The following is a 57,671-nucleotide window of genomic DNA, read 5'->3' on the forward strand; positions in this document are numbered from 1 at the left end:
CGGTTTTTCTTTGCTCAGCAGGCCGAGTAAGTTTTCAATTTGTTTCTCGGAATTGTAGTTAACCACGATCATTGAGAAAAGCATGTCAAATACTCCTTTTTACAAATATGTCCCTTTATGTCCAAATTATTATTCAGTATTCGTGACGACAGTTACTACACGTACTATTTTAATTTTAAATTAATATATACTTATAGCAGCTTAATGCTGGCTTTCTTGGGTTGGCTAAAAAATAGCCATCGAGAATAGTGGTAACAAAAATATGTTACAAAATAGAGATTTTAAGTAGAAATGTTTGTAATTTAATGCTTTAAGCGGATAAAGAAGAATTCACAAGAATAAGATTACAGTGTTGGTATCTCATAATTAATGACATGTCCCACTCGCAATTTAGTTAAAATTAAAACAAAAAAGGCGCGAGTCAAAGTCCTGAGTACACTATCTAATGAAACTTTTTCTCGAAGTGCACTTATTTACCGAAGCTACGTTAGCGCGATCAAAGTGGATAATGGCTACGGGTTTTGTGACATTGAAATGATAACCTAGAAGTTGAAAATGGCTATTTACTTCTCCATCTCTCTGAGTCACGAGAACGAAGACAAAATGAAAACTTCAACGGTCTGTTGAGTCAGTATATACGAAATGGCACTGACTTAAGGACAGTAACCGATAAGCAGAATTGAAGTTAAAAAAGTAATGAATGCCAAGTCAAGTCAAGAAAGTGACTAGGCTATAGCCACACTATTGCAGTATTCAATGAGGTATGAAAGGTAGTTAAGCGAAAGATTTACTTCGGACTTAAATTTGTGCGCACAACTAAGCAAATCGATTATTATTGCAACTACAACCTTTCAAGATTAAGTTATGACTAACAGTATCAAAAAGGAATTGATATGACTGCTTTTATGCTTTACGCCACAGCAAACGAAGGTGATTATTCTTTAGACTTTCTACATTTCAAACAGTTGAAAAAGTTTTCATCGGGAGTCGATGTAATAAAACTAGTATTGGTTGTAAGCCTGGTAATTGAGAAAACGTCAAAGGACGAGCTGTTTGAACTTGCTGTCAGAAAGTTTTTTTCATATACAAGCTCTATCAAACTAGATAGTGTTATTTTCAAGAGTAATGTTGGTCGAGACTTTAGTTCCGTTGCATTGGGACTCGCTCATATAAAGAATACCTACGGCTTTCACGATAGCTTTATTTTGGTTAGAAATAGAAGTGCCTATGGTCCATTTTCTAATTACTGGTTTTCGAAGTTCAAAGACCAATTGATGAAAGCAGATATTGGAATGGTAGGCGCGACTCTAAATTTTCTTGAGCATCCCGATATCGGCAAGAGAGTTCGACCTCATGTCCAAACCTATGTTTACATGATAAAGCCATGTTTACTGGATAAATTACTTGACGATTTTCCTGCTACAAACTGCGAAGAACGTTTACAGTTAATCGATGAAGGTGAAATCAGACTCAGCGAGAGGATATGTTCTGAAGGATTTAAACTTTTGAGCCTACAGTTTCCTGAGCAAAAGGTCGGAGGAAATACTCCAATTTCAGATGGTAGATTAGTACGTGACCCAAGAGACTATTCTTCTAAACTGGTATTCAAACACAGAAATGTTGTTAAATACTACCCATCTTTTCTGGAGCTTTTTTTATCGAAGGTGAGGAAGAAGGTTTCTAAAATTTTTCGATAAGGCATTTTTTCAAATTGAAGTGGTGAGCTAATTTTGTTCAGAAGTTTAATATTATTTTTTTTAGCTTTTATATCGATAGCTTTAATTTCGCTAAACATATGGGGGTTAACCCAAACTATGGATTTGGGTAATATTGAGGTAGAGAGTTTACGTTTCAAAGATGCCGACGTTACTCTTTCGAAAGACAGTATGCGTTCCCAACTTTTACGTTTGAAAGGTGAGAGTGAACCAGATTATGCAAAAAGAGTTACAAAGGTTATTGCTTCGGGAATTGCTCACGTTCACTGGGAGCGTTATTCTCCCGCACGCTATCATCAAACAGTTCCGATTTGGGAAAACTATATACTTTATGCCATGGGAAGATGGTCAGGCATTCCTGAATTCGAAAGGTACCACTTTAGCTCTCCTATAAAATCTATTGAACGTGGTATTGGTATTTGTGGTGACGCATCAATTTTGCTTTCCCAAATATTAAATGAAAATGGAATAAAAAACCGTATCGTAACTGTACCTGGGCATGTCATGGTTGAAGTACAGTTCAAAGAAAGTGCCCAACTCTTAGACCCTGATTTTGGCGTCGTCTTCGATAAAGGGGCAGAGTTCTATCACAAAAATATCGAACAATTGCAAAAAATGTATAATACAGCGGGCTTTGATGGTAATGGTGAAGACGTTGTTGTTAATGGATTAAGCCAAAAATATAAATACTGGAATGGCGTCTCCCATTTTATTACCAAAAAACACTATTTTGAAAAATTGAGCTATATTGCCATTTGGCTCTTACCCTTGTTTATTCTATTTCTTTGTTTCTTTATTTGGCAAAGTCAAAAGAAGAAAAGTAATCAAATATGGTTGTTTTGGCGGAAAAAGTAAGTCTTTTGGGAAGAATACAAACTACTAAGCTGTTAAGGTAATAATATAAGTTATTTACCGATGACGATTAATGGATAACATAGTGTGACTAAAAATAGCGCTTTAAGCCACGCCCCGATGGTGTCAATAATTATCCCTATATTCAACCGAGAAGGACTTGTTGGAAGGGTGATAAATACAGTTCTCAAACAAACCTTTCAGAATTGGGAATTGCTTTTCATTGATGATGGAAGTACAGATAAGACAAAAAACAAAATTTCATTACTGTGTGGCAATGATGTTCGAATTCGATGTATTGACAATGTACACACTAAAGGGCCGAGCGGCGCCAGAAACACTGGGCTAGACAATGCTCAGGGTAAATATATAGCCTATCAAGACAGTGATGATGAATGGATTGAATCTCATCTTGAAACGATGGTTTCATACTTGGAAAAATATCCTGATAAGATCGATGTGATGACAGCTGACCCTCTACGCAAGTATGAGGAAACAAGAGAAGTATTTAATTACGATAAATTAGATTTATCTGATTTTAAAACTACTGATTTAGGTGGCGCATATTTGTTTGATAAATCTGAAATTTTTGATCGTCAGTTGAGAGGAAGGGTCGTAACAACTCAATGCATTGTAGGAAAGGCTGACATACTAAAATCAGTTCGGTGGAACGAAAGACTTAATGCTGCTGTTGATATTATGTATAACTTGGAGCTTTGTTCCAAAAATATTAATGTTTGTCATGTAAGTCAATACCATGCAGTTTACTGGGCGCATAGTGATAATTTGACAAATGTTTCTGGTGGTCATAGTCCTGAAAGAATGGAGCGTATTCATAGTGCCTTTGCACTTTACTGGGAGTTGGTGCTTACGACGTTAAAACTCGATCAAGCTCAAACAGAATTCGTTGAAATGAATCTGGCAAAGTGTTACGCGTGGCATTTGGCTTATCATACGTTTGAGCCTCAGAAGAAATATACAGTTGCGATTCAATATTATCAGAAAGCCCTAGCTTTGCTTCCTAATGACAATCATATTAAAAAGGCAATGAAGAAAGCCAAGTTCAAGCAGTTTTTTAATAAGCTTAGGGCAGGCCATGGAGACTAAAAGAATTGCTATTTGTTTCTTTGGTATTACGAGGTCATTAAGCTTTACTATTGAAAGCGTCGTTGAAAATGTTATTGATCCGGCTAAAGAAACAGGTGAAGTAAAGGTTTTTGCTCATTTCTTCAAACAACGCAAAATAGAAAACTCAAGGACAGGAGAATCTGCACTTTTAAACCCAAACGAGCATCATCTTCTAAACGCAGATGAAGTAGAATTGGAACAACCTGATAAGTTCTTAGCCTCATCGAACTTTGGGGCTGTGAGCAAGTTTGGTGATGGCTTCGGCGATCAATTCCAGTCTCTACGGAATTTGTTCCATCAACTGTACTCGTTGCAAAAAGTCACGTTAAATGCATTGGAGTGGAACCCTGATATAGTTGTTTTTGTTCGTCCAGACCTTCAATATCACGATAGCATGTTTAATATATACAAAAGAGCTAGCCGGTTATCTGATGGAGTGTTTGTACCAAATTGGCAACATTGGGACGGATTGAATGATAGATTTTCAGTTGCTGTGGGAACAAAAGCTATTCGTGCTTATGGACTACGCTTTGAGCAGGTTTTATCTTATTGTGAGCACATGAACGCTCCATTGCATAGTGAGAAACTACTTAAGTATGTACTCAGGAATGAACGAATTAGAACAATGGGAATTAGAGCATCAAGAGTTCGGGCTAATCTTACCCTTGCAGAAGAACCATTTCATCACTATAGAATACTTTCCTTACACAACTATCTAGCGCATTTGTGCCGCTGTAGCTTCGACAATAAATTACTTGTTAGTGCAATGTGGAGCCTTCAAGTTCTTATCTATGGCAACCCTTATAAAAACTTAAAGTAGTTGATGACTTACGACATGGTTTACCTTATTAATCATAATAAATTCGTTTGGAGAGTGAGATGCATGCTAACTAGACACATTGGTGCTAAATTTCTCGCCAGCTCGAGGCATCATAGTGGCAAAGAGAACTAAAAAATGACAGCTGTAAGCATTATTCTACCAACCTATAATCGTTCACATTTTTTAGACAACGCTTTTCAGTCTCTTTTAGCGCAGACATTTAAAGAGTGGGAGCTTATAATTGTTGATGATGGAAGCACTGACAATACAGAAGAAAAAGTTAAAGAGCTTCAATCAAAAAATACTTTCCCTATTAAATATTGTAAAAGAGAGAACGGCGGAGCTGCTTTAGCACGTAACACGGGCATTCCACTAGCTAAGGGAGAGTTTATTGCATTCTTTGATAGCGATGACTACTGGGATGCAGACCACTTAAGTCGCGCTATTTCAGCACTCAAGAAAAACCCCAGCTTAGACTGGTTATATTTTGCGTGCCGTCGTAAAGATTTTTTGACTGGAGCGCTGCTGCTTCCTTCAACGTTTTATACCAATAATCAGAAAAACCCGCTTTTTTCATGCGCTTCCCATAAATCTGATGATATCTACTTTCTTGAAAATGAAAAAGCCGCGCTCTGTCAAATAAAAGTCGGAATTGATAGCGGACTACAGAATTCAGTTTTTAGACGCCATATATTTAATAAGTTTTTACTTCCGAATTTTAGAGTTGGTGAAGACAGGCTTTTTATTCTTCAAATACTTAAAGCCAATTTTAAAGGAGCTTTCGTTGATAGGGTCACTGTGACCTATAATGTACATGATAATAATACGTCAGATACAAATTTGAATGAAAGCAATAAAGAAAAGCGCATACTAGCCATGGAGAGGTTAATTGCTAGCTATATTGAAACATTTAAGTTGTCTTCTCTTTCTTTACGCGAGAAAAATGCGCTGAGGAAGCGTCTTTCTGAAGATTATGTTTGGAAACTCGGATATAGTTTGCAGCGTGAAAATGGGAACTACAGAGATGCTGCTGCATCTATGATCAGAGGTATCAGATATTGGCCGTTCAAACTAAGCTATTGGAAAACTCTGTTGGTAACGTTGCTCAAGGGAGTTAAAGGCGGGTGAAATTCGGTTTGATAGAAAAATTTAAGGCGAACGTGCTAAAGAAAAAGAAGGTACTCGTTCTTGGTGATTCTCATACTGCTATCTTTTCACATAATTTGCTGAAACAATTTTTTGAACCAAAATACCTATTACTGGTTCAAACTGTTGGCGGGGCAACAATATCAGGTTTATCAAACCCTAATTCTCAAACTCAAGCATTGCCAATTTTCACGAAATCATTCGAAACCGTTGATCCAGATGTAACTATAATCCAACTTGGAGAAGTAGATACGGGGTTTTTATTATGGTACCAGGCGGATAAATACGAAATATCGATAAATGATATGCTTCAAAGATGTATTGAAAATTATAAGTCATTTATTCGTAACTGTAGCGGAAAATTAGGAGCGGTCGTTGTAAGCGCCCCCCTTCCTACCATAAGAGATAACCAAGATTGGGGGGACGTAGCAACTGCAAGAAAGGATGTAAAGTCTTCGCAACACGAACGTACTGAGCTTACATTACGATTTAACCAAGCCGTAAAAAAGTTCTGCATTGAGCATTCAATTCATTTCATTGATTTAGACCCAGAATCCGTAGGTGAAAATGGGCTTGTTAGTGATAAATTGCTCAATGCAGACCCCAATGATCATCACTATAACACCTGCTACTATAGTTCACTGTTAAAGCCTCATTTAGCACAGATATTCTATGAAGAATAAATTTATTCAGTTATTACCCGTTAAAGCCTATCTTCACATTCGTTGGTGGGACTTTAAAATAAATCGTAAAAAGTATTTTAATAATATTCAGGCATTGAGGCTTCGAGATACTCACGAGTGGTCTTCGTACAAGCCGTTTGACCAATCTAAAAGTATATTCGTTCATGTGCCAAAGTGTGCCGGTATTGCTGTAAATAAAGCCTTGTACGGAAACTTAGCCGGAGGTCACACTTCTTTAGATGAATATATTAATATTTTCGAACCTTCTAATTTTACGTCTTATTTTAAATTTACTTTTGTGCGCAACCCTTGGGACAGAGTAGTTTCGGCTTACACCTTTTTACAAAAAGGTGGTTTTAACGAATGGGATAGAACTTTTTTCGATGATGAACTCTCACGTTATGACAATTTTCATGATTTCGTACGTAATTGGTTGACGCCCGAAAATATCACTAAACATCACCATTTCAAACCTCAATATAGCTACATTATTGATAAATACAACCGCGTCTCAGTCGACTATATAGGGTATTTTGAAAATATTGAGGATGATTTTGAAACAATCAAAACGAAAATTGGAGTTGATGCAAGGCTTGAGAAAAAAAACGCTGTCAACCGAAAGAGTTATACTGATTATTATGATGATGAAACTATAGCTATTGTAGAAAGTGTATATGAGAAAGATATAAAGCTATTTAATTATTGCTTCACTGGACCTAAAAGCTTTGTGCGAACATTAAAACTATAGTCTCGTATTTTTAAAAAGTAGGAATGTCGCTAGGCAATCTTACTTTTTAAAAGAGAGATTCCTTTGGTTATAAGTCCTTCAATATAACCCCACTCCTCAGTTTTTCTCGCTGCCGAATAATGAATGATACTGAGCGTTAATACAAAGAGACTCATAAAAATAAATCCATTCAATATCAAGTTCAAAACTTTATAGTGAGTGTCTAAACTTACCATGTTAACGACTGAACTAGCTACCACTACGGCAATTAGTGCTGGAAGGCTTATGGTTAATAGTCGTAGGCAGTTTCTTAGACCGGTATACGAAGACGTAATATAAATAAGAAAAATTAAACATATCGCATTTTCTAAACCTACGCGCATTGCTCCGAATAAAAATAGATCTTCGAGGCCGATTAAAAAGAGGCTGCCATAAATGGTGAAAAAAGATACTACTTCGTAGTACAACATATGTTTTGTTTTGCCAAAAACTACTAAAACTCGCCGCGCTTGATTTAAAATAGCAAATGCCGGTATTAAAAGACTAAAGCAAGCGAATAACTCAGAATATTCTACCCAATTAGGCCCCAAGAATACGTAAATAATAAGCTGATGTTGGCTAGCCATAAAGCCACTTATTGGCAGGGCTAATAACATAGTACCTATGAAGCTAATGTTAAATTGCCTGGCGAATAGGGTTGCGTCGTTTTTCGTCTTATTGAGCTCTACAAGTAATGGCTGTGTTGCAGGTAATAATATTTCTGAACTTGGAATAAAGGCGAGATATTTCAAAATGTGGTAAGAGCCCAAAGAGGCTTTTCCAAAAGTACTACTAACCATGATTGTATCTAATTGAGTTCTAAAGTAGCCAAGAATAGATTGCGGAATAAGCCATCCAGAAAAGTGCCACTGCTCTTTAGCATTTATAAGAGTCAGCTTTGGTTTGTGTGGGTGAATAAAATAGGACCCCGCCACCATTGTTATCCCGTTAGCACATTGACCTAGAATCAATGCCCAGTAAGATTCAAATATCAGAGCAATACTCACTGCAATTGACACCGACAAGAATTTGGCGATGATACTTACTTTCACTAGCGGAGCGTAGTTTTGCTCTCTTCTAAGAAAGGCTACGCCTGGATTTCCTAAACAGCGAAAAATCATAAGGGCTGCAAATACATAAAAAATTGCAGTTAGCCGCGAATCTTCGTAGTAATCGGAAACAAACGGCGCTACTGCTATCATTACGAGGGCAATAAATGTCCTCAAGATTAAATCTATCGTCCAAGATGTATTAACAGTGTCGCTATCTATAGTATCTGAGCGAAGGAGGTATTGCGTAGTACCTGTATTCGCTAAAACATCCAAAAAGCCCATAAATAGAGTAGCAATAGCGACTAATCCAAAATCCTCAGGAACAAGGACTCTCGCTAGTATTAGGGTACTAACAACGCCTATAAGTTTTTTTGCGAGAGACTCAGCTACTAACAATATGCTACTTATTAGCCCTTTTTTAACGTTACTCATTATAACTAGCTTTTTTTATGAGTTTTCTTAACCTTTGCTTTACCATAACTTTTTTATAGATTGGAATGTTGTCAGAGTGTTTACTGAAGTTATTAAATATTGTGAGGTTGATTTCGTCTAGATCATTAGGCCATTTCGATACAGGGATAGCGTCCAGATAAAACTCTTGCATTTTACCTAGTTCATACCGTGCGATCCTGTTTTTATACAAAATTAGGTCATTAATTTTTAAAGGAGAAAGACTTACAAAATTATATCCCGTACCCGGTAAATGTGTAACACGATTGGGTAAATTTCTTGGCTTAAAATCTAAATTTGTATTCACAGCTTTTGTAATAAAGCTATCAATCCAATTTAATCCTCGAGGGAGTCTAAATTCGGATTGCTTTATGTGCTTAATGAAAGTGCCCTTTAGCCCGTAAAGGTTTCCAAAAAGGCAGCTCCTTTCCGTAACTAAACTTTCATAAAAAACTTGATTTCTGCCAGATAGTGGTAAACCAGCAATAGCAACCGTTTCAGGCGAAGTTGAATAGAGTTTTGAAGCCATTTTTTGAAAACAGCAAGCTGAAAATAAAACGTCGGCATCTACGAAAAAATGTATGTCTGCTTCGTCAGCAAGTTCGTGCATGTAATGATTCCATGCATTGCACTTATCACCAATGGCTAATTCTGTTATAGATAATTTGTCGAATGATAGTAAAGATTTTATTTCGTGAGCTTTTGTTACGGTATCGTCAGTACATCCATTTGCAACCAGGTGAAAAGTGCCTAGGCCTGTATCTGTGTTTTGCCATACGGACTCTATGCTCGCTTGGATATTTTCAGACTCATTGTAAGCGAACATCGTGATGTTATATTTCATTGGAATTCAACTTTTCTTATGCGTTTCATTTGTACTTTTTATAAGGAAGTAATTAACACTTAATAGTAAAACTATAAAGTAAAATGGCTCGAAAATGATAAGGTCGAGAAAAATTGCTCCAACAAAAAAACCAAGTAAACCACACATACACGCATTGTTTATGTAAGCGTAGATACTGTCCGGTTTCGCGTGCAGCTTTACGTATTTAAAATTTGAATAAGATTTTACGAAAAAATACAAGTAAATAAGTCCTGCAAGGATACCGGTATTGGCAGAAAAATTCAGTAAAGTATTGTGCGCAACGTGCGGTGACTCTCCGGGAAAATGGACACGAGATGCAATCTGAAATCGTTGGGGACCCACTCCGAAAAGAGGGTATTCTCCAGTGAGTTTTACACCGACGCTCCAAGACGCTAATCTCGGGTTGATGGGCTCATCACTGTGTTCTGCTCTACTCACAGTTTCCGATGTCCTGTTTAACAGCGCGCCTCCTTGCCAGATCACTGCGCCAACGAATGCCATCAATAATATAGTGTTAAGCTTCTTTGACCGAATTAGTGTTGTAGCAAAGAGGGTAGATATTCCTGCGCTTAACAAAGCACCTCGAGAGGCGCAAAGTATAAGAGCGTGCCACAAAAACGGAATAAGAATGATGAGCCCTATCTTTATCCTCTTATCCTTAAAGAAAAAAATGCCGAAAAGAATAAAATGCATGAGTATGACTAACAGGATAGAAAATGCATTTTCGTCTCTATATGGGCCGCTAGGAAGCCCTGAAAACCTACCTGCTTTGAACATACCCCAGTCTTGTGTGAAATATGCCTTATTTGTCCAATAAGTGTAATATACAGCTATTGCCAACATGGTATAACAGAAAATAACCAGTGCTTTTTTATTTTGAATTAAACCCAACACAATAGTGTACATAATAAATATCGTACGCATTGTGCTGAGAACAATTTCAGCTCCAGTACCGGCGAAATAGCTATCAAAGGGGGTTAACCAGTTCGAAATGTGCATAATAGCAACCAGCAGTGCTAAAGCACGATATTGACCAGACCTATATACAGCCCAGTTTATTTCACCTTTTGCAGCTTGTATCGCCCAAGCTATTATGGATAGACCTGCAGTGATTTTGAACAAAGGAATCCCTTCAAAGCTCCAAAACCAAATATATTGAGGCTGCATGACAGAAACCGTTGTATAACTCAGTGCGGCTAAATAGGGCGCGCTTACTAGCATTATTGTTGTAAACAACAATGCTAGTATGGTTAGGATTTTAACCATGGCGGCTAAGCTCCTCATAAATAGCCGTATATTGTTTATTCATAATGTTTGCATGGAAGTTAGTGTTAAAATGAGGTAAGCATTTTTCCTCCATTTTTTGGAGTAGGCTTGGATCGTTGATTATAACGCTAATCGCTTGAGAGAATGCTTCTATATCATTATTAGGGGCTACTAGACCAACCTCTCCATTTAATATAATTTCCGAGTTTCCGCCAGCATCTGTTACTACACAGGGTGTTTGCAAGGCCATCGCTTCTAATAGGGTCATTGATGTTCCCTCGCTTAAGGACGAGAGTAAAAAAAGATCCATAGCATCTATAAACGAGGACGCATTTTCCTTATATCCAGTTAAAATAACGTCACTTTCCAACTGTAGCTCATTAATAAGTCGTTCAATATTTTGTCTCTCGTCGCCGTCCCCCACCATGAGCAACTTGATATTGTTATTGCATTGTTTTACACGATGAAACGCATGCAGCATCATTTTATGATTCTTTATAGGGTCAAAGCGAGCAATAGTACCGAGTAGAAAAGTTTCATCTTTAACGCCAAGTTCTAGTCGTATGCTTTTTCGATTTTGCAAATCTTTAAATCTTGGAATTATACCGTTGTAAACAACGCTAGTTAGATTTTTAGGAAGGTACTCAAATTCTGCGAGCGCTTGCTTGGTCGCTTCAGATATAGAGGTGATTTTAGAAGTACACTGAACAAGGAATGGGTTTACTATTTTTCTCTTGTAACTTCGACTATCAGGGTAGAAGCGTCCGTGTTCGGTGAATATAACGTGAGCGTTCGTGAAGATGCTTGCCAGAGCGCCATATACCCAAGGAGTGTATTGATGGCAGTGAACAACATCAATTTTTTCCTCTACAATGTAACGCCTTAATTTCTTCACGATATCTGTATCGAATCCAGGCTTTCTTTTTTCAGCTACAATCGCTATACCTTGAGAAACAAGCGATTTACCCCAAGGGCCTATTGGAGATTCTATGCAAAAGATAGACATCGGGTGCTTAGATAAGTCACTACCTTCGATAATGTTTTTAATTACCATTTCGGTGCCACCTATCCGCATGTCAAAGGTGACGTGTAAAACTCTAGCCATTGGAGTAACTTTCCCTGTTTATTACTTTTTCATTGTGTTCGCGTGACTTCGAAAACGAGAAGTTTTTCCTAGCATTTATGAAAGGCATTTCTATAATTCTGTACATCACTTCTGATAAAACAAGAGTTATGAATAAAGTGGTAGTGTAATAAAACACAATATTTTCTTTATTTATGATATGGCCTGCAATTGCAAGGGCGTCTACATGAAGCAGATACATTGCATAAGAACGTGTGGATATATGCATAATAATCGAATGATACCGGTGCTCTCTAATACGTTTTTGGCCGTCAGCCCAGATAATCCATATTCCGAAAATAATCGCTAATTGTAACTTACCTGGTTCTATTATATGCCACTCTGGGTAATATCTTGCTACGTAATAAAAAATGTAGAGCGCTATGGAAAAGTAAAACAATCCTTGTATATGTTTTGCGAAATTTTGCCAAGTTTTATACTGGTTAAACTTTAAATAAGCCAGCAAAACTCCCATTGCACAACAATCAAGTCTTACGTGTGTTTCTTTTAAAGAATTAAATAACTCTAAACTGCGAAAAAAAGATGGGCTTAAAAGAAAAATGAAAAGAGCTGTAACCTGGACTTTATGACCAAGGCGAAAGCCCACAACTAATAGTGGTGCAATAAATAAATAAAACTGTTCCTCTACTGAAAGTGACCAGCTCACGTAAAATAAATTTAAATCAGAATTATAGTTTTGAGTAAAAAATAGATGGCTCCAAGGGAACTCAAAGTTGTTCTTGGTTAGGTATTGTTGAGCGATAGTCACAGCTAGTACTGCATAATAAGCTGGCAGTGTTCTCATCCAACGGCGAATCCAAAAGCGTGAGATGTCGATATTGCCGAACTTAGATTGTTCTTTAAAAAGCTGGTTTCCAATCAACCAACCCGAAAGAACAAAAAACAGGTCAACGCCAGTGCCACCAAATTGTAGAGGCGCGAGTACCTGAGGAGAGCCTAGGCTATTTATCGTATGACCCGTAAACACAAGCATTATTGCCAGCGCTCTAAAGCAGTCTAAAGCAAAATTACGCTGCATAACGTTCAAACCACATTTGATACATCAACATACTCCACAGCACTATGCCGTGATCGGCTTTGCGCGTTTGATGTTCTTCCCAAAATTTCTTTATAACACCGCTATCGAATACGTCGTTAAGACCACGCTGTGAATCGATGATTTGAGATTCAGACAGTGATTTCAATTCACCTCTAAACCACTCATCCAGCGGCGTACTGAAGCCCATTTTCTTTCTATACAACAGTGAATCGGGGATAAAGGGCTTAAAGACTTCTTTAAGTAGGTATTTTTTCTCACCGTCGCGATATTTCTGTGAAGAGGGTAGGGTGGCGGCGAACTCTGCAACTTGGTAATCCAGAATAGGCGCTCGTACCTCTAACGAATTTGCCATACTCATGCGATCAACTTTCACAAGGATATCGCCCGTCATGTAGGTCTTGATGTCGGTGTAAAGAATCTTGCTTAAATGGTCCGGACCGTCGGCTTTGTTATACATGTCTAAGGTATATTGACTAGGGTGGTAATCGGCGAGCTGCTGTGCAACTTCAGGCTTAACTAAGCTTTGCCACATTTCGTCAGTCATCATACTGTTTGTGATATAAAAGCCCATCGCCGGTTCGTGAGACAAGCTCGTAAGCAACGATTTGGCTTTTTTTCCGAGCGTGCCAGGCACTTTTCCAGCCAATTTCGCTAAATGTGGAAAAACAGACTTTCGGACCGCTTCGGGGAATTTGCTTCTTAGCTTGTTTTCGACATCGTCAATCGAGTACTTTTCGTAGCCAGCGAACATCTCATCGCCGCCGTCTCCCGCGAGCGCAACGGTTACAGCCTTTCTTGCCAGTTCCGAAACGAAGAAGGTCGGCACTAACGAGGGGTCAGCAAAAGGTTCATCAAAAAAGCTCACGATATGTTCTAGTCTGTCGCTAACGTTTTGGTGAACGGTAAATTCATGGTGCTCTGTTTCGTATTTTTCAGCTATTTCACGAGCGAAATCAGCTTCGTTAAATGCTTTATCATCAAATCCTATGGTACAGGTTTTTACGGGAGTTTCGCTGGCTTGTGCCATCATAGCGACAACACCCGAGCTATCCACACCGCCGCTTAAGAAAGCGCCAAGCGGAACATCACTGATCATTCTTTGTTTAGTGACTTTTTCAAGTAAGGTTTTTAACTGCGCTTTATTGGCATCTTCACTGGCACTTGTGGTGTTTTTAAAGCTCAAATCCCAATATTCATGAATGCTGAAACCGTCTTTATTAAGCATTAAATAATGAGCAGGTGGTAACTTGTGAATGTGCTTAAAAATACTCTTTGGGTCGGGAACGTATTGATATGCAAAGAAGTCATATACGGCGTCTAAGCGAATTTCTCTTGGAATGTTCTCCAGCGCCAATATAGCTTTAATCTCAGAGCCAAACGCAAATCGACCATTATCATTAAAATAGTAAAGGGGTTTTTTACCCAATCGGTCGCGTGCAATAAACAGTTCTTGCTTGTTTTTGTCCCACAGAGCAAAGGCAAACATTCCGTTTAGTTTATCTAAACACTCGGTTCCTTCGCGTGCATATAGCTCTAAAATAACTTCGGTATCTGTATGGCTTTTAAATGTAACACCGTCGTTTTCAAGCTCGGCTCGCAATTCAAGGAAGTTGTAGATCTCGCCATTAAAAACAATAACCAAGTCACCCTCTTTCGAGTACATGGGCTGATTGCCTGCTTCTGAGAGATCAAGAATACTCAGCCGCCTATGACAAAGGCCGATATGTTCATCGATATACATGCCGCTGGCATCTGGGCCTCTGTGATGAATAGCCTTGTGCATAGCTTCTAATGAAGTTTCACCGCCTTCGTTGAAATTAAAAAGGCTAAATCCTGCAATGCCACACATGAATGGTTATCCCTACAAACTGATATAAGGTCGAAGAATTGACCCAGTTACAATGGTAAATTTTAAGGGAAGTTCACGCCAAATGTTTTCGGCTATTTCTCTTACCCTGCTTGAGCCTGACTCAGCGTCGCTTTTAGTGTCTATCAACTCATTATTTTTATCAAAACTCTGCCAGTTAAGCAGCTGAGGTTCTGCGCCCCATTGTTTTTTAAATTTATATGTACCTTCTTCAAAGGTTGAGCGGCCAAAGTCAAAAACTTTCACGCCATTGTCGGCGCAATGGGAAAGCAAAGACCAATACAACAACATATTAGGAGCAAGGCGATTGAAGTCACGAAGTGTTGAGGCCCATGGAATAGAAGCGTTGTCACCCGATTTTATGATAATGCCACCACCAATAGGCTGGCCATCGTGATAAACCACGCTAATTAAACTACTTTGGCCGTAACTTTTTATAACTGCCTTAAACCATTTTTCAGCGTGAACAGGAGAGCCGAGATCTCTCATGTTTTGAGCATATACGTTGTAGAAATCACTTACCAGAACGTTCGATGTGCCTAATTCAAAGGTAAGCCCATTTTTTTCAGCCTTTCTTATTTGGCTACGTAATTTAGATTTGAAACTTGATAACAGTATTTCACTTGACTCAGGCAGAGGCAAAAGCATACGCACTTTTTTGTTCTCAAACTGGGTTTTGTCTAAAGGTGATTGTTCTATACCTCTAACTTCTAATCTTTTTCCTGTTACGTTTCGCATCTGCGCAGCAAGAAGCGCATGCATGTCATTTAACACCTTGTCGTTGTCGGCTAAGCCATAGCCTACATCGCAATAAGGTAAAGAACATATTTGCTTGCCCAGCAAAGGTATATTCATTAAAACAGCAGGGAAAACACCAACAACTTGCCCCGTATTAGCACATGTGGCAATAACGCCAAGCATTGAATGACCGTAAGCGGCTTTTACTGCTTCAAGCCACGCAAACTTGTGATAAGCGGAAGCATTTTTGTGTTGTGATACATAGGCATCCCACAAAGGTTTGTCGCTGGCTGACGCTATTCGTAACTTTGTATTTTGATGTGCCGTCATTAATTTTGCTCACCTTTAATAACACCGCTTGAAGCGCTGCGGTTACTTAAATGCACCTTGGCTTCTGAGATAGTGCAAAATCTAACATTGGCATGTTTCGCTAAGTGTTGAGTTACAACCTCAATGCGCTGGCATATTGTTTCAAATGCATTTGGCCCATCTAAAAGGCCCGTTGCTCCGTCGATTAAACTAGAGCTGTGTAAGTACATGTGAATAACGGGTTGTTTTTTCTGAATGCTTTGGTCGACTAACGCAAGCATGTCTTCGATTTCGGTAAGCTCTGGACTCAAATAAATCTTTCTTAAAAGTTTACTGTGCCAAAGCAGACCGACAGATTTAACCCAATTAAAAGGCGGTTTAGATAGTCGATTATGAATGCGTTCACCAAGAGAGAAGTTTTGAATATTAAACCCTGCGGTAACAGGGATCTCAAGCAGTTGACGCTGCTCTCCAGGAGCCAGTGCGTTGTCAAACGAAGGCCAATAAGGCGATTCTGGTGCACCAAGGCAGCTAAAATAGTCGTTCCTGTAAAAGGGATAAACGCTTGAATCTACTACATAGCCTCTTGATGCAAGTAATCTAAGCATTTTGGCACTTACGCCCCATCGCCCGCTTCTAAAGGACTGTGGGCGAACGCCTATTTTGTCGTGTAAAAGGGCGTTTAGTGCATCGAGTTTTTGCTCTACTTGCTCTAAAGGAAGGTTTATTACATGAGATTCCGCTTCGGTTGTTTTACCGAAATAGGGAGGGTTACACCAAGGGTGTAGATGTGCTCCAATCTCCGCGCTGTTAGATTTAGCAAAGGTTCGCAGAGTTTGACTACCAACATTATTGCTTGCAACGGCGTAATCAACAAAATATGTAGGACGGATACCAAGGCTTTCACAGAAAGTTTGAAATGCAGGAAGCTTTTCAACATTTTCAACTGAACAGTTATGCTGCGGAAACTCTTCGTCCCACTGCCATTCTTCTTCAGTATCAATAGTTAAAACAAATAACACGTCCTGTTTATGCATTTACACTCTCTTTCAGGATTCCTTTGAATAATTCAAGGTATTCATCAGCCATTCTCTTAGCAGAGAAATTGGCTTCTACAAACGACTTTGAGTTTTGAGCTAGTGAGGTGGCGAGCGCTTTGTCGTCTAGCAGTCTCTCCCAATCTTTCTCAAGCTGCTTGCTGTTGTGAAGAGGAGCCAATAAACCAGACTCGTTGTGTGTTATTAGCTGGTCGATACCCGCAATGTCATAAGCAGACACCGGAATTTCCATGGCGCATGCTTCCATTAAGCAGCGAGGGATGCCTTCAAGCGTCGACGTCATTACGAACAAGTCAAAGTCGCGCAGCAGCTGTAGCCTGTCATTTCTAAAGCCTAAAAAATGAATGTCGCTGGCACTAGCCAGTGTTTTCGAATACGCCTCTAAGCTGGGGCGGTCTTCGCCGTCACCCAGCAGTACTAATTCAATATCTTGACGCTTTTTATATAAAGACTCGAAGCAGTCTAAAATGGCTTTTATATTTTTCCGGCTGATCATTTGGCCCACAAAGCCAATGGTCTTCTTTTCTTTTGGCTTGTCTGTTTTTGTTTGTCTAACGGCTTCTACTTCAGACAAGTCTACGCCATTTTGGATATACTCAAGCTTTTCAGGCGATATATTAAACTTCTCCACATCACTCATTAGTTGCTTAGAAAGTGGAACAACTTTGTCGGCAAAGCGCATCGACTGACACCCTAACCAAATAAAGAGACGGAGTTTCAAGTCGGCAGCATTTTCAAAGCCGTGGGGTGTTACAACACACGGAATACCTGCTTTTCTAGCCGCCATTACGCCCAAAATATCTGACTTATAGCCGTGAGTATGGATAATATCGATATCTTGTTCTTGAATTAAATCCGCCAATTTCGAAACGGCACGCAGGTCAAAACGACCCTGCATAGGAATGTGGTGAGTTTTTCCTATCGCTTTGAACTGTTTTACTAGCTCTAGCTCTTCTGTACCCGGCTCTAAGGTAACAACAAGTTCACTCGAAACACTATCTGGCAAATGCTTTGATAACGCTAACACCCATCTTTCTGCACCGTAAAAACCGGTTGAACAAATAAACTGTAAAACTTTCATTGTTATTTATGCGAGCTGGTACTAACAGCGCCGCGTACTCCTATTAATGTTCCAAGTGCTCTAGCCGGAAAATAAAGCAGATAAAAAAGTGAGCAATGCCACCAAGTTACTTGCTGCTTAACAAGCCTTTTTAGTCGCCACGTGTACGCTGTAAAAGGCAGAAAAGCGCCTACTAACATAACTATAGCGACAATAGGTTGCGAGAATATTATCGCGAGAAAAGCCAGTAAAAGACCACCTGTAAATGCAAAAGGAACAACAAAACTTGGCCATTCTCTCAGCGGAATGCGCCTTCCTTTTAAAGATGCAATATTGGACTGGCCGCGCCATATTTCTTTTTTATACATCGGTGCGTAAGCTTTGTCTTCGCCAATGTGAATATACTGGGTTTGTGAGGTGTAAAACAACTCACCTAATTTATTAACCTTATCGGTAAAGAAATAATCTTCACAAGTAAGAAGGTGTTCAGGAAACTTACCTGCTGCCTCAAAAGTTTCCTTTAAAAGAAATAAGTTGCGGCCAGGCAGAAAACTGACAGGCACATCAAGTTCAGCATTGCTTAACGCCGTTCTTATTCTCTCTAAAGGCGGAGCGTTAGGGCTGTTCACCTGCATGGCGCTAACTAGAGCCGTATTGTCTCGCGTTTTGAGAGTATCAATCATCACGTCTAGCCAATTCGAAGCAAGTGCAACATCTGCGTCTAAAAATGCCAAGTATTCACCTGTCGCCAAGCCGGCGCCCAGATTCCTAGAATGTGAAATCGTGTTATTTTCGTCGTTATATACAACTCGCAAATTTACTGTTTCGATAAATGCGCTGAGCGTATTTGAAATTTCTTTATTCTGACTTACCAAAACAACTTCGTATTGTTCTTTAGGTGTTGTTAGGCCCGCAATACTTGTTAGTGTTTCAATGAGCATGTCTTCACGCCCCTTATGAGGAATGATAAAAGACGTATTAATACTCATGGTTTACCTAACCATTTTTGAAGTTGTGGAAAACGTTTCACTAGCTGTTTTCTCTCTCTTGACGGAGATAAATCGATAAGGTTGGACAAAAGAAAACTCAATGAATTGGATTTCTCTGTTGAGGCCTGACCTTTTTGTGTAGAAGTCGATGAAAGAGGGCGGGCAGCCTGCTTAAAACCTGAGTAATGGCCGTTTTGCATCATCAAACAAAGTAGGCGCGTGGTACTCGTCTCAGCACTCGTACTAAGGCGATGATAAATTGTATCTGCTAGTTGTTCGGCTTTTTGTTCAGCAAGCGTACGTTGGGCTTCAGTTAGATAGTTAGACGCAAAATGCAGTACGCATAGTTTTCTTAGGTCTTGCCCACTCCACGTTTGATTCGGAAACTCAAGAATGTCAGGCTTGTCTAAATAAGCGTATTCGTTCACTGCCATCCAATTGGCATAGTGAGTAAGGGAGTTTACGGCGTATTGATAGCTCGAGTCACATTCACAGCGCTGTTCTTTAAGTGATATAAATCGGCAAACAGCTTGTAGGAAGACAGTATAAAACCACGTTGCTTCGACATTATCCAATTGCAACTGGTCGAAGTCATCGGTGGGGGAGACCGTATTCGCTATAATATAGGCCGCGGCTTCAATATCGCTATCACAACCTTGTAGTTCGTATCTATCTAGCCTTGCTTGCAGGTAGTTACCCGTGCCTCTGTCTAAAGGGTACTTCCCTGTTTTTACATTTTTAACACCAGGAATATCGCTATTTTTAAAAGCAAGTAGGGCGCCTAAAAACGTACCGTCGCCTTCATAATAATTGGTTACCCATTGCGTTATGGATAATGCGGCGTCTCGAGACGGTGTGTATCCAGTAAGCAGATAATGCAAAGTGAGACCATTGGTATAACAATGCTGCCCACCCGGTCCGCCGCCTCCAGCATGATCATCGTAAACACCAGTCGGCTGATGTTTAGAGTACGTTCTATGAGAAGCTGTATATGCCTGAACATAATGGTCGGTATGCCAAAATAATCCGCCGCTATACTCTGGCTTATCGTCACGGGTGTGATAAACATCAATATCTGCAACATGCTTGGCAAGGTCATCTGCTAGTTCAAACCAACGAGGTTCGCCGCTTAACAACCACTGTATTAGCATTCCAAATATGGGGTCGTATTGATTGTTGTAATGTGACACGAAAAAGGGCTCGTCAGGTGCGAGTGCCTTTTCGTGATCCGCGTACAGCTCACCGAAGTGTCGCCAGCCAAACTCGTCGATATCGAGCCGCTTTTGATAAAAAGAAGACGGACCTTCAATGCCACTTTTTATAAGAGAGTCAAACTTGCATGATTTAGAAGGAAGGAAAGGTAAAACAGATGCGTTTTTTAGCCAAGCGCTATCAATAACCACTTGTAGAGATTGCATCTCGAAAGGTGCGATCGAAACGCATCGTGTTTTTTGTTCCCCAGGCTGTAGTTCAGTACTCTCACTATATCTAGAACCTAACAAGCTAACGCTCAACCTGTCTGATGTTAATTGTGCTGAACTAGGAAAGTTTTGCCAAAATTTATCAACATGAATATTAAAAGTGCTACCGCTGTTTGAAATCTTAATTTGCGGTTTTGCTTGGTCACCCGAAAGCAATAAGTGGTCTGGTTGGTAAAGTTTAAAACCGCGAAACGGAAGCGAGTTAACGTTGTCTTGATTTACATGGACTGGACTTTGCCAGTTTTCAAAACCACTGGAGGCCTGATGAAGTGTCAGCTCTTCATGTTCAGATGAACTAAAGACATCAGAATTTAGCGTCAGCGTAGGCTCTAGCGATTTACCTTTGAACGAGATACAGCACTCTTTTAAATAAATACTGTTTGGGTCTCCCAAGTCCCACTTCCCATTTGGGTGTGCCGCAGCGCTTGGGTTTCGCATTGTTAAATGAGCACAAACCGTTCCGGTACTAAGGAAGATTGACGCTTCTGTTTCAACAATCAGCTTTTTATCGCTGCCGAGCCTAATCTCGTATTTTTGTTCAACGGTTAATGCGCTGTATTCGTTGTTATTGCAATGAAGAGCATAAGAGAGTGCAATAGGGGTTATCGATTGAGGAGTAATATCAACCATATCGAAAGAGCTGGATAAGTGCTTGTTGGTTGCAAACTCAAAAGGCTTGGCTTTGTTAATTGTGAATGTTTCGCCACAGCCTAGTGACAGTGAAAGCGCCTCATCGTTATCGTTTACAGGTGAGACAAGCTTGTTCGATGGTGAGTCGCTCTCCACCGCTTCTAACGTCAGAACTATTTCATCGCTTACCGAATGGTGCTGTAAATCAATCAAACCTTCACATAACAACCACTTTATTGAACCATCTGGCCATAGCTGCGAGGTTTTGATAAAAGTATCAGTTAAGAGTATTCCGTTTGCGGCAAGCCGAAATTGAGTGACGGCGGGCCACATTCCCTTAGGGCAGGGCAACCCTGTTTTAAAATGTCCGCACGTCTCTTTGGCTAAAGAGGCAACCTGGATAGTTCCAACCGTTTGTGTCATTACTGCTTTCTTTATTTCTTCCGTGAGCAATATTCTTGATGAACATATGCATAATGACTCTAGTATGCCAATGGAATTGCCACTTGTGTAGCCTTCATCACTAATTTGTTACTTTGACCTTATATTTGCTTCGAAGTAGTATGACAATAGGACAAATAAAAATACTAAAGATAGCTTGGAAGGCGCTGATGTCGAAAGTTTGCGTGTTGTCGCAACGAGTACCGTATCCCCCAAATAAGGGCGAAAAACTTAGAACATATCATCAAATTGAATTTCTAAATCGCTTAGGGTACGAAGTCGAAGTTTTTTCTCTCATAGAAACTGCAGAAGATAAGAAAAATGCCGAAGCGTTAGCCAAGCATCTTGGAATTTCGGTCAACTCTTACCAGTTAGGTAGTAAATTCACGCGTTATGCTTCGGCCTTACTGCAAGGTTTGCCCATAAGTGTTGGGGCGTTTTACTCAAAAACACTTCAACGTGTTATTGATGAGAAACTGAAAGAGGGTGATGATGCGCTGCTGTTAACTGCGTCGAGTTTAAGCTATTACATCTTCAGCTCGCCTTATTACAACAATACCCATTGTCGATTGTTTATGGACTTTATGGACGTTGATTCAGATAAGTGGGCACAATACGCAGATTCTTCTTCTTTCTTGATGCGCTGCGTATACAAGCGTGAAAGCAAAGGTATAAAAAAACTTGAGGCTAAAACAAACCAACGGTTTGATGAGTGCTTTTTGATTGCAAGCGAAGAGGCGCAGCTATTTAATTCTTCAGTAGACTCATCGAAAGCGATAACAGTGCTTGGAAACGGATTAGACCTCGATGCGTTTTATCCAGCGAAAGCGCAGCCTTGCGCGGCGACAATAAGCACTGCACCGCATTTCTTGTTCACGGGCGTGATGGACTACAAACCTAATGTAGACGCGGTACTTTGGTTTGTTAAAAATTGCTGGCCACTCATTCGTGAAAAAGCACCCAATGCAAAATTTACCGTGGGTGGTATGAACCCTGTTGAAGAAATAAAGGCGTTGTCAGACCGCGATGGCATAGATGTCACGGGCTTTGTCGATGATATATTGCCTTATTTTCACCAAGCTCATGCGTTTGTTGCGCCATTTAGGTTGGCAAGAGGCGTGCAGAACAAAGTGCTTCAAGCGGCAGCATGTAAACTACCGATAATAACCACGTCTATGGGAGCTGAAGGGATCTCGTTTGCCAACGCCGACAGCATGTGGATAGTAGATGACGTAGACAGCTTTGTAGCTGCATGCGTGGAAAGTATTGAAAACTTTGAGCTATCACAACATAAAGCACAACGTAGCTACCAAGCAATAGTTAGCGAATATAGCTGGGAACAACAATTGAGCCCGTTGAAAGTGGCAATGGCAAGAATATGAAATCAATAATTAAGACAAGTTTTTTTGCTCTTTGTGCACTGGTTATGCTTCCTTTCACGCTTTTGTATTTAATGCTGTCTATTGTGGTAAACAAAGACTCGCTGCTTTCCTCTTTTAGCCAGCTGCTATCGCTTATACCCGGTAAACTAGGGTGTTATTTACGTTCGGGCTTTTATCGGTTTGTCATGACCTCGTGTGCGCCAAACGTTCTCATCGGTTTCGCCACGTTGTTTTCACAACAAGATACTGAGATTGACGAGGGGGTGTACATAGGGCCGCAATGTAACATTGGTAAATGCGCAATTGGGAAAAATACTTTGTTGGGAAGCGGTGTGCACATTATGAGTGGCAAAGGACAACATAATTTTTCTGACCCAGAAAAGCCGATAAAAGATCAGGGCGGCGTTTTTACCAAAGTCTCTGTAGGAGAGAACTGTTGGTTGGGCAACGGTGCCTTAGTTATGGCAAACATAGGGAAGGGGAGCGTTGTCGCAGCAGGTTCTGTGGTTGTTGATGATGTTCCTGAGGGTGTTATTGTTGGAGGGAATCCGGCTAGAGTACTTAAGAAAGTCTCTGCTTAAGGCGTTGAAGTAAACGGGCTAGTCGTCCTCCAGTCGACTTGGTATAAAAAGTTAAGTTAGTGAAAGCATATACTTGTGTGCAAAGACTTTCTTTATATCGACTCTCTCCGCCCAAGAAATCATACCAATGAAACCCCTGTTTGCGATAATACTCCATCAAGGTGAAATGCAAAGTATACCCAGGCTTAATTTTATTGTTTGCAAACTGATAATTTATGCCTGAGCAATAAAAATACACTGTATCACCAAAAACGAAATTATAAGTGTAGCCCAATAAAGTAGTGCCTGCCTTTACTTCTGCAATACTTACATATTCAGAAAAATTTTCTAAAAAATAGGTGTGGTGGGCGAGAAAAGATGGATTTTCAAATCCACTACCTTCTGTGCTGTCGCTCCACTTCTCTTTATGCAACGCGCCTAAATTATCCAAAAAAATATGACGCTGGGTTTCTGATGCTTCATTCACCGAAATCGAGCCATATTGGTCTTCAAGCAATCTAGTAGAGCGGCGAATTTGAGAACGGGTGTTTTTTGAAAATTGCTTTTCCAAGTCTGGTGTAAACATTGAAGTTCGATAGCCATTAATTGTTTCGGCTTTAATGCCTAAGGTGTTTTCAATTATCTCTTTGCTAATTGATATATCGTTCGCCATAGAAATATACAGCTTACAAACATGACTTCTATTGGCTTCCTCTAAGAGGGATATAAGGCATGCTTGTTCGTGTTTTTTTGAGCAAATAAGAGTGTTATATTCAATCCAAACTTGGTCCTCATTAATTATGCCAGATTGGTTTAAATACCATGAATGAATGGGAGGAAAATGCAGCGTCTTTTTACTCGCTATCCAACAATAGCCGATAGGCTGGTTTTCTAACTTGAAGATGTAAAGACTAGGAAATAGTTTCAGGGAATATGCCCAAGATTCCTGCCAAGCTAGAGAAGTAAAGGGGGTACGTGTGTCAATATGCTCATGAACTTCTCTTAGAAATATTTTAACCTCTTCAAATGAAGCAAAAATTTTACGCTCTAGGAATACTGCCATAAACAAAATTTTAAGTTGAGAAAGCTTGATATCAAGCCTAACGATAAAAATGGTTTCAGTAAAATGAAAAAAGCCCTCTTACGAGGGCCTTTTAGTAAACTTACTATCGTATCTTACGATTTTCTGCGTCGCGCCGCAGCTAAGCCTAGAAGGCCTAAGCCAGCGATAGCTAAAGTTCCAGGAGCCGAAACTAAAGACACGCCTGCTGATGAAGCTTGTACAATTGATACTTGATAATCACCGTTACCAACACGATAAAACCCAGTTGCACTAGAGCCGTTTTCAACAGAAACGCCCGTATCACTGCCAGTAAAGTCATCGCTCGCCGATACTAAGCTCTGAGGGAATAGTGGAAGAAGATTAGTAACGTCTACGAATCCTGCACCAGTGTCAAAACCAACTGACCCGCCATCTTGGCTTGTACTGTCAGTTCCAAGGGAGATAGTGAAGTCAGCCGATGCAGTGGCATTAGCAGTCTGTGATGGATCGGCAGCAATGTCGGGTGTCTGACTTGCATCTACAAAAAGTGAATAGCTTGCTGTAAATGAAAGATAAAGTTCAGTAACACCCTGAATCGCAAAGTTTACCACAGTAGTCAATGAATCAGTAATATCAGAAGTTGCCGAAGCGTTATTGTTAGCTCCGCCGACCGATGCGCCTGCGTATGTCATACCTGACGCTGAAACGGCAGGGTTGACCAATGCACTACCATCAACGATCGAATCCGCGACTGCATAACCATAACCATTCGCGAGACTGTCAGCGTGAATCGCCTCAACGTTACTGTGCTGACCAATCAGACTGTTGTTTGTTAAGCCAAGAATGTTGCAAGAAGGACCTGCGCAATCAAATACCCCATCAGCAGTACCTGTGCCATTGGGGCCAGTCGCGAACACTCGAGTATCAGGTAAACCGACACCGTTGAAACCCGTACTAGTTTGAGCCGAACGAGTACCGCCACTTACTTGAATAAACGTGCCCAAGTCTTGCGGGAGCACAGGTTGTGTCATCGCTTCGTCATAAAAAGCAATAATTCCAAAAGACTGCACGTCCAAATAAGACGTTGCCACAACGCCCGCATTTGCGGAGAGTGAAGCGCCCGCTAGAACTGCGCCAGCTACTAAGCTCTTTTTAATTTTAGAAAATTTCATGTCTTTTCCTTTTGAATAAGCATTCTGTTTTTCGCGACTATTTGACTGCACGGCGTTAGAAGCGATTGTCTCAAAAGAACACGCAGATAATGTGCCATTATTTCAAGTGTCTGATTTATCTGTGTTTTGTTCTTTGTTTTGTGTTTGGTGGGCGACTTTTGTTAAATAACCTGACACATTATCAGAGCCCGTAACGCCCTGACGCTATCACTGAGTTGGGGTCGAGTGTTTGTTTAATCTCTCTAATGCTTTCTATCAACGTAGAAGAATAGTATTTGTCATAATCACGATGCTGTAAGCTGTTGAGCCGGTAGGTCAGGTAGCCGCTCTCTATGAGTCGTCTTACCAATGAATTATGGCAGCTCTCCGCATGATGATCTGAACTACCAGAACGTCTGTCGTATAACAAAGAGATTACACATTCAATTGCTGTTGAGGTGAGTACAGTCATCGATATTGCAGACTCAACGTCGAATTCCTCTAGAACTTCAGAAACGATAGATACGAGTTTTTCGGCATTTTTACCTGTAGCTGGGGCAGTAGGTGCAAGCCATATAAGACCAACTTTGTTCCTCTCGAGTTTTGTGAAGTCATTGTCAGAAGGTAGTTGGGTCAGTTTATAATGCACACTCTTTAGAAAGTCATTAGTAGGTTCACCGCGTTTCAGTTTCATTAGGCTATTTAATTTGTCGAGAGTTTTGTCGACTTTTAAACCGCTTAATTGAGAAACTTTTGGGGCAATTCTCTTTAACCATTTGAATTTGGCTTCACTAATAAACTGTACTTTAAACTCTCCATTTGCAAACGTGCGTTTAATTTTCTTCTTCCAAACTTCTACTTCGTCGCTACTCCCGTAAAGTGCACCTGAAGCAGTCCATTCGTTTAACATGTAAGCTTTTGTATGTCTCTTTCTGTCTTCGTCTGATAGTGAAAGCTTTGATAGGGGCCAGTCACTTTCATCAAGGGCTGCCTGCAGGGATTTATCGAGATTTGTTATGTGGACGCAGCTTTTTATAATTTGCCTTTCTCGTAAATCACGAATTCTATCGACCAACACATTAATGTTTGTGTCTTTCTGTGTCGTAATGAAGAATGGAAGATAGCATTCAGGTGCAGCTATAAGTTTAAGTGTTGCCTCAGTCACAATACCCAGCGTTGATTGAGAAAAAATCCCGTCGACATAAGGGCCCACGCCCCATTTGTATATGCCTTCACTCGCAAATCGTTTTGATTCGTCAGAAAATTGTCTAAACCCAGTTGAGATAGCTTTTCCATTTCCTAAAACTACGTCAAAGTCGCTAATGAACTCAAAGTGGTTTCCGGCGGGAGTATGACCAAAGCCTCGTTCCAGACTGTTGCCCAAAACGCTGCAATCTACTGATGAGCCTGTTGCGTCCATCCAAAACTTAAGGCCTTTTTCCTTTAAAAATTCATAAAGCTGCTTTTGGGTAACACCAGCCCCAATTCGTACTGTACCCAAAGTGTCGTCATATTCTGTGATGATATTAAGGTTGACTAGATACAGTAAGAAAGCATTGTCGCTTCCCGCTTCCGAGCATGTATAGCCCCAGTTTTTTCCACTACTTATAGGGTGTAATTGGAACTTTTCATCGTTTTGACTATTTGCGTCGTTGAACAATTTAACTATCTGGAAAACTTCATTTTTGTCATTGGGTATGATTACAGCACAAGGGTGTGTTTGTTCCTTTGTTGTACTTGTAGAAAACTCGTCAAACATTTCGCCATGTGTAAGAACATTCGGTTTTCCTACGATAGCTTCAATTTTGTTCACTAATTCCAGTTTTTTAGGCATTATCGAGTTGCTCTTTCATGTCTTTTCCAATGACCATCATCAACTTCTTAAAACCAGGAGATAGAGTTTGGAATAACACTTTGGGGTCAATATGATAAGGTGCTCTTTTCCCATGATATTCAGTCACCTTTCCTATTTGCGTAAAAGGGATTCCTACAAATCTGAGACTGCGCGCAAGTCTGGGTTCCATCATTACGAAAATATGATTGATGCCCTTTTGTTGTGTTACCGTCGCGGCCATAAAGTATAAACTTATAGCAATGAAGGGAAAACAACGCATTTCGTTTTGTGAGAAGCTATGTTCATCAATTACACCAGTACCTGCGCCCTCATACTGGTCAGTTTTCCGTTTACGAAATTGCGCGGGAACAGCGAGACGTGATATTTCACAAATCTCTTCACGCCTATAATTTTTTGGATGAAGGACTTCATCTTCTATTGCATGACTACAAAATTGCTCGATGGGGAGTAGTTGCTCTGAAGAATTCGACATCACCATGCGAACAGTGCCTGCAAAGTTTTTTGACCCTTTATGCTGGACTAAGCAATGGATCGAGTGCTCGTCAAATTCATCTTTCTCCAAGCCGTCTGATTTTTCCGGTTCAAACGCTAGCTCAGTGCAGTAAACATCATGTCTTATCCTGAATGATAGTTCCTTCGTGGCCTGGTCATTTGCTATCGTGGTATTAAAAAACTGTTTAAAGTGGGTAGCTATTTTACTTACTTCTCTGTTTGCAAGCGTGGTCTGGAGTGATTTAGACACATTCCTAAGCAGTGGGTTGCTATCCATTTTTTTAAACAATTGCTTTAGCATTGTCATTCTCTTATTGGCAACGGTGTTACTATTAGATAAGCATAGCCCAAATAGGCTGTCTAGACCTACTTTGGGCTACAATTGTTTATGTAGACCTTGAAGATAAAGTTAATTTTTTATTGATCTCAGTGTATCTTCGTAATTAGGGTTATTAGGTTTTAATTCTAACGCTTTTTCAATTAGTGTTAATGCATTCTGTTTATTACCAAGCTCATTCTCGATCCAAGCCAAGTTATTCATGACAGCATGGTTATTCTGCGTTGCTTCAAGCAGGAATATGTAATAACTCCGAGCTTTTAGCTTATCTCTCTCAACTAAAGCGTCTGCCAACAAGCGCATATTGATAATATCTGACGGTAGATACGAAACATGCTTTTCTAAGAATGAAATTGCTTCGCTAGCTTTTCTTTGGTTCATCAGTGCGCTGAACATCATGGAAGCAACTCGCGGGCTAGGTGCTTTTTCATATGCTTCGGCGAGTCGTTCTTCGGCTAAAGCAAAATTTTTACTCGTCAATGCAAAGCTTGCCGAGATCCCCCTGCCTAAAGGAGTATTTTGAGTTGCTTTCGGTATTTGAGCGAATTTCTGTTTAGCTAACTCTAACGAACTTGTTAACAACAAAAAGTTGACTTGAAGTAACTGTAATCTAGGATCATCAAATTTCTTAAGAGCTTGCTCTGTTGTTTCTAGTGCTTTATTCGCGTTTCCTAACGTCTCAAGATAATTTATTTTAGCAATATAGGCATCCGGAACGTCGGGGGTGTGTTTTATCCATTCATCTAACGCTATCAAAACCTCTTCAGGTTCTGTCGCCATTACTTTATTTTTTAATAGTAACTTCCAATAAGCAGAATTTAGTTGTTGAGCATTTTTTTTGTAGCGAGAAAGAGAACTTAAGGATTCTTTATTTTTGCTCTCTAGTAGTAAAAATTTGGCTTTCAAAAGCTCAAATTCAAAAGACTTTTCAATGAGTGAGTCAGTAACTTTATAGACGAAGTTCTGACTATAGTTATTTTCTGAATTTACAATAAACAGCTGATTAAGCAATAGTAGGTCAGGTTTGTCAGTTGATATTGCTTCCTCTAGATATTCACTTGCTTGCTTAGCGTTCTGAGTTGCTAAGAGTGACTCAACGATGAGCGTATGTTTCAGAGGACTGACGACTTTATTTGCCTGAAGACTATCAAGAGCAGCGTCGTAATCGCCTTCCAGGTAGCTTGCGACGCTGCCAGCAAACATTGCTGCCTCTTTGTTTTTGCTTTGCCATGTGTCAGCAATCTGTTTTAATTTCTCTACTTGATTGTACTGATAAAGTGTCCCAATCATTACCTGCGCTAAAGCACCATTCTCAGGTGCTACTAAAGGAATGAAATCAAAATTCATTTCCTCTGAATTTGCTTTAAATTTATTTAATTGAGAAAACTTTTGAAATTCAGATGATAAAGAAGAAGTTTCGATCGAGGCGATACTTTGGATGAGTTGATTTCTTGTATCAATATCGCCTTCTGCTTGAGCAGCGTTAGCGGCAATAGCAAATAGCGAAAGATTAGCTTCGTCGCTATCAACTAAACTATTTTTAAATACCTCTATTCCTTTTTTGTAATTCCCAAGCTTTATCTCAGTTATAGCGAGGACTTTTCTTGCAGGATGTCCTTTCGGAAATACTGAGTTGGCCCCTTTTAGCTGTTGAAATGCTTTCTCGTAATATCCCTGTTGGAGGTATAGCGTGCCAAGGTAAGTTTTGAGGGCGCTGTCATTGGGATAAAAATCTGCAGATTTAAGTAGATATTGTTCAGCTTCTCCAAGAGAACCGTTAAGAAAATTGATCGTTCCTTTCAACCTGTTCGCTAATGGTTGATCGGGGAATCGAGACAAAACTTCATCGGAATACAACAGTGCTTCATCATATTCTTTGTTATTGTAATAGCATTGCGCCAACCGTAGGGTGGAGTATGGGTGAGTAAAAAGTTGTTCATTTACTTTTTCAAAGGTATCAATGCACTTTGTAGCCTCACCGTTAGCAAGATAATAGTGCCCTAGCATGGGTAAAAAAATACCATCGCTTTCTGTTTCGATGGCAGCAGTTTCGTCTTGAGATAGCTTCAGTTTTTGGTCCGAAATATTGTTCTCTAGTGCAATGAGCGCTTGGTCTAATAAATCTTGGGTTTTGGCGCTTTTTTTCTCAGTACTCCCCACAAGGATCAAGAATCTATCATTAAGTTTACTAATTCTTGAGTTCTTTTGTAACTCTGGAAATGTAGTATTGAAAGACTCAATATCTTCGAATTCCTGATTAAAAAAACTCAGTAAAAAGTAGTTTTCTATCGCCGAAAAGGCTTTGTCAGCATTTTCTTCTTTAATATTTTCGAGTATGCGAGTGTATTCCCTCTTAGCATTTAATATCTGACCAGTTTTCAAATATGCGTCCGCTAACAGAAGTCTAGCATCCAAAAACGTTTCATTTTCCTGAACTAAGCTTTTCAACTGAATAATTGACTTTTCGTAGGCGCTAGCTTCATAGTCCTTCTCAGCTAATAAAAACTTCTCTTGGTCAGTTTCTTGTGTGCACCCTAGTGACAGAAGGCTAGTTAAGCCTAGAAATAAAATTTGTTTTTTATTCATGGTTGAATCCATTTCCTTTGTTTCGCTAACATTACTCACTTCTTTTCGGCTTTTCAAAGCAATTTAGTTTAGCAAGAAATATTTTACGCGGGCTCCGTATTCGTACATCGCCATCTCTACTCGACGCATTGCGTTTGCAGATGGCATCTTAACGTATGGGGTAAGGCTTCCCGAACTGTGGAAATCTACTGGGAAAATACTGACCTCGTTACAGTATTCAGAAAGAAGTAATGACGCTCTTTTCGTATGTTTTGCTGAAGTAACTAGAATGATATTTCTTTTAGTTATATAGTCTTTTATCGATTCAACTTCACTCGCGGTGTCTGTACCTTTAGCTACTAATATTAAATTTTTTCGTGAAACGCCAAGGTCAAAAAGCAATTCAAACGCTTTTTGGGAGTAGTTTATATCAGGGTCATGTAAAAAATTTCCACCCGTCACCAAAATTGGTTTATCTAGTTTCTTTGAAAGCTTACTTGCTTGAACTAGTCTTTGTAGGGAGCAATGACTCCATCTTGATATTTCTGACACTTTGCCGACTGTAGAGTAATAACAAGCGGGAGTGACGATAAAGTCTGTTACTTCGGACTCCGCCAATGATTCTGAGTATGCTATATCATGTTCCAAAGGATATAAAAGAAGATCTGCAACGTAAGGCTGTGTTGTTAGCAACGCTAGTGATATAACACTATACATGCATGCCTTGCATAATCGTTTGAAATTAAACTGTCTCAGAATTAAGGCAATAGCTAAAATCAAGCACATTAAGCTTAATGGTGAAGAAATAATGAAAAACAGCTCTCGTAAAAGATGCACAGTTAGCAACGTCCTAGTGTTAGCTCGATTTTTGAAAATGGTAGGTAGTTTAAACAAGCTAATGGGGTTTTGTACTATATTCTTGTTGGCCACATCAACTCATTTACGCGCAGAACAACAATTTATTGATGTAGTTGAGAGCGTTACAAAGAGTACCGTTGCGATTGCGTTAGATGCTCCGTATAAGCATGCATCTCCGAGGGTTTTAGGAACGGGCTTCATAGTTGATGATGGGTCTTATGCTATTACCAACTATCACGTGGTATCTGAACCGCTAGATCCGAAGTATGTTGAAAATTACGTAGTGCTTAGTGGTGAAGGTACGGTTGTTAAAAAAATAAAAGCAGAGATTATTAAAATAGATCTTAAGCACGACTTAGCTTTGTTAAAGCTAGATAGCATTTTGACTCCTGTAGCACTATCTTCTAAAAACATGCTCAGGCCAGGTACTGACATAGCGTTTACTGGCTTTCCCATTGGAGCGATACTAGGGATTTACCCTGCGACTCACCGTGGCTACGTATCAGCAATAACGCCTGACGCTATACCAGCAATGAATTCGCAACAATTAAACTTAAAGATGATGGAGAGATTAGATAGCGTTAGTCTGATATATCAACTGGATGCTACTGCTTATCCAGGAAATAGTGGTAGCCCTATGTACGAACCCAGAACAGGTGAGGTTATTGGAGTAATAAATAAAGTCTTAGTTAAAGACACGAAAGAAAGCGCGTTGTCTTCACCTACAGGAATCTCTTATGCGATTCCTGTTAAATTTGTTATTAAGTTATTAGAGAGTAATTTCGGTAAGGATTGATGGTATAGACATTTGATTGTGGTTGAACAATCGTCGGTGTCTCTGTGTTTCTAGAGAGATAGTGTTATTTTCTATAAGGTCGATTATATAGTAGAGCTTAGGTTTGAGTATCTTTATACCTGTGTATCATTTGAACGAATGTAATGGAAGTTGCTTATCAGGTAACCTTTAATAATTCAAAAGGTGAGTTCTCAAACTTTTCTTGCTACAATTCAATGAGAAAAGCTCTGTAATCTCAGCCTATACGGTTAGTCTATACTGAAAGGGTGTATGATTTTTTTACAGTTTTTTAGAGAATAGAATAAAAAGCTCTATACAACAAAGAATTAAGTTTCGGTATGAAACTTGTATGTCACAGTGCGAATTGATTTTTCTAGGATGTGGTTAGAATGGATAACAAGATAAATAACGATGAAGCGAAAAGAAACGCTCGTCGTAAATTTTTAAAGAGAACATCCGCTGGCGCGATTTTAGCGTCATTACCCGCTGCATCTGTGTGGGGGCAGGATTCTCTTATTGCAGGTTCCATTGCGGCATCCGGTACCGGTTCTGACTATGCTGGAGGCTCGTCAATAGCGCTGCTTTCACCAGGATACTGGAAGAACCACACCCAAGAGTGGGGAGTTGTTTCAATTACAGCTAGTTATTACTCATATACCAACAGTAAACCTTTTGGTTATGGGATATCGGGTTCGTTGATGAAAGACTCTGATGGTAACGTCCTATCTGACACGGATATGCAAAACCTTACCCTTCTTAAAATATTGCAAAACCCTGGGGGCGGTAACGGTGAAGGTAATATTAAGGGAAAATTTGCAGGTCCAGGTAACATTAATTGCTACATCGCTGAAATGATCTTGAATGCAGCTAATCATGGAAAAACTCTTGATGGGCAACTAATTAACTTTCCGGTTTTGTATGATTCAGCGAATGTAGGGTTAGGCAGCAATAGCGGTACACCGCACAGGGGTCTATTTCCTAGTTTAAATGCGTTTGCCAACTATCTTCATACCAGCGCTATTGGAAAAGAAACCGCCATGGCACTTGAGTTGGAAGCGTTGCTTAACGGAAATCATGCCTAAGAAGCTTGATAAGTACCTTGAAGAAGGCGTGATGTACCACGCCTTTTCTGATCTAAGTGGCGTAACATTTTATTCGACGATAAGTAACGAAATTTTCGTGGCGGCTGTTTCAGAGAGTGACCTGCTTAGTGCTTTTCACTTGAAAAGTGATATGACGGCGGATGTTTCAAATGTTGCGAGCGTTCTTGTCAAACAGGGGTTTATAAAAACTGAATGGCATTAAGCAGTTTTGTGCTAAACACTCACCCATTTTCTTTTCGAGTGTCGACAGATATTGAGCAAATAGTTGAAAGTGTCAAGCTTCTTTACGGCGATGCTGTAGAATTAGACTCTCGAATTTCCCTTCCTTATTACGAAATTAAAATCAAGCATACTAGCCTTGCTAGAAAGCTGTTTAAATCACAAAGCCAGTTTTTCTGCGATCAGCGCGAACCTTTTCTTCCAATGCCAATCGATAAGTGTCTGGCCATGTTCGAATGGGGCCTCAATTGGGTGGTGAGTGCTCATGAATTCAGGCATGTGATTCTTCACTCGGCGGTATTAGCTAAGGGTGACAAGGCGGTATTGTTTCCTGCGCCTCCTGGCTCAGGAAAAAGCACGTTGACAAGTTGGTTGAGTCATAATGGTTGGCGACTATTGTCTGATGAAATGGCTTTAATGACCCCAAATACTACACAAGTTACCCCTTTTGTTAGGCCTATTTGCCTGAAAAATAACGCAATTGCTTTAGCGAAAGAGTGGTTCCCTGATGGGCGATTTTCACATATTTCTCCTAACACTCATAAAGGTGATGTAATACACCTCTCACCACCTCAAGCGTCGTGGCATGAGCGATTTAATACAGCAGAGGTAGTTGCTATTGTTTATCCTCAATATTCTACGAGCACATTCTGCGATATTTACGAGCTTACCAAGGCTGAAGCGTTTTCTACGCTTACTACAAACGCATTCAATTATGGCGTTCTAGGTGGAACGGGGTTTACAACACTGACGAATTTAGTTGAGAAATGTCAAACTTTTGAAGTTAAGTATAATAATTTAGAAGAACTACAGAGCTTCTTGGAAAATGATGTCCTCTAATTCGTTACCTATAACCGAAGAAGCAATTGTTCGAGCGCTTCAAGACCCCGAGAGCTGCATAGGTAAAAGTGATGCGTGGTGGTTTAGTTTTATAAAAATTTTGCGTTTCGAGCGCTTACTGTCACTCTTTGCTTTTAGATGTGAAGAGTTAGATTTACTTGTCAGTTTTCCAATGGTAGTGCAAGGGCACCTTAAAAATGCGTTGATCATGGCTCAGCGACAAGCCGATCATTTAAAGTATGAAGTTTCGCTTCTATCTGATTCAATCAAAACCGTCACGCCTCAATGCTTGTACTTGAAAGGCGCAGCTTACTGCCTAGCTAACATGACAGTTTCTAAAGGCCGCTTGTTTTCAGATATTGATGTTTTAGTACCGAAGGAATGTTTGGATAAAATTGAAAAGAGCCTTTTATTTAAAGGTTGGCTGAGTAAACCGATCAATGATTATGATGAACGGTACTATCGAGAGTGGGCACACGAGATTCCTCCTCTTGTGCAGTCTAGACGAGGCACTGTTGTGGACATTCATCACAATCTGGTCCCTCCTATATCAGGGAAAGCACCAGATATTGAAGCATTTTTATCTCAGACCATGCATGTTAATGGTGTAACGGTACTCAAACCTCACGCCATGCTGCTTCACTCATGTATTCATCTTATCTTTAATGAAACATTCAAGCAGGCACATCGCGATTTGTATGACATTTCTTCTATTATCAAAGACTATGGCAATTCAACATTTTGGGATGAGGTTATTCGTCTCGCGAAAGAAACAGGCTTTTATAAAGAACTATTTTTGGGGTGTCGCTACAGCAGTAAGAAGCTTGGTTATGAACTGCCGCCTAAACTCATCAGTGATGTGCCCTATACAAGCGCTAAACTAATGTTGTTAGACTTGGTAATGCTAAAAGCATTGTCGCCTCATCACCCACTATGTAAAGTACCCGGTAGAGGTGTCGCTAATTTTCTTGCGTGGGCGAGAGGCCATTGGTGTAAAATGCCCTTAATGTTGCTCATTTATCATCTTTCTATCAAATCTGGCAGAGCGCTTGCACAGTCTATTTTGGGTAAACATTTTTTTGATGCTGAAGGGACACCTAAATAGTGGGTAATAATCTTATGGAGAAAAAATTGAAAATCTTAGTCACCGGAGCAGCTGGTTTCATTGGTGCAGCTGTATCGCAATACCTTATCAATCGTGGTGACCAAGTTGTCGGGATAGACAACATTAACGATTATTACGATGTCAATTTAAAGCATGCTCGTCTAGACGAGATTAAGTCATCAACTGCAGCTGATTTGTTTTCATTTGTAGAAATGGGCGTTGAAGAGCGCGACAAAATGGCCACGCTGTTCGAAGAACACAAGTTCGACAGGGTAGTGCACTTGGCCGCTCAAGCGGGTGTGCGCTATTCCCTTGAAAATCCTAACGCTTATGTCGACTCTAACATAGTCGGTTTTGTGAACATTCTGGAAGGCTGTCGCCATAATAAAGTCGAGCATTTAGTGTATGCGTCTTCTAGCTCAGTTTACGGCGCGAATGAAACAATGCCGTTCTCAGAGCAGCACAATGTCGATCATCAGGTAAGCTTGTATGCCGCCTCTAAAAAGGCCAATGAACTGATGGCGCACACATATAGCCACTTATATAACCTACCTACAACTGGGCTGCGCTTTTTTACAGTGTATGGCCCTTGGGGGCGTCCAGATATGGCGCTGTTTAAGTTCACAAAAGCTATTTTGGAAGGTAAAACAATACAGGTTTATAACTACGGTAACCACCGTCGCGATTTCACCTACATTGATGATATCGTAGAAGGCGTTATCCGTTCTTTAGATAATGTGGCTAAACCCAATGAGAGTTGGGACGGCAGCAACCCAGATCCAAGTACGAGTAAGGCACCATACAAGGTATACAACATTGGCGCGCAAACACCTGTTCACCTTCTGAAGTTTATTGAGACGCTAGAAAGTGCATTAGGCATTGAGGCGAAGAAAGAACTTCTTCCAATGCAGCCAGGCGATGTGCCTGATACTTATGCTGACGTTTCATCATTGGTCAACGACACTGGTTATCAGCCTTCAACAGACGTAGAAACGGGCGTGAAAGCCTTTGTTGATTGGTATCGAGACTTTTACAAAATTTGATTTCCAATGAGTACTTGATTAGGTTACGACACATCAAGTGCACTGCGTTTCATTACGCCCGCACACTTTTTGGGCAAAAATTCTTTTGTGGTTGCGTAACCAAGCTCAAAAAGTGTGTTCTTTATCTCAGGCGATAGTGAGAAGTCTACCGCTGAAATCTCACCTGTATTTACCACCACGGTATTATGCCAATACTTTGCATTAACGTATTCCCGAGAAATTGCCGTCATAAACGTTCTAATAAGCATGCTGACATACTGAGGCAGTTGAAGCATATTCTTCTTAATTGCTTTGCGCTTTTGTTCGGTGCTTTGCAGCCGGAAACATACAGAGGGCGTTCCATCACCTCGCCAATCTTCAAAAAGTGCGTCTTCTGATAATATTGCGCCATCCACTAGTAAATGTTCTTTGAACGGCTTAAATGAAAATATAAGTGGGATTGACATGGAGTAACGCACAGCCTCTGACACTTTCATATCAGGCGCAGTCTTTTTGTTGAATAACACAGGCCCGCCGCCGTTCACATCGGTGGCAAGAATGTTCAAATTCATCGGCATATCGTTAAACACTGCCCCTTCGAGTTGCCTATCAATCCATTTTTGAAAGACATCACCAGATGAGAGACCGCCTTCACGCAGCAGTCTTACGAGTGAGAACTCAGTAAATTGTTTGAAGTCAGTGACTAGCGCTAGCTCTCGCATTTGCTCAACGGAGTAACCTTTGGCGTAAAGCGATGCGACAATAGAGCCCCCCGATACACCTACTAGCGTATCGAAGCCAATATGCATATCGTTCAAGGCCTTAATAATACCGATGTGTGCACTTAGACGTGTGCCGCCACCTGAAAAGATGGGCACAATTTGTGTGATGCCCGCTCGTAATAGGTCATTCGGAACTGTTGCTGGGGCTATCTGCATGTACATACTCCATAATGATGAGGCTGCTACAACCGCAGTTTTTTGCTTTCGTTGTCACTGCTTAACCTCTTATTAAAAGCGTAGTTTACTGAGCTCGTAACGGCAAAATAGAGATGCTATTTAGTCAGGAACTTTAGTCTAGGGTGTTGCTTTTTCGCTACGAGATGGGATGGGGTGAGATGGAGTGTGGGGAGAAGGAACTACCTCGTGTTAATTTCCTGATGTAAAGCAATAAACGAGAAAAGGTAGCCAATAGAGATGAACAAAACAAAAAGCCCACCTCTGTTACAACAGTAGGTGGGCTCTATTTCTCTAGCGTATAATTTTCAATAGCTAAATTAATTACCAGCTAGTTTCGCTTTCATCTCCCGTCGACGGGCGTGCAACAAAGGCTCGGTGTAGCCGCTAGGTTGCTCTTTACCTTTAAAGATAAGGTCGCTCGCGGCTAAGAAGCCGATAGAGTTGTCTAGGTCCGGGCTCATCGGAATATATTCAGGGTCGCCGGCGTTTTGCTCATCCACTAGCACTGCCATACGCGCCAAAGACTCTTTTACCTGATCAACGCTCACAATGCCATGCTCTAGCCAGTTGGCGATGTGCTGGGATGAAATACGCAAGGTTGCGCGGTCTTCCATCAGCCCTACATTGCTGATATCCGGCACCTTTGAGCAACCTACGCCTTGGTGAACCCAGCGTACAACGTAGCCCAAAATACCCTGAACGTTGTTGTCGATTTCTCGCTTAATACCGTCTCGAGTGAGTGTTGAACCATCTTCTAACAAAGGAATGGTGAGAATATCGCTTAACCCATCAAAATCGGCATCAAGAGACTTCTGAACGTCAAACACGTTTACGTCATGATAATGAAGCGCGTGAAGTGTCGCGGCAGTAGGTGAGGGCACCCACGCCGTATTAGCCCCAGCCTTTGGATGGCCAATTTTAGTGGTCATCATATTTTTCATTTCATCAGGTATTGGCCACATGCCTTTACCAATTTGGGCTTTGCCAGAAAGGCCGCAGCGAAGCCCCACAGCCACATTTGCAGTTTCATAAGCCTTAATCCACGCCATCGACTTAAGCGCAGCTTTTTCTGCAAATGGCCCTGCAAGCATTGAGGTGTGAATTTCATCACCGGTTCTATCTAAGAAACCTGTGTTAATAAACACAACACGTGAGGTGGCCTCAGCAATACACGCTTGAAGGTTGATGCTCGTGCGGCGTTCTTCATCCATTATGCCCATTTTAAGGGTGTTGGCTGGCACATCGATAATCGTTTCGATAGCGCCAAACAGTGCGTTAGAGAATGCGACTTCCTCTGGCCCGTGCATTTTAGGTTTAACAATATAAATACTGCCTTCGCGGCTGTTTTTAAATTTGCTGTTACCTAAAAGATCATGCTTCGCGATAAGAGATGTCACTATACCGTCCATGATCCCCTCTGGCACTTCTTCTCCGTCAAAGAGCATGGCATTGTTAGTCATAAGGTGGCCCACGTTTCTAACGAACATAAGGCTTCTGCCAGAAAGTACTAGCTCTCCTTCCTGTAGCTTGTTCTGCGATACGTGCTTCGACGGTTGATAATGTCTATCGTCGTGCATAGCGCGAACAAGCTGCTTGCCGCCTTTTGTCATCTCAATGCTAAGCGTGCCTTTCATAAGGCCTAGCCAGTTGCTATACACCAAGGTTTTGTCTTCGGCATCAACCGCGGCAACGGAATCTTCACAATCCATAATGGTGGTTAGTGCGGCTTCAACCAGAACGTCTTTTACGTTTGCGGCATCGCTCTCACCGATAGGGTGTGTGGGGTCAATTTGAATTTCAAAGTGCAGGCCGTTGTGAGCGAAAAGCAGGCTCGTGGGAGCGCTTATGTCACCTTGATATCCTTGCCATTGCTCAGTGTTTGCTAGCGTAGTTTCATCACCATCGGAAAGGGTAATAGCCAATTTACCTGTTTCAATTTTGTATTTGGTAACGTCGGCATGACTGCCCTTAGCAAGCGGTATCATGCTATCTAAGTAGTCTTTCGCTTTCGCAACAACTTTGGCACCGCGAACAGGATTGTAGCTTTTACCTGCTTCAGCACCGTCTTCATCACTTATAACGTCAGTGCCGTACAATGCGTCGTACAGGCTTCCCCAGCGCGCATTTACCGCATTAAGAGCGTAGCGGGCGTTATTGATTGGTACAACTAGCTGAGGACCAGCCATCGTTGCAATTTCAGCATCAACATTTTGTGTTTGAGCACTTACATTTGAAGGTTGTTCAACGAGGTAGCCAATATTTTTGAGGAAATCAGTATATTGATTTCCACTTACTGGGTTGCCAGCCTTGTGGTAGTCGTCAATTGCACTTTGAAGCTGCTCTCGCTTTTCTAACAGCGCGCGATTTTGAGGAATGAATTTTTCGAAGAGGGCTTCAGCACCTTGCCAGAAAGCATCTTTATCTACGCCTGTACCAGGAAGAGCCTGTTCGTTGATAAAGTTATCGAGTTGTTCGGCAACCTGTAGTCGGCCTCTAGTAATATATCCTTGCATAACTACCTCTATACATTTGTCTGTTAACCCAGTGTAGTGTGTATAGAGATAGTTTTTTAATTTATGGTTTGTATTTTTGCCATATATCTCGTGAATGTTTAGCCGGCGTTCATTTCGCTAGCCACATCGCTGATTAAACGGCGTAGCCAAATGTGTCCTGCATCGTGGTGAAGTAGGGCACTCCACGCCATTTTTAACGCAATAGGCGGGATGTCGAAAGGGGGCTCTTTAATTACTACGTCTGGGTCGTGTTTAAATAAACGGGCAGCTTTACTTGGCAAGGTAGCAATAAGCTTCTGCTTTTTCGCAATCTGCAGGGCTGCATGATAATGACGCGTAAACACACGAATAGCGCGTTGTTTTCCAATTTTTGTTAGCTCAGCGTCAACCCACCCCAATTTTTGAACTTCATTTGGGTCAATACCCACGCCCACGCCAAAGCCAGTTTTGCTAACCCAAATATGCTGAGCACTCAGATAGCCCTCAAGGTCGCATTTTTCAACTAGCGGGTGGTCGGCACTCATTACACAGCTAAAGGTGTCATACCAGATAACTTTTTGGTGAAACGACAAAGGCAGTTCATCGAAGCGGTTAATTGCCATATCCACTTTACCTTGCTCTACATCGTGAAACGTCACGTCGCTTGGCGTGATAAGGTCGAGGGTAATATTAGGCGCTAAATCGGCTAGCCTGCCCACTAATTCAAGTAGCAGAGTACTCTCCGCATAGTCACTGGTCATTATGCGGAAGGTTCTGTCGCTGGTTAAGGGGTCGAAATCAGTCTCTGGCTGAATAGAACTTTCTAATCGACTAAGCACATCGCGAATAATAGGCTGTAGCTCAAGTGCGCGCTTAGTAGGTGTCATCCCGTCACTGGTGCGAACGAGAAGCGGATCTTTAAACAGATCGCGAAGGCGCTTTAAGCCGTTACTCATTGCTGGTTGAGTAATGCTTAGCTGGTTTGCCGCTTTCGTTACACTTCCTTCGCGCAACAGCACATCCAAATAAACCAATAAATTCAGGTCGACCTTCGCTATATTCATTATTCTAATGCTCTTTTTAAACTGAATTAAACGTAACTATTATAAAGCTTTTTTATTGCAATGTCAGATAAGCGTTTAGTCTTAAATGAATAGTTTTAATATTTTTAAGTTATTGGTTTTTAATGAGTATGTAGTTTTTTTATGAAGCCAAAAAAAAGATAGTTTTCTTTATTTTTTGTTGAGGGCATAAATAAAATAAATGTGAGGCATAAAAAAGGGCACCCGAAGGTGCCCTGTAGGAAAGGTTGGGATACTTTCCGTTTAACTCTTTACCTGTTCGCGTTATACGTCAAACTGGTTCATGGTGTTGTCTTCACCAGATGCTTTCAGTGCACCTTCACCAGAGAAGTACTCTTTGTGCGTGTCACCTAGGTCTGAACCTGCCATCGCCTGGTGCTTAACGCACGCTAGACCTTGACGAATTTCTTGACGCTGAACACCGCGTACATAAGCAAGCATGCCTTCTTCACCGAAGTAACCCTTTGCAAGGTTGTCAGTAGACAGTGCTGCAGTGTGGTAAGTAGGTAGCGTGATAAGGTGGTGGAAGATACCCGCTTCACGTGCTGCATCAGCTTGGAAGCTCTTAATCTTCTCATCAGCTTCTGCTGCAAGTTCGCTGTCATCGTAGTCAGCAGACATCAGTTTTGCGCGGTCGTAACCAGAAACGTCTTTGCCTGCTTCTGTCCATGCGTCAAATACTTGCTGACGGAAGTTAAGCGTCCAGTTGAACGATGGAGAGTTGTTGTATACCAGCTTAGCGTTTGGAACCTGTTCGCGAATAGCGTTAACCATTTCAGCGATCTGACCAACGTGAGGCTTTTCAGTCTCAATCCAAAGTAGGTCAGCACCGTGCTTAAGCGACGTCACACAGTCAAGTACTACACGGTCAAAACCTGTGTTGTCTTTAAAGCGGAATAAACCGTTTGGTAAGCGCTCAGGCTTAACAAGTTTGCCACCTTGCTTAAGCACTAGGTCGCCTTCAGTTAGGTCTTCCACACCCGCAACATCAGTCGTTTTAAGGAAGGCGTTATACTGGGCAGCTAGGTCACCTTCAGAGGTAGACACAGGAATTTTCTGAGTAAGACCAGCACCTAGTGAGTCAGTACGTGCAACAATTACACCTTCATCTACACCTAGTTCAAGGAATGCATAGCGTACTGCATTGATTTTTGCTAAGAAGTCTTCATGTGGAACCGTTACTTTACCGTCTTGGTGACCACATTGCTTAGCGTCCGATACTTGGTTTTCGATTTGGATACAGCACGCGCCAGCTTCAATCATTTGTTTCGCAAGTAGGTATGTTGCTTCTTCGTTACCGAAACCTGCGTCGATGTCAGCAATAATTGGCACTACGTGAGTTTCGTAGTTGTCTATTTCTGCTTGGATAGCCGCTACATCACCGCCATTTTTCTTTGCGTCGTCTAGTTTGTGGAAAAGGTCGCCCAATTCACGCGCATCTGCTTGGCGAAGGAAAGTGTAAAGCTCTTCGATAAGTGCAGATACTGATGTTTTTTCGTGCATTGATTGGTCAGGAAGAGGACCAAATTCAGAGCGAAGTGCTGCTACCATCCAACCTGAAAGATAAAGGTAGCTTTTGCTTGTAGTGCCTTGATGCTTCTTAACAGAAAGCATTTTTTGTTGGCCTACGAAACCATGCCAGCAGCCAAGTGACTGTGTGTACTGAGACGAATCTGCGTCGTATTCAGCCATGTCTTTGCGCATGATACTTGCTGTGTAACGAGCAATGTCTAAACCTGTTTTGAAACGGTTTTGAACCTTCATGCGTGCAGCGAACTCTGGATTAATGCCTTCCCAAGTTCCGTTTTGTGCTGCCTTTAATGTGGCGAAGTTATCAATGTCTTGTTGATATTGCGACATGAGCGTCTCTCCCGACTATAATTAAAATACTTAACGTTGTTTATGTTTACGCTGTAGGGCGTTCCCGTTGATTCCATTTCATCCTAGTGCCGGAATTGGAATAATAGAAATATATATTTTGCATTGCGGTCATTTATTTTGTGAATGTATGGGGTGTGCAGGGGCGTACAATGGCGTACAGGGGTGTACAGTGGCGTACATATATTAGCAAGTACGATGTTATGCACAGTAAGCGGTAGTTGCTGTCGTTTGTTTAATCAGTCTATTAGCTAAAAGGGTAATGGTATTGTGTGAGAAGGCAGGGTAAATTTCCGCGAGCAAATACGGCGGTAACATGCCTGCAATATTTTGGCTAGCTAATTGATATTAAGATAAAAAGTGGGTTTTATGAGTAGCAGTGTACTGTCGTCAGTTGATCAAAGAACCAAGCTAGTTGGTGAAAACAGACTAGAGCTTTTGATGTTCCAGCTTGGAACACGGCACGTTTTTGCCATGAATGTCTTTAAAATTAAAGAAGTCATTAATGTTCCAAAACTTAACATCATGCCTGGCTCTCACCATAATCTCAAAGGCGTGATGAACTACCGCGGTAGCTCAATTCCTATCATCGATTTACGACAAGCTATAAAAATGCGCGGTACGTCTACCGAAGAAACGGCGAAGAACGTGATCATTACTGAATACAATAGAAGCATTCAGGGTTTTATCATTGGTAACGTTAAAAACATTGTTAACACCTCCTGGGGCTCTATTCAGCCGCCTCCTTCAGCAATCGGAAAGTCAAACTATTTAACCGCCATAACTCAGGTGAATATTGAGGGTAAACAAGAGCTGGTCGAGATAATTGACGTTGAAAAAGTATTAGCTGAAATCATTGATTACGACACATCTATCTCTGAGGAAGTACTGGACAAAGAAATAGTTAACCACTTTGTGGGCAAGAAAGTGCTTATAGTGGATGACTCCAGCACCGCAAGAAAACAAATCAAAGATACCTTGGAACAGCTTGGTGTTACCATTATTGAGCGTAAGAACGGCGCTGAAGCGCTTTCATTGCTGAAGAAATGGGCTGATGAAGGCAAAAATCCTACCGACGAGATATTACTCATGTTTACCGACGCTGAAATGCCAGAGATGGACGGATATAGGCTGACATCAGAGGTGCGCGGCGATCCAAGAATGAGTGATTTGTTTATTGCGCTTAATACGTCCCTAAGCGGCAGCTTTAACGACGCCATGGTAGAAAAAGTGGGATGTAATCGATTTATTTCAAAATTCCAACCAGATATGCTTGTTGACGTTGCTCAGCAGCGCATGCGCGAATATCTTGAGTCTACCAACAATAAGTAGCCCTTTTTTCCCTTTCGTATTTTGACCTCCTAGCGTTGCCAGATGAACCTTTAGTCATCTGGTGGCGCAGCATTTTTATCCAAAAGCTTTGAGCATCTTGCCTGCCTGCATTACACTACTATTTTCTATCGCTTAACAAACATAAGTGCACATTAGCGAATAGTAGCGATAGCACCGATTTTTGTATCTGCACCCGATTAAAAGGGCTTTTAGATACTTTTAACTTACTCAGGGAAGTTTAAATGATTAAACAATTTGTTCGCACATCCGTTTTAAGCTGTGCGTCAATCGCCGTTTTAGCGGGTTGCGGTATCACTGAATCTGCAAATCAGCCTGCCAGCCCAAATAGTCTTTATCCACAATCTGTACCGAAGAATATTATTATGGTTGTTGCAGACGGTATGGGGCCTGCCTACACAACGGCATATCGTAATTTTGTTGACGATCCTTCAACACCTAAGATAGAACCCGTTGTGTTCGACGATATCTTAGTTGGCAATGCATCGACTTATCCTGCTCAAGTTTCTGGCTATGTAACAGATTCAGCCGCAGCGGCTACTGCATTGGCTACTGGCGTGAAGTCATATAATGGTGCAATTGGCGTTGATGTAAATAAGCAGCCTGTAAACTCAGTGATGTATCACGCGAAAAGCAAGGGTATGCGAACTGGTTTAGCGGTGACTTCTCAAATTGTTCATGCGACGCCTGCTTCTTACATCGCTCACAATGAAAGCCGTAAGAACTATAACGAAATTGCTGAAGATTTTTTCGATGTTCGCGCCGATGGAAAGTTCGTTGCTGATGTAATGCTGGGTGGTGGAACCTCATACTTTGAACGTGAAGACAGAGACATCTTGGCCGAGTTTATTGATGCGGGCTACGAATATGCTGATTCATACAACCGCCTAGCATCAGTACCTGCAGGGAGTAACGTATTGGGCTTATTTGCACCTGTAGCGCTGCCTGCAGTGCTTGATGATAAGCGTAAAAATCGCCTTGAGTACCTAACGCAAAATGCCATCAAGCATTTAGAAAACGATAACGGATACTTTCTTTTAGTTGAGGCAAGTCAGGTAGACTGGGCTGGTCATTCAAATGACATCGCTTCTGCTATGGCTGAAATGCACGACTTAGCGCTTACCATGGAATATCTACGGGATTACGTTAAAGCTAATCCCGACACCTTGGTCGTGTTAACTGCCGATCACAGTACCGGCGGTTTAACGATTGGTGCTAATGGCGACTATCGCTGGAGCCCAGAGCATTTGAAGTCAATGTCTGCATCAGTAATGACTATTGCTCTTGAAATGGCGAACGAAGAGAATCCTGGCGAGTTTGTTGCGAAAAAGCTAGGTCTTTCTTTAAGTGAAGAAGAGCTTGCTACCCTTGATAGCGTATCTAACCAGGATGATAAGACACGCTTCATGGCTGTGAAGACCTTTTTAGATACAAAAACTAACACAGGCTGGACCACTGGCGGCCATACTGGGGTAGATGTTGAAGTATTTGCTTTCGGTGCGGGGTATCAATCGTTCATGGGGCAAATAGACAATACGGATATTGCGAAGAAAATCTTCAGCTTTATTGATAAAAAGCAGCCGGTACAGATCGCGCCTCCATCGAAGAAAGTATCTACTAATATAGAGCTTACGTCTGACGAAGATGATGACGGCCAGTGTAATTTTAAAGAGGACTGGCACTGCAACTAGTTAATGCGATAGCTTCTTTGATTTAAGAAGTATCTTGTCATAAATAAAGCGCCGACGTTATATAACAGGCGCTTTATTTTTATCAGCAAAAAATGAGGCTATAACAGAGAATGGAAAACGAAATGCTGTCGTTACTTCAAGATATCTTTGAAGAAGTTGAACCTATGTTGGGAATGGGAAAGGTTGCTGACTACATTCCGGCTCTGGCGACGGTAAACCCACGACAATTTGGTATATCAATTTGTGACACCCAGGGGCGAATTACGTCAATCGGCGATGCCAGCGTGCCTTTTTCTATTCAAAGTATCTCGAAGGTTTTCAACTTAGTGTTAGCTATTAATCACTATGGAGAAACCATGTGGGATCGCGTGGGATGCGAGCCCTCAGGTCTGCCGTTTAACTCGTTAGTGCAGCTAGAATATGAAAATGGTATTCCACGAAACCCTTTTATCAACGCCGGAGCGCTGGTGGTTAGCGATATGGTGCAGTCTCGTTTTGCTTCCCCCTTCATTGCCATGCGAGACTTTGTAAGACGCTTAAGTTGTAACGGTGAGATTGTTGTTAATAAAGTAGTAGCAGAATCTGAATTTGAGCATCGCTCTCGCAACGCGGCAATGGCTTATTTGATGAAAGCCTACGGTAACTTTGAAAATGAGGTGGAGGATGTGCTTAGAAACTACTTCCATAACTGCGCACTGGAAATGAGCTGTGAAGATTTGGCGCGCTCTACCAGTTTTCTCGCTAACGCAGGTTTTTCTACTTGCGCCAACGAACAAGTGCTTACGCCTTATCAAACTAAACAGGTGAACGCCCTGTTAGCAACCAGCGGTATGTACGACGAAGCAGGTAGTTTCGCATTCAAAGTGGGGCTGCCAGGTAAAAGCGGGGTAGGCGGTGGCATTGTTGCCGTTGTACCTGGCCGTTTCTCAATTTGCGTATTTTCACCAGCGCTTAACAGCGTAGGTAACTCCCAGCTAGGCGTTGCCGCACTAACCTCGCTTAGCGAACGCATAAACTGGTCTATCTATTAATAGCCTGTCAACTCCATAAAGCCGCTTCCTGAGTGGCTTCCCTTTACCTGAACTCGCCCTTCGTAGTAGGGGAAAACACTGTCATTCCACTGATCTTTCTTAAACGCAGAGATAGTCACGTCGATATCCTTTGAAGGGATCTTTATTTGCCAATGAGAGGGAACAACATGGCGGCTATTCTCACGTTGTATCGTTGCATATTTTAACGGGGAGATAAAAATGTCATTCTGGCTCAGAGTCTCTTTATTTCCATTCTCAGTGATGTAGCTGGCGGTTATGTAAACCTCGTTTACGAGGTTTTCGCCATGCTTGTCGTTATCCTTACGTACTTTCTCGCTCTGGTTAGCGGCGTGCATGCGAAAAGCCATCAACTTACTGCCATCGTTTAAATGAAGCGAAAACCAATCCCATCCCATGGCTTGATTATTGGCTAGATGGCTTGTCCACTCATGGTCGAACCAACCGTTTCCTTTTACCTTTATCGCTTTACCGTCAACGTTAATAGCGCCCTCTGCCTGAATAAAAGGCTGACTGTAATAGTACGAGCGCAGACGCCCGTCCTCGGTCTTTTTGCTGTAGCCTTTTTCACCATGCTTAATAAAAGGGCCTGAAGTGGTGAGGTTCAGCGATACAGCTACGGCATTATCGTTGAGCTTGTGAGCACTGGTTAATGCAGCAGGTGATGATGCCTGTTGGTTTTCTTTTTCAGGTAGGTCAGACATTACTTGCTTAGTTTGCCCAAATGCAAAAGACAGTGTGGACGGAAACATGCTTTCGCGTTTGTTGTTGTCATCTATATCTTTTGTTGAGCTTTCCCATACCCAATCGTCTATGGCTGCGCTGAACGGTTGTGAGCGAACATAAGCGTTGCCTACGCCGCCAGAAGCGAAGCGTTCTTCGAAGTAATGAGCGTTTGCGGTATAAAGTGATGCATGTCCCATCCACTGCTGCCCGTTTGACCAGCTACTACTTGTGGCATCGATATGAGCATCGTCACTGGTATTAAAGCGAAAGAGAGTGTATTGAAGGCCGATTTCATCGCCAGTTTCGCTTTCCAATACGAAAGTTAAATACCACCATTCAAGCTGAAAATCAGGATGGCTTTTGTGATCAGAAGGCAACCGTAAGGGCTTGTTGCGCTCTACAGAGGTAAACCGAGCGCTAGTTTCCATGTCTCCAAAGAAGCGGTTGGGTGTGTTATTCACTTCATTATTTATACTGTCCGGTTTCTTTACAGTGTTATCCGCTGTATTGAGACTAGCTTCTGTGTAGGAGGTATTTTTACCACCGGTTTCATTTTTCATCGTTTCATCGGCGGGCTCGCTGCAAGCCGTTAATAAACAGCACGCAGCGATAATTCCAAGCAGTGCTGAAGATTTTATCTGTTTTTCCTCTTTATCTAACAGGCTTACGAATAACTTTTTCCATTGCTTTAGATAGTGGTTTAACAGTTGTAATGACAGCTTTTTAGCATGATTTAGCGTCATAGCTGAACCTCCTGCCTTAAGTCGATTTTTGGCTTTAACTTGCCCAAAGGAAGCAGCAGTACCAGCGATACGATAAGCAGAGACAAGCCCACGCTAGATACAATGACTTGTGCGTTAATGGCGAGCGGGTATGTCCAGTTAAACGCGTATCTGTTTACTAAGTTGATAAATACATACGCCAGATAAATACCAAAAGGTACGGCAAGAAGTGCAGACATAAAGCACAGCAACATGTACTGCATAAAGAGTGCAAATTTCACCTTGATTTGGCTTACTCCAAGGGCTCTAAGTACCGATAGCTGCGCCGCGCTGCCCAGGGTTAATACCGTCAGTGAAACTGCAAAAGCAATGCCTGCAACTAAAAGCGTTGTAATATTTAGGCCATCGGTCAATACAAAAGTCCTATCAAAGGTTTGCATAGAGATATCTAGTAAATTTTGCTTGGCATACAAGGTGTATTTACCTTGCATTTGGGGCTGTGCATCCAGCATTTTTTCTACTTCAGCTTTAAACTTAGCGTCGTTTGAATTAAGAGGCGTCGATGATCCGTCGCTAATATCACCGCCATAACCACCGCCCCTCTCTTTATTCTTTCCAGTGAACTTGGCTTCAGGTCTATCGGTTTTAACCGTTGGATAGATTGCCATTACGCCAGAGTACAATGCGTTTTTAACTACATCATCCTGCGTAGCAAAGAAGGGCAGGGGTACCAATACTTGACCGTTCAGATTCCCATAATCAGGGTAAATGCCGAGGACTTTCCACGTAGGCATTGTTGAAAAGATAGTTGAACCTACCTCTGAACCAGCCTGTGCTATTTGATCATTTAGCGCAGCGTTGTCCGATGTTTCTGACTGACGAAATTTGATACTCGAAATAGCCAACGTATCACCTAGCGCTATGTCATGCTTGTAGGCAAGCTGTTGATTGATAAAAATACCTTCGCCGTTAATGAATTTTTGCCACACAGAATTAATCGCTTTGTTTCCCTTTAGTCCATTCTGTGGTGACGTGCTTTTTTCTGGATTCGGCACTAGGCCTGACATTGGGCCTGACATTGAACCCGAAACAGTGCTTGAAACTGTTTTAAGTACTGAATCTAACACTAGTGCTTTTTTGCCGGTGTCGTGAACAGGGTAGCTACTTATAGATATCTTTGTGGGCGCATCTACCCTGCTTATTGCGCCCCCTCCGTTTCCAGCGACGCCTATGATTTTTCCTTCTACTTTCAAAAGAGGTGTTGTGGTCATGGAGGGTAAAAGCTTCACCCTTGAAAGAGGCTGGTTGGTATATAAATAGAAGGGGGCGTAAAGCCTTTGGGTTAACCACTGCTCGGTTGCGTTTCTGAAACTATCCGTCATGGTATTCATGCCAATATTGGCGGTAAGGGCGATGAAAAAAGCACATACTGCAAGGCGGGTTTTGCCCGATAATGAATGCATATTGGCAATAACATAATAAAACACCGGCCACTTTTTGGGCGTAATGCCTGTTAGTGCTTTTGCGATAATTGGAAGCCATAATAGTACTAGCACACAGCTAGATAGCAGAAGCAGTGCAACGAAGAGAAGTGCAGAAGCGGTTGAGGTGACAACCTGCTCTACAGCGAAGAGCAACAGGAGCGTAAACAGTGTTGAAGTCAGAACAAATAAAAGAGAAGCGCCTTTCGTTTTCTTCACTCGATTAACGGTCAAAGCCTTTGAAAGCTTTGATACCGGTACGAGTGCAAACAGGGCTAGCGAGAGAAATGTTACGAATAGCGCCAGGCCAAACAGCGAGAGCAAATTAACATCGGGGTTCACAAACACCGCGTTAAACAGCGACGTAAAAGTACCGCTGATTACCGGAGAGAGCAAAGTCGCGGCCTGAAAGCCTATAAACATTCCAATAGGTATGCTCATCAGACAATACAAAAGGAGTTCTGTGAATAAAGCACTCGTTAATATTGTGCTTGAAATACCCAACTGACGAAAGCGAATGATGTTAGGTAAGCGTGTACGGTACATTAAATTAAGCGCATTAAGCACGATGAATAGCGCTACTACCCCCATAAGTCCACTCATCGCCCACAGGTTTAAACGAAAGCTGTCGGGTAGAGAGCCTGTTTCATTTGTGGAACCTGAAGTCGTCACCGAGACGGGTGTACCAAGAACCGCCTCTATATCTCTAACGTCTTGCGTTTTGAGCGCAGTTAAAGCAATTAACCCGGCAAGTGGAAATTGCCCATCGTTTAAATTAACACCGGCTTTATAGAAATCGTCAATTGGAATCACCAGCGTATCTTGGGGAACCAGATTGGTAGTGCTGGCAGCTATAGTCGCAGGCCAGAAAAGTCGTGTTTCGTTACCTTCTGCTGACTTTATTTGCGGCGGCACATGGTGGCTATGGCAATTAAGCTTCGCGCTTGTGGCGGGATGTAGAAGCCCATTTACTGCAAAAACATCAAACGTATCTGAGGCTGAGCGCTGTGAATTCGATGGCTTTGGACTAAATATCCGTCCGTTACTTTTCAATGAAGCTTGCGAAGAGGACATTGAGTTTTGAAGTAAAGACATGTCAGGCACCGAAAAGCCTCGCATCCGGCTTCCCAGAAATGGCTGGGAATCTATACCTAACAGCGTAATCGTCGAATGCTTTTTGGTTTCCTGAGCTTCGTTTTTCTCGCTGCTACAGGTTAGCGTGATATCTCGTGTAGTAAATGCAATAAGCTGAGTAAAACCACTTCTTCGCAATAACGAATACTGCTCTTTGGTGAAATTTACCGCCTTGTCAGCTGGCGTAACAAGGCTATTGGTTAAAAGGCTTTGCTTATTTTGCAGCAGCTCACCCTGCGTGGCGCCCTCGTTTATCAATAGAACGGTAATTAACCCTGTATTTGCCAACACTATTGCAAAAATAATAAGCAACGGCTCCCACGAGCGCTTTTTCGCCATAGCAAAGAGAGCTAAGGTAGTGAGCAATAAGGTACGCAACCGTTTCTCCTTTTACTTGCTGTTTTGGTGCTTTATTTTGGTGTTGGATGGCTTCGCAATGTCATGGACTACATATCGGTTTAAACAAACGTGTCTTCAGACTCAGCGTTTGCTAGTACACCTTTATGCAGTCTCATAACTCGGTCTGCTCGTTTGGCCACATCACGACTGTGCGTAACTACCACTAACGCGGTATTAGTATTCTTACAGGTTTGATAAAGCAGATCCGCTACGCTCTCGCTGGTGGTTTCATCTAAGTTACCTGTAGGCTCGTCGGCTAGCACAAGGGAAGGGCGATGCACAAGGGCACGGGCAATGGCACAGCGCTGCTGTTCACCACCAGAAAGCTGGCTAAGGGGCTTTTTGGAAAGTGCTATAATACCTAGCTGCTGCATAAGCGCTTGCTGATAGCCTTTATCGTAATTTCCTTTAAGCCGTGCTGTGAAAGCAATATTGTCCCATGCGTTAAAGCAATCGAATAAGTTAAAGCTTTGAAAAACAATGCCCAGTTTGTTTTTGCGAAACCCATCAATGTCGTGAGCGTTATTTGTACGTTTCGTAATAGATAAGTTGTCGATGAGTATGTCACCGCTATCTGGCCTGTCGAAACCAGCGATTAGCGATAGCAACGTTGACTTTCCGCAGCCAGATGCGCCCTGAATGCTTACTGATTCAGCGCTATTTAATGTAAGTTCAAGATTGTTTAGCAGCGGCTTTTCTGAGGCAGAAAATGATTTTTTCAACTTGTTTATAATCAGCATAGGCAGGTATTTTTATAGTCTATAAGCGCCGACAATACTCAGCAGTAAACTCTATACGTATGGGGGAGGTATTAGGCTTAAAAGGCGTAGCTGTTTTAGAGAAACAAAAAAGGGGCGGTGAGCCCCTTAGTAGTAAACGCATTACTGATTTATAAAATTGTCGAGTTCTTCGCCAGTAATCTTTTTAATTTGCGCAAACAAATACCAAAGGGCAGCAATAAGCAAAATCATGCTCGGAATGACAATCACTGGATAGCTGAGCGCAGTCATTCGACCAAGTTCTTCGGTATAAGCGGTCGTGCCCGGTTCACTAACCAAAATCATTTTAGCCAGTATGTAGTTAAGCGCCGATGAAAGAAAAAAGGAGCTGGCAACGATATAAGAGCTAACCGCTACTTTCTTTTTAAATTCGCTCTGTTTGTTTTTGGCATCTAGTACTTGGTTAAGATGAGGCCAGTTGATAATTTGGTCGTTTAGGATGAGGATCTTAACCAAAGGCTTATTGGTGTATTGAGTAATGAGTACCGCAATGCCGATAAGACCCGGTATCGCCGCTTCTTTAATCGCAATGTATTCAGCAGGAAGTTTAAGTAAACTGAAGCCGCCAGTGAGCAGCACGCTGATAATACCTAGCACAGAAAAGCCGTTGACCTTTCCAGATTCTTTTAAGTCCCATAACCCATAGCCAATTGGAAAGCTTAATGCAGCAACAATGCTCCACGCTGGGCCTAAATAATCTTCAGAACTTGCATAGCTCATCAGAACCACGGGAATAACAATGTTAAACGCTAGGTTGCCGAAAAAGCCTTGGTTTTTTTGAGTCGGTTCTTGTACTGCTGACATATCTTCTAATAACGTCTTATCTTGTGGCCAATTATACGTGAACTAATTAGCGTGCCCAGTGCCATGCGGCAAATAAGCCACCAAGAAAGCCAAATAAATGATATTCAAAGGAAATAAATTTCGATGTGGGAAGTACGCCAACTAGCATTCCGCCGTAAAGCGCAGCAACCACGAGTGAAATAAGTAAATACCGCACTTTATTACTACGAAAGCCAGCCAATACGAGGAAGCCGAAATAGCCATATACCATACCACTTGCGCCGATATGTGTTGCCGTTCTGCCAAATAGCCACACACCCAAGCCACCTATAATAAGTGCGCTGAACGTGGCAATAATAAAGGTGCGCTTTCCCCATTGCATGGTTAGCCACATAAATAATAATAAGGGAACCAAGTTTGCCATTAAATGGGTTGGCGTACCGTGAAGAAAAGGGGCTGTAAAAATATAGGGTAATGTTGATAGCGTGCGCGGCACTACACCAAATTGGTTGAGTGCATTACCGGTAAGCAGGTTGGCAGCTTCTATTACAATTAACAGTGCTCCTAGCGTTAGCAGTACGCGAATTTGAAAAGAAAGCGGCTTCATCAAAAGGGCCCCTAAAATAGACTACAGAATAATATGAGGAAGGTAGCGAGAAAGATCTTGAGTAATAGCAGACGCATCTTCCCTTACCGAAATACCCGCTGGCATGTCATCTACCAACCAACTCCCTATAAGCGTATGATTACCTTCAAAAACGGGTAAAGGTTCAAATGCTTGAACAATAAAGCCTTCTTCACCATACGGGCCTTCGCTGAGCACATTTTCAATGCCACTCTCAATCATAGATACATTGGCGCCTTCTCTGGAAAAAAGTGGCTTTTTAATCCATTTTCCAGACAGACTCTTTGCGCTTATTTCATCTGAGAAATAAGAGGGGAGAAGGTTGGGATGGCCCTCAAATTTTTTCCAGAGCTGAGGCAAAAGCGCCTTATTAGAAATTACTGATTTCCATGGCGGCTCTATCCAATTAACCTGAGCATCTTCTAATATGTCGCCAAATTCTTCGCGCAGCATAAATTCCCAAGGATAAAGCTTAAAGCAATCTGTGATGGGGGCATCCTGAAGGTCAGTGAAAACGCCAGTGTCCGCCAAGCCAATATCTTCAATGAAAGTAAAGTCGGCGCTTAGGCCAGCCTCCTTTGCGCAATCTTGAAGGTACTGCACGGTTCCGCGATCTTCTACGGTATCTTTGCAACACGCCATGTGTATCTGATTGATATTGTAATGAAGGGCTATTTCTCGAAAACGGTGCACCAGTTTCTCTTGCAAGCTGTTAAATTGGTCGGCGTGCAAGGGCAGCTTTCCCCGGTCTACGTTTTGCGATAGCCACAGCCACTGCCAAAAGCCTGACTCATACAAGCTGGTGGGCGTATCTGCGTTGTTCTCTAATAATTTTGCAGGCCCCTTGCCGTTATAAACGAGATCAAGACGTGAATATAAGCTTGGTTCTCGCTCACGCCAGCTATTGCGTACTAAGTCCCAATGCTGTTCTGGGATGCGAAAGCGAGTGAGTAATTCCTCACTATTCACCACATCCTCGGTAACCGACAAGCACATTTGATGTAGCTCGGCGGTAGGATCTTCAATATCGTTTTCGATTTGCGCTAGCGTAAATTGGTAGTAGGCGCTCTCATCCCAGTAGGGTTCGCCATACATGGTATGAAAATGAAAACCGAACTCGTTGGCCAGTTGCTGCCAGCCTTTGCGAGGCTGGCATGGCATTCTAAACATAGTTATCCGCCCCAGCCGCCTTTACGGCTGCTGCTGCCCCAAGAAGATTTAGCACGCACGCTGCTGCCAAACCCGCCTCGTTTCATCGTGCGGTTCACTGTGGGCTTAGGCTTATAAACATCCTTATTTACGCGGTAATTTCTTTTTCGTATATCACCGTCGAAGACATAGCCGTCTGCGGTTATCCAGCGTGAACGAAACGGTGAGTTATACGAATACGACGTGTATAAAGGTTGAGAGTAATAACGACTTGGTGAAAGCAAAGAACTCACCATATAGCCCGCCATAAATGGCATAAAGAAGCTACCACCACCATTATTCACTTGCTGGCACTGATTAGGACCGAATTCGTGTTCGCAGTCATATTCAGAACTAAAGCGCGGGCTGGTGCGCATGGCCTCGTCTACCGCCGTTTGGTAAGCCGCTTCACAGCGCTCTACAGCGCCAGGGTAGTCTTGTTTGCAGTCTTCTAGTGAAGTGTAAATAGTGGCATCTTCTTTTTCTGCGCCACAACCGCTTAAAATAACGCTGGCGACACCCAACGCCAAGGGCTTAACACTAAAGCCTTTTCGCATGCGACTAAGGTCAATGTGCTTGGTACGCTTTAGTGCTGGCTTTTCACCTTGCATACTTTCATGAAGGTTAAGCGGAGTATTTTGTTTATCAGTCATCGCTGCCCCCTTAATAGGTCATGCAAGCGGCATTTAATAAGCCAACGGCAATAGACATGCTGGCAAGCATCACACCTGCCGAAACTTCATTGTTGTTGATGCGCTCTGCGATTTTTGGCATGAAGCTAAAGCGTAAGATGGCGAAGGCGAGAGATTGCGCAACAACAGCGACCAGCGCCCAAATAGCAAAATCTACCACGGCAACGGAGTTTGAAGCTGCGCTACCTAAAGCGATGGCAAAACCAATAATGGCACCGCCGAAACCGATAGCGGCAGCGACGTTCTTATCTTCTTTAACCAGCTTCCATTCATCGTGGGGGGTAACTAGCGCATACACGAGTTTAAAGATAAACAGAAAGACAATCGACAAGCCAAAGTAAAGCGCAAAGTTATCTAAGCCTGCCAAAGACTGCATTATTGTATCCATAACTATTCCTTTTTAATTAACCGTTTATCGTGATATCGGCAGGCTCTATATCGAAACCTGTAGAGACCACCAAACATCTGTCTAAATTATTACCCACTTGTTTTTCTTCACCTACAACAAGCAGTGTTTCTACTCTATTATTTTCAATAGGCCGCTCGTAAAGCATCATAAACTGGTCGGTTTTACTTACATCACCATCTTCTTCATAAGTGGTTTCGGTTACCGCTACTGGGGGAGATTCGTCACCTACTGCGCCCCAAACACGGGTAAACACCTTGCCATCTAGCTCATAGGTAGGCTGGCTAATGACGTTTTTCAAGCAATCGTTCCACTGGGCAGTATTGCCAATGGTTTTTGTTTCGTAAAAGTGCCATAGCTTAACATCAGTAACATGGTTTTCTGATAAGCCGCCATCGGTAACGACCTGTAAGAAGCCGTCGTCATCGGTATAAAATCGAAGTAGGGTACCGCCAGTATCTAGCGGTGCTTCGCCAACTGCTTGAATAAGCTGGGAGCGTGCAGCGCCTTCTATGGTTAATTCTGGCTCTAAAAGGGAGAGCTTTAAATTATCCAATTCAAAGGAACCACCAAGATAAAGCCCCATGATTTCAGGCGCTTTAGGCTTTTTGGGTTCCGCTTTTTTAAATAGCTTACTAAACATATCTACGGCCTCTTAGTCAGCGTCAAGAGACGACCAGTTAATTGCATTAATTCGGCGCTCGGCAATATAAAATAACGTGTCGCCCGGATTCAACGTAGCATCTAATGATGGGTTTACGACCATTTCTTTCACCAAACCATTGGGCGCATAGCCGATAAATATGGCGTCGTGTTTACGTTTCAAGTTAACAAACAATTTGGCTACGGAAATTGCTGAACAACTTTCCGGGATTTTGACAGAAAATTGCGCTTGCCCCTCATCAATACTCAATAAGTCGTGATGAAGCATACTTGAGCCTGGATCGAAGGCTGCTTTGACCAGCATTTCAATAGCAACACTGGGCGTACACTCCACTTTTGGGCAGTGGTCTTGCAGAAGGCTGACCAAGCTATCATCATTAAAATAAGCAACTTGATGGGCGTCCGGGTTACGTTTGGTGCAGTAAAGCGCGGTGGTCATAGTGACATCATCTTGAGGGTTATCAATAAGAATGGTTCGGGCAGTGCCAACACAGGCGCGGTCCATGTCCTCGTCTTTATTGAACGAGTCGACTTTTACGAACTCAATAACACCTGGCATTGGGTTAGTAATATCGGCTTTTACACACAACACAATGTCTGGGCGCTCCGCCATGGCGTCACGCTCTTTAAGGATCAAATCGAGAAGCAACATGGTACGCTGCTCATTCCATCCAATTACCAAGATATGGTTATTCAGCATTAAGCTATTCATACCCAACAATCCTTTCTTCCACGTTAATGAAACC

General features: G+C 41.7%; 49 protein-coding genes (1 of these 49 running past the window's edge). 18 read left to right on the forward strand and 31 right to left on the reverse strand.

The window, feature by feature from the left end:
- The first annotated feature begins 893 nt into the window (after positions 1 to 893).
- From GVO62_RS14975 to GVO62_RS15005, 7 genes are all read left to right on the forward strand, one after another.
- Positions 894 to 1,697 carry a hypothetical protein gene (locus tag GVO62_RS14975; RefSeq protein ID WP_159119923.1) on the forward strand — a complete coding sequence of 268 codons (804 nt, stop codon included), beginning with the start codon at positions 894 to 896 and terminating at the stop codon, positions 1,695 to 1,697.
- A gap of 117 nt (positions 1,698 to 1,814) precedes the next feature.
- Positions 1,815 to 2,570 carry a transglutaminase-like domain-containing protein gene (locus GVO62_RS14980; RefSeq protein WP_159119924.1) on the forward strand — a complete coding sequence of 252 codons (756 nt, stop codon included), beginning with the start codon at positions 1,815 to 1,817 and terminating at the stop codon, positions 2,568 to 2,570.
- Positions 2,571 to 2,654: 84 nt separating this feature from the next.
- Positions 2,655 to 3,674 carry a glycosyltransferase family 2 protein gene (locus tag GVO62_RS14985; protein ID WP_159119925.1) on the forward strand — a complete coding sequence of 340 codons (1,020 nt, stop codon included), beginning with the start codon at positions 2,655 to 2,657 and terminating at the stop codon, positions 3,672 to 3,674.
- Complete coding sequence (locus tag GVO62_RS14990; protein WP_159119926.1) at positions 3,664 to 4,515, forward strand: hypothetical protein; 852 nt, start codon at positions 3,664 to 3,666, stop codon at positions 4,513 to 4,515. Before GVO62_RS14985 ends, GVO62_RS14990 begins: the two co-directional genes overlap by 11 nt.
- Before the next feature lie 135 nt (positions 4,516 to 4,650).
- Positions 4,651 to 5,643: a glycosyltransferase family A protein gene (locus tag GVO62_RS14995; RefSeq protein WP_159119927.1), complete on the forward strand. Its 993-nt coding sequence runs from the start codon at positions 4,651 to 4,653 to the stop codon at positions 5,641 to 5,643.
- Positions 5,640 to 6,344 carry an SGNH/GDSL hydrolase family protein gene (locus GVO62_RS15000; RefSeq protein ID WP_201282665.1) on the forward strand — a complete coding sequence of 235 codons (705 nt, stop codon included), beginning with the start codon at positions 5,640 to 5,642 and terminating at the stop codon, positions 6,342 to 6,344. Before GVO62_RS14995 ends, GVO62_RS15000 begins: the two co-directional genes overlap by 4 nt.
- Positions 6,334 to 7,092, forward strand: coding sequence for a sulfotransferase family 2 domain-containing protein (locus GVO62_RS15005; protein ID WP_159119928.1), 759 nt, complete (start codon positions 6,334 to 6,336; stop codon positions 7,090 to 7,092). The genes GVO62_RS15000 and GVO62_RS15005 overlap by 11 nt, the downstream gene beginning before the upstream one ends.
- Positions 7,093 to 7,121: 29 nt before the next feature.
- Here GVO62_RS15005 and GVO62_RS15010 read toward each other — a convergent pair whose 3' ends face one another.
- Genes GVO62_RS15010 through GVO62_RS15060 form a run of 11 tightly spaced genes read right to left on the reverse strand, consistent with a single transcriptional unit; the run spans position 7,122 to position 21,481 of the window.
- Entirely contained in the window at positions 7,122 to 8,594 is a 1,473-nt protein-coding gene (locus GVO62_RS15010; RefSeq protein WP_159119929.1) for an oligosaccharide flippase family protein, read from the reverse strand.
- Positions 8,587 to 9,456, reverse strand: a complete 870-nt coding sequence (locus tag GVO62_RS15015) for a glycosyltransferase (protein WP_159119930.1) — start codon at positions 9,454 to 9,456, stop codon at positions 8,587 to 8,589. Before GVO62_RS15015 ends, GVO62_RS15010 begins: the two co-directional genes overlap by 8 nt.
- 6 nt (positions 9,457 to 9,462) lie before the next feature.
- Positions 9,463 to 10,743, reverse strand: coding sequence for an O-antigen ligase family protein (locus GVO62_RS15020; RefSeq protein ID WP_159119931.1), 1,281 nt, complete (start codon positions 10,741 to 10,743; stop codon positions 9,463 to 9,465).
- The gene (locus GVO62_RS15025; RefSeq protein ID WP_159119932.1) at positions 10,736 to 11,848 is read right to left on the reverse strand and encodes a glycosyltransferase; all 1,113 of its coding nucleotides are present in this window, start codon (positions 11,846 to 11,848) and stop codon (positions 10,736 to 10,738) included. Before GVO62_RS15025 ends, GVO62_RS15020 begins: the two co-directional genes overlap by 8 nt.
- Positions 11,841 to 12,905: an acyltransferase family protein gene (locus GVO62_RS15030; RefSeq protein WP_159119933.1), complete on the reverse strand. Its 1,065-nt coding sequence runs from the start codon at positions 12,903 to 12,905 to the stop codon at positions 11,841 to 11,843. The genes GVO62_RS15025 and GVO62_RS15030 overlap by 8 nt, the downstream gene beginning before the upstream one ends.
- Entirely contained in the window at positions 12,895 to 14,775 is a 1,881-nt protein-coding gene (asnB, locus tag GVO62_RS15035) for an asparagine synthase (glutamine-hydrolyzing) (protein WP_159119934.1), read from the reverse strand. The genes GVO62_RS15030 and asnB overlap by 11 nt, the downstream gene beginning before the upstream one ends.
- A 12-nt stretch (positions 14,776 to 14,787) precedes the next feature.
- Positions 14,788 to 15,861: a GNAT family N-acetyltransferase gene (locus GVO62_RS15040; RefSeq protein ID WP_159119935.1), complete on the reverse strand. Its 1,074-nt coding sequence runs from the start codon at positions 15,859 to 15,861 to the stop codon at positions 14,788 to 14,790.
- Positions 15,861 to 16,877, reverse strand: a complete 1,017-nt coding sequence (locus GVO62_RS15045) for a polysaccharide deacetylase family protein (protein WP_159119936.1) — start codon at positions 16,875 to 16,877, stop codon at positions 15,861 to 15,863. The genes GVO62_RS15040 and GVO62_RS15045 overlap by 1 nt, the downstream gene beginning before the upstream one ends.
- Positions 16,870 to 17,979: a glycosyltransferase gene (locus GVO62_RS15050; RefSeq protein ID WP_159119937.1), complete on the reverse strand. Its 1,110-nt coding sequence runs from the start codon at positions 17,977 to 17,979 to the stop codon at positions 16,870 to 16,872. Before GVO62_RS15050 ends, GVO62_RS15045 begins: the two co-directional genes overlap by 8 nt.
- Positions 17,980 to 17,981: 2 nt before the next feature.
- A complete protein-coding gene (locus GVO62_RS15055) occupies positions 17,982 to 18,947 on the reverse strand; it encodes a glycosyltransferase (protein WP_159119938.1) in 966 nt (321 codons plus the stop codon).
- The gene (locus GVO62_RS15060) at positions 18,944 to 21,481 is read right to left on the reverse strand and encodes a hypothetical protein (RefSeq protein ID WP_159119939.1); all 2,538 of its coding nucleotides are present in this window, start codon (positions 21,479 to 21,481) and stop codon (positions 18,944 to 18,946) included. The genes GVO62_RS15055 and GVO62_RS15060 overlap by 4 nt, the downstream gene beginning before the upstream one ends.
- Positions 21,482 to 21,669: 188 nt before the next feature.
- On the opposite strand from GVO62_RS15060, the gene GVO62_RS15065 reads away from it, so the two are divergent.
- Together GVO62_RS15065 and GVO62_RS15070 are read left to right on the forward strand one after the other, a co-directional pair.
- Positions 21,670 to 22,881, forward strand: a complete 1,212-nt coding sequence (locus tag GVO62_RS15065; RefSeq protein ID WP_159119940.1) for a TIGR03087 family PEP-CTERM/XrtA system glycosyltransferase — start codon at positions 21,670 to 21,672, stop codon at positions 22,879 to 22,881.
- Positions 22,878 to 23,462 carry an acyltransferase gene (locus GVO62_RS15070; RefSeq protein ID WP_159119941.1) on the forward strand — a complete coding sequence of 195 codons (585 nt, stop codon included), beginning with the start codon at positions 22,878 to 22,880 and terminating at the stop codon, positions 23,460 to 23,462. The genes GVO62_RS15065 and GVO62_RS15070 overlap by 4 nt, the downstream gene beginning before the upstream one ends.
- Here the strand turns inward: GVO62_RS15070 and GVO62_RS15075 are convergent.
- The 6 genes from GVO62_RS15075 to GVO62_RS15100 form a co-directional block, all read right to left on the reverse strand.
- Positions 23,443 to 24,504 carry a GNAT family N-acetyltransferase gene (locus GVO62_RS15075; protein WP_159119942.1) on the reverse strand — a complete coding sequence of 354 codons (1,062 nt, stop codon included), beginning with the start codon at positions 24,502 to 24,504 and terminating at the stop codon, positions 23,443 to 23,445. The genes GVO62_RS15070 and GVO62_RS15075 overlap by 20 nt on opposite strands.
- 113 nt (positions 24,505 to 24,617) lie before the next feature.
- Positions 24,618 to 25,655, reverse strand: coding sequence for an EDSAP-1 family PEP-CTERM protein (locus GVO62_RS15080; RefSeq protein WP_159119943.1), 1,038 nt, complete (start codon positions 25,653 to 25,655; stop codon positions 24,618 to 24,620).
- 181 nt (positions 25,656 to 25,836) lie between these two features.
- Positions 25,837 to 27,468: an FAD-binding oxidoreductase gene (locus GVO62_RS15085; RefSeq protein WP_159119944.1), complete on the reverse strand. Its 1,632-nt coding sequence runs from the start codon at positions 27,466 to 27,468 to the stop codon at positions 25,837 to 25,839.
- A complete protein-coding gene (locus tag GVO62_RS15090) occupies positions 27,461 to 28,282 on the reverse strand; it encodes a PEP-CTERM/exosortase system-associated acyltransferase (RefSeq protein WP_159119945.1) in 822 nt (273 codons plus the stop codon). Before GVO62_RS15090 ends, GVO62_RS15085 begins: the two co-directional genes overlap by 8 nt.
- A 108-nt stretch (positions 28,283 to 28,390) precedes the next feature.
- Positions 28,391 to 30,904: a tetratricopeptide repeat protein gene (locus GVO62_RS15095; protein WP_159119946.1), complete on the reverse strand. Its 2,514-nt coding sequence runs from the start codon at positions 30,902 to 30,904 to the stop codon at positions 28,391 to 28,393.
- Between the two features lie 63 nt (positions 30,905 to 30,967).
- On the reverse strand, positions 30,968 to 31,600 hold the full coding sequence (locus tag GVO62_RS15100) for a YdcF family protein (RefSeq protein ID WP_159119947.1): 633 nt from the start codon (positions 31,598 to 31,600) through the stop codon (positions 30,968 to 30,970).
- A 91-nt stretch (positions 31,601 to 31,691) separates the two neighbouring features.
- Between GVO62_RS15100 and GVO62_RS15105 the strand changes: the two genes are divergently transcribed.
- The 6 genes from GVO62_RS15105 (at position 31,692) to GVO62_RS15130 (ending at position 36,847) form a co-directional block, all read left to right on the forward strand.
- The gene (locus GVO62_RS15105; RefSeq protein WP_236547190.1) at positions 31,692 to 32,537 is read left to right on the forward strand and encodes a S1 family peptidase; all 846 of its coding nucleotides are present in this window, start codon (positions 31,692 to 31,694) and stop codon (positions 32,535 to 32,537) included.
- A gap of 389 nt (positions 32,538 to 32,926) precedes the next feature.
- Complete coding sequence (locus GVO62_RS15110) at positions 32,927 to 33,619, forward strand: hypothetical protein (protein WP_159119948.1); 693 nt, start codon at positions 32,927 to 32,929, stop codon at positions 33,617 to 33,619.
- Entirely contained in the window at positions 33,612 to 33,842 is a 231-nt protein-coding gene (locus GVO62_RS15115) for a hypothetical protein (protein WP_159119949.1), read from the forward strand. Before GVO62_RS15110 ends, GVO62_RS15115 begins: the two co-directional genes overlap by 8 nt.
- On the forward strand, positions 33,833 to 34,699 hold the full coding sequence (locus GVO62_RS15120; RefSeq protein WP_159119950.1) for an HprK-related kinase A: 867 nt from the start codon (positions 33,833 to 33,835) through the stop codon (positions 34,697 to 34,699). Before GVO62_RS15115 ends, GVO62_RS15120 begins: the two co-directional genes overlap by 10 nt.
- Positions 34,686 to 35,804, forward strand: coding sequence for a nucleotidyltransferase family protein (locus tag GVO62_RS15125; protein ID WP_173360001.1), 1,119 nt, complete (start codon positions 34,686 to 34,688; stop codon positions 35,802 to 35,804). The genes GVO62_RS15120 and GVO62_RS15125 overlap by 14 nt, the downstream gene beginning before the upstream one ends.
- A 26-nt stretch (positions 35,805 to 35,830) precedes the next feature.
- On the forward strand, positions 35,831 to 36,847 hold the full coding sequence (locus GVO62_RS15130; RefSeq protein WP_159119952.1) for an NAD-dependent epimerase: 1,017 nt from the start codon (positions 35,831 to 35,833) through the stop codon (positions 36,845 to 36,847).
- Between the two features lie 23 nt (positions 36,848 to 36,870).
- Here GVO62_RS15130 and GVO62_RS15135 read toward each other — a convergent pair whose 3' ends face one another.
- The 4 genes from GVO62_RS15135 to GVO62_RS15150 form a co-directional block, all read right to left on the reverse strand.
- Entirely contained in the window at positions 36,871 to 37,764 is an 894-nt protein-coding gene (locus GVO62_RS15135) for a patatin-like phospholipase family protein (RefSeq protein ID WP_159119953.1), read from the reverse strand.
- A 338-nt stretch (positions 37,765 to 38,102) separates the two neighbouring features.
- On the reverse strand, positions 38,103 to 40,298 hold the full coding sequence (locus GVO62_RS15140) for a malate synthase G (protein WP_159119954.1): 2,196 nt from the start codon (positions 40,296 to 40,298) through the stop codon (positions 38,103 to 38,105).
- 98 nt (positions 40,299 to 40,396) lie between these two features.
- Positions 40,397 to 41,341 carry a LysR family transcriptional regulator gene (locus GVO62_RS15145; RefSeq protein ID WP_105931610.1) on the reverse strand — a complete coding sequence of 315 codons (945 nt, stop codon included), beginning with the start codon at positions 41,339 to 41,341 and terminating at the stop codon, positions 40,397 to 40,399.
- Positions 41,342 to 41,623: 282 nt separating this feature from the next.
- Positions 41,624 to 43,219, reverse strand: a complete 1,596-nt coding sequence (locus GVO62_RS15150; RefSeq protein ID WP_120961413.1) for an isocitrate lyase — start codon at positions 43,217 to 43,219, stop codon at positions 41,624 to 41,626.
- A gap of 387 nt (positions 43,220 to 43,606) precedes the next feature.
- Between GVO62_RS15150 and GVO62_RS15155 the strand changes: the two genes are divergently transcribed.
- From GVO62_RS15155 to glsB, 3 genes are all read left to right on the forward strand, one after another.
- Positions 43,607 to 44,569, forward strand: a complete 963-nt coding sequence (locus GVO62_RS15155; protein ID WP_159119955.1) for a chemotaxis protein CheV — start codon at positions 43,607 to 43,609, stop codon at positions 44,567 to 44,569.
- A gap of 242 nt (positions 44,570 to 44,811) precedes the next feature.
- A complete protein-coding gene (locus GVO62_RS15160) occupies positions 44,812 to 46,278 on the forward strand; it encodes an alkaline phosphatase (protein WP_159119956.1) in 1,467 nt (488 codons plus the stop codon).
- 122 nt (positions 46,279 to 46,400) lie between these two features.
- Positions 46,401 to 47,309 carry a glutaminase B gene (glsB, locus tag GVO62_RS15165; RefSeq protein WP_159120011.1) on the forward strand — a complete coding sequence of 303 codons (909 nt, stop codon included), beginning with the start codon at positions 46,401 to 46,403 and terminating at the stop codon, positions 47,307 to 47,309.
- Here the strand turns inward: glsB and GVO62_RS15170 are convergent.
- From GVO62_RS15170 to GVO62_RS15215, 10 genes are all read right to left on the reverse strand, one after another.
- The gene (locus GVO62_RS15170) at positions 47,306 to 48,796 is read right to left on the reverse strand and encodes a lipocalin-like domain-containing protein (protein ID WP_236547191.1); all 1,491 of its coding nucleotides are present in this window, start codon (positions 48,794 to 48,796) and stop codon (positions 47,306 to 47,308) included. The two genes, glsB and GVO62_RS15170, sit on opposite strands and share 4 nt — an antisense overlap.
- Positions 48,793 to 51,729, reverse strand: a complete 2,937-nt coding sequence (locus tag GVO62_RS15175) for an FtsX-like permease family protein (protein WP_159120013.1) — start codon at positions 51,727 to 51,729, stop codon at positions 48,793 to 48,795. Before GVO62_RS15175 ends, GVO62_RS15170 begins: the two co-directional genes overlap by 4 nt.
- Positions 51,730 to 51,848: 119 nt before the next feature.
- A complete protein-coding gene (locus tag GVO62_RS15180) occupies positions 51,849 to 52,529 on the reverse strand; it encodes an ABC transporter ATP-binding protein (protein WP_159119957.1) in 681 nt (226 codons plus the stop codon).
- 141 nt (positions 52,530 to 52,670) lie between these two features.
- Entirely contained in the window at positions 52,671 to 53,372 is a 702-nt protein-coding gene (locus GVO62_RS15185) for a VC0807 family protein (RefSeq protein WP_105931615.1), read from the reverse strand.
- A gap of 46 nt (positions 53,373 to 53,418) precedes the next feature.
- Positions 53,419 to 53,958 (reverse strand): rhomboid family intramembrane serine protease, encoded by a 540-nt coding sequence (locus GVO62_RS15190; protein WP_159119958.1) that lies wholly within the window; start codon positions 53,956 to 53,958, stop codon positions 53,419 to 53,421.
- 21 nt (positions 53,959 to 53,979) lie between these two features.
- Complete coding sequence (locus GVO62_RS15195; protein WP_159119959.1) at positions 53,980 to 55,146, reverse strand: glutathionylspermidine synthase family protein; 1,167 nt, start codon at positions 55,144 to 55,146, stop codon at positions 53,980 to 53,982.
- A 2-nt stretch (positions 55,147 to 55,148) separates the two neighbouring features.
- Entirely contained in the window at positions 55,149 to 55,817 is a 669-nt protein-coding gene (locus tag GVO62_RS15200; RefSeq protein ID WP_159119960.1) for a DUF1190 family protein, read from the reverse strand.
- 10 nt (positions 55,818 to 55,827) lie between these two features.
- Positions 55,828 to 56,244: a DUF350 domain-containing protein gene (locus GVO62_RS15205; RefSeq protein ID WP_105931619.1), complete on the reverse strand. Its 417-nt coding sequence runs from the start codon at positions 56,242 to 56,244 to the stop codon at positions 55,828 to 55,830.
- Positions 56,245 to 56,260: 16 nt separating this feature from the next.
- Complete coding sequence (locus tag GVO62_RS15210; protein ID WP_159119961.1) at positions 56,261 to 56,905, reverse strand: YjfK family protein; 645 nt, start codon at positions 56,903 to 56,905, stop codon at positions 56,261 to 56,263.
- A gap of 12 nt (positions 56,906 to 56,917) precedes the next feature.
- Positions 56,918 to 57,671, reverse strand: partial view of a potassium channel protein gene (locus GVO62_RS15215; RefSeq protein ID WP_173359997.1) — the 3' portion only. It continues 302 nt past the right edge of the window; 754 of the gene's 1,056 nt are visible here — the last part of the coding sequence; its start codon lies beyond the right edge, outside the window — the gene reads right to left on this strand; its stop codon occupies positions 56,918 to 56,920.

It is taken from the genome of Alteromonas sp. KUL150 (assembly GCF_009811475.1).
Taxonomy (GTDB): domain Bacteria; phylum Pseudomonadota; class Gammaproteobacteria; order Enterobacterales; family Alteromonadaceae; genus Alteromonas; species Alteromonas gracilis.

What these genes read in the sequence shown, in the direction of transcription:
- GVO62_RS14980 (WP_159119924.1), top strand. Translation starts at nt 1,815, where the DNA reads ATGGATTTGGGTAATATTGAGGTAGAGAGTTTACGTTTCAAAGATGCC.
- GVO62_RS15175 (WP_159120013.1), bottom strand. Translation starts at nt 51,729, where the DNA reads ATGGCGAAAAAGCGCTCGTGGGAGCCGTTGCTTATTATTTTTGCAATA.
- GVO62_RS14995 (WP_159119927.1), top strand. Translation starts at nt 4,651, where the DNA reads ATGACAGCTGTAAGCATTATTCTACCAACCTATAATCGTTCACATTTT.
- GVO62_RS15155 (WP_159119955.1), top strand. Translation starts at nt 43,607, where the DNA reads ATGAGTAGCAGTGTACTGTCGTCAGTTGATCAAAGAACCAAGCTAGTT.
- GVO62_RS15015 (WP_159119930.1), bottom strand. Translation starts at nt 9,456, where the DNA reads ATGAAATATAACATCACGATGTTCGCTTACAATGAGTCTGAAAATATC.
- GVO62_RS15205 (WP_105931619.1), bottom strand. Translation starts at nt 56,244, where the DNA reads ATGGATACAATAATGCAGTCTTTGGCAGGCTTAGATAACTTTGCGCTT.
- GVO62_RS15085 (WP_159119944.1), bottom strand. Translation starts at nt 27,468, where the DNA reads ATGCCTAAAAAACTGGAATTAGTGAACAAAATTGAAGCTATCGTAGGA.
- GVO62_RS15120 (WP_159119950.1), top strand. Translation starts at nt 33,833, where the DNA reads ATGGCATTAAGCAGTTTTGTGCTAAACACTCACCCATTTTCTTTTCGA.
- GVO62_RS15160 (WP_159119956.1), top strand. Translation starts at nt 44,812, where the DNA reads ATGATTAAACAATTTGTTCGCACATCCGTTTTAAGCTGTGCGTCAATC.
- GVO62_RS15040 (WP_159119935.1), bottom strand. Translation starts at nt 15,861, where the DNA reads ATGACGGCACATCAAAATACAAAGTTACGAATAGCGTCAGCCAGCGAC.
- GVO62_RS14975 (WP_159119923.1), top strand. Translation starts at nt 894, where the DNA reads ATGACTGCTTTTATGCTTTACGCCACAGCAAACGAAGGTGATTATTCT.
- GVO62_RS15135 (WP_159119953.1), bottom strand. Translation starts at nt 37,764, where the DNA reads ATGCAGATAGCCCCAGCAACAGTTCCGAATGACCTATTACGAGCGGGC.
- GVO62_RS15180 (WP_159119957.1), bottom strand. Translation starts at nt 52,529, where the DNA reads ATGCTGATTATAAACAAGTTGAAAAAATCATTTTCTGCCTCAGAAAAG.
- GVO62_RS15185 (WP_105931615.1), bottom strand. Translation starts at nt 53,372, where the DNA reads ATGTCAGCAGTACAAGAACCGACTCAAAAAAACCAAGGCTTTTTCGGC.
- GVO62_RS15140 (WP_159119954.1), bottom strand. Translation starts at nt 40,298, where the DNA reads ATGCAAGGATATATTACTAGAGGCCGACTACAGGTTGCCGAACAACTC.
- GVO62_RS15115 (WP_159119949.1), top strand. Translation starts at nt 33,612, where the DNA reads ATGCCTAAGAAGCTTGATAAGTACCTTGAAGAAGGCGTGATGTACCAC.
- GVO62_RS15110 (WP_159119948.1), top strand. Translation starts at nt 32,927, where the DNA reads ATGGATAACAAGATAAATAACGATGAAGCGAAAAGAAACGCTCGTCGT.
- GVO62_RS15070 (WP_159119941.1), top strand. Translation starts at nt 22,878, where the DNA reads ATGAAATCAATAATTAAGACAAGTTTTTTTGCTCTTTGTGCACTGGTT.
- GVO62_RS15125 (WP_173360001.1), top strand. Translation starts at nt 34,686, where the DNA reads ATGATGTCCTCTAATTCGTTACCTATAACCGAAGAAGCAATTGTTCGA.
- GVO62_RS15060 (WP_159119939.1), bottom strand. Translation starts at nt 21,481, where the DNA reads ATGACACAAACGGTTGGAACTATCCAGGTTGCCTCTTTAGCCAAAGAG.
- glsB (WP_159120011.1), top strand. Translation starts at nt 46,401, where the DNA reads ATGCTGTCGTTACTTCAAGATATCTTTGAAGAAGTTGAACCTATGTTG.
- GVO62_RS15065 (WP_159119940.1), top strand. Translation starts at nt 21,670, where the DNA reads ATGTCGAAAGTTTGCGTGTTGTCGCAACGAGTACCGTATCCCCCAAAT.
- GVO62_RS15010 (WP_159119929.1), bottom strand. Translation starts at nt 8,594, where the DNA reads ATGAGTAACGTTAAAAAAGGGCTAATAAGTAGCATATTGTTAGTAGCT.
- GVO62_RS15045 (WP_159119936.1), bottom strand. Translation starts at nt 16,877, where the DNA reads ATGCATAAACAGGACGTGTTATTTGTTTTAACTATTGATACTGAAGAA.
- GVO62_RS15190 (WP_159119958.1), bottom strand. Translation starts at nt 53,958, where the DNA reads ATGAAGCCGCTTTCTTTTCAAATTCGCGTACTGCTAACGCTAGGAGCA.
- GVO62_RS15200 (WP_159119960.1), bottom strand. Translation starts at nt 55,817, where the DNA reads ATGACTGATAAACAAAATACTCCGCTTAACCTTCATGAAAGTATGCAA.
- GVO62_RS15050 (WP_159119937.1), bottom strand. Translation starts at nt 17,979, where the DNA reads ATGAAAGTTTTACAGTTTATTTGTTCAACCGGTTTTTACGGTGCAGAA.
- GVO62_RS15075 (WP_159119942.1), bottom strand. Translation starts at nt 24,504, where the DNA reads ATGGCAGTATTCCTAGAGCGTAAAATTTTTGCTTCATTTGAAGAGGTT.
- GVO62_RS15105 (WP_236547190.1), top strand. Translation starts at nt 31,692, where the DNA reads ATGAAAAACAGCTCTCGTAAAAGATGCACAGTTAGCAACGTCCTAGTG.
- GVO62_RS15170 (WP_236547191.1), bottom strand. Translation starts at nt 48,796, where the DNA reads ATGACGCTAAATCATGCTAAAAAGCTGTCATTACAACTGTTAAACCAC.
- GVO62_RS15025 (WP_159119932.1), bottom strand. Translation starts at nt 11,848, where the DNA reads ATGGCTAGAGTTTTACACGTCACCTTTGACATGCGGATAGGTGGCACC.
- GVO62_RS15210 (WP_159119961.1), bottom strand. Translation starts at nt 56,905, where the DNA reads ATGTTTAGTAAGCTATTTAAAAAAGCGGAACCCAAAAAGCCTAAAGCG.
- GVO62_RS15080 (WP_159119943.1), bottom strand. Translation starts at nt 25,655, where the DNA reads ATGAAATTTTCTAAAATTAAAAAGAGCTTAGTAGCTGGCGCAGTTCTA.
- GVO62_RS15145 (WP_105931610.1), bottom strand. Translation starts at nt 41,341, where the DNA reads ATGAATATAGCGAAGGTCGACCTGAATTTATTGGTTTATTTGGATGTG.
- GVO62_RS15095 (WP_159119946.1), bottom strand. Translation starts at nt 30,904, where the DNA reads ATGAATAAAAAACAAATTTTATTTCTAGGCTTAACTAGCCTTCTGTCA.
- GVO62_RS14990 (WP_159119926.1), top strand. Translation starts at nt 3,664, where the DNA reads ATGGAGACTAAAAGAATTGCTATTTGTTTCTTTGGTATTACGAGGTCA.
- GVO62_RS15090 (WP_159119945.1), bottom strand. Translation starts at nt 28,282, where the DNA reads ATGCTAAAGCAATTGTTTAAAAAAATGGATAGCAACCCACTGCTTAGG.
- GVO62_RS15100 (WP_159119947.1), bottom strand. Translation starts at nt 31,600, where the DNA reads ATGTATAGTGTTATATCACTAGCGTTGCTAACAACACAGCCTTACGTT.
- GVO62_RS15055 (WP_159119938.1), bottom strand. Translation starts at nt 18,947, where the DNA reads ATGAGTATTAATACGTCTTTTATCATTCCTCATAAGGGGCGTGAAGAC.
- GVO62_RS15020 (WP_159119931.1), bottom strand. Translation starts at nt 10,743, where the DNA reads ATGGTTAAAATCCTAACCATACTAGCATTGTTGTTTACAACAATAATG.
- GVO62_RS15030 (WP_159119933.1), bottom strand. Translation starts at nt 12,905, where the DNA reads ATGCAGCGTAATTTTGCTTTAGACTGCTTTAGAGCGCTGGCAATAATG.
- GVO62_RS15005 (WP_159119928.1), top strand. Translation starts at nt 6,334, where the DNA reads ATGAAGAATAAATTTATTCAGTTATTACCCGTTAAAGCCTATCTTCAC.
- GVO62_RS15195 (WP_159119959.1), bottom strand. Translation starts at nt 55,146, where the DNA reads ATGTTTAGAATGCCATGCCAGCCTCGCAAAGGCTGGCAGCAACTGGCC.
- asnB (WP_159119934.1), bottom strand. Translation starts at nt 14,775, where the DNA reads ATGTGTGGCATTGCAGGATTTAGCCTTTTTAATTTCAACGAAGGCGGT.
- GVO62_RS15150 (WP_120961413.1), bottom strand. Translation starts at nt 43,219, where the DNA reads ATGTCGCAATATCAACAAGACATTGATAACTTCGCCACATTAAAGGCA.